Genomic DNA, 57,671 nt, shown 5'->3' with positions numbered 1-57,671 from the left:
TGTCATCGAGAAGCCTTTCGGCCGTGACCTGGCGTCGGCGCACGCCCTCAACGCCACGGTCGCCGAAGCCTTCGCCGAGCGACAGATTTATCGCATCGACCACTACCTCGGCAAAGAGACCGTACAGAACCTCCTTTTCTTTCGCTTTGCCAACGCGCTTTTCGAGCCGGTGTGGAACCGCAACCACATCAACTATGTCGAGATCACCGCCGCCGAACCCCTCGGCGTGGGACATCGGGCGGGCTACTACGAAGAATCGGGCGCGCTGCGCGACATGGTCGCCAACCACCTGCTGCAACTCCTGGCACTGACGGCCATGGAAGCACCGGCAAGCCTTGACGCCGACGTCATCCGCGACAAGAAGAGCGAAGTCTGGCGCAGCATCCGCCCGATGACGGCCACGGAAGTAGGGCTGCGCACGGTGCGCGCGCAATATGCTGCCGGAACGATCGACGACCTGCCCGTGCCCGGCTATCACCAGGAAAAGGGCGTTGCTCGCGACTCCCGTACCGAGACCTACGCGGCACTGGAGTTGAGCATCGACAACTGGCGTTGGGCAGGTGTACCCTTCTACATGCGTACCGGAAAATGTCTCGCCCGCCAGGTCACCGAAATCACGGTTCATTTTCGGCACGCGCCGGTCAGCCTGTTTCCCAATACCAATACGCTTGAGTCCAACAGCATCACCCTGCGCATCCAGCCGGACGAGGGTATCAGCCTCGTCTTCGGCGCCAAGCAACCGGGAGTGGGGAAACAGGCGACCGCGGTGAGCATGGACTTCTGCTATCGCTCGGCTTTTGCCGGCCAGCCGCCTTCCGCCTATGCCGTACTGCTGCTTGACGCGATGCGCGGCGACCCGACCCTGTTCACCCGTCGCGACGGCGTCGAGGCGCAATGGCGGCTGATGACGCCGATCGAAGAGGCCTGGGCCGCGCAACAGGACGAACCCCTGCCCTCCTATGCCGCCGGCAGCGATGGCCCGGCCGCAGCCGACGCCCTCTTGAGCCGCAAAGGCCATCGCTGGCGTTTGATCGCCGACAACGTCGGCATGTGTCACATCTGAGAGCCGAGAGACTTGAGGGCGCAGAAAGAGAGCCGACGAGACGCCGCGACGGCGCGATTGACGAGCACTCCCGCAGCCATGGATACTGGTCGGCACAGCGGAACAAAGCACAGAAAGCAAACAGCTCATACAACTCATTCAGCTCACGCAGCGCACGCAACGCGCTGACTCTTACTCTTGTCCGGAGAGCTCTCCCTTGCCAGCGCACGACACCCCCAGCTTCCGTACCCTGCCCGGCGTCTATGAGCCATCTGGTATCCAGCAGCTCCCCGACGGCCGTTTTATTGTCGTCGAGGACGACAGCACGCAGCCGCTCAGCGTGATCACCATCGACGCCGACGACAGCGTCAGTAGTACGCCCCTGGCAACGGACGACGCCAAGCGCAAGCTGGGCCTGTTCGACCAGATCAGGCTCGCCCTCGGCGTGCCCGACAAGGACGCGCAACAAGGTGCAATCAGTGAACTGGGTGAACTCGACGACCTCGAAGGGGTCGCCGTCGACCGCGCGGGAGTCATCTATGCGATCACCTCGCACTCCCGCGACAAGGATGGCGAGGTGCGGGCAGCGCGCGAAAAACTGATCCGCTTTCGCATCGACGGCGAGCGCGTCGTCGACGCCAGCGTCGCCACGGGGGTGAAACAGGCCTTGACCGCTGCACACCCGGTGCTTGCGGCTGCGGCCAGGATCCGCGACGTAAAGGCCGACGGCGGGCTGAATATCGAAGGGCTGACCCTGAGTTCCGACCAGCGTGCCCTGCTGCTCGGATTGCGTGCGCCACTGCTCAACGGCCGGGCGATTATCGCTTGTCTTCATGAGCCCGAAACGCTGTTTGAAACGGGCGCCGAAGCCAGGATTGCGGCCTCGCTGATCAGCCTCGATCTTGGCGGCAATGGTATCCGCGGCATGGCCTACATCCCCTTGCTGAATGGCTATCTCGTGATCGCTGGCCCGATGGCGCGCGCGCAGGTACAGTTCGAACTCTGGTTCTGGAGTGGTGATGCCGATGACCGGGCACGCCGGGTGACGGTCGCCGGCTTGCCCGGCTTCGAGCACGCCGAGGGAATCACCGCGGCAGTCATCGATGGCCAGCCGCGAATCGTCATCGTCAGTGACGACGGCAAGCGCAAGGAACAACGCTTCGCCCGCTTCCTGCTTCTCGACCCGGCGCAACTGCAAATCGCGCCTTGAGGCCGTGAAAATCCTTCCCGGGCCATAAGCGATGAAGCCATTCAAACGCAGGGCGCTGCTGGCAGGCGTGCTGCTCCTGCCCTTGCTCACCGTCGCTCTGGCCGCAGGGCCCTGGCACGCCGCTCGCCAGAACACCTACGGCTGGCAGTTCATGACCCCGGACGAGCGTGTCGAACATCAGCGGCTGATGCGCAGCTTTGCGACTTACCAGGAATGCAAGGCCTACCAGACGAAACGGCACGCCGAATTGTCCGAGCGCGCCCGTGCAGTGGGTGTCGTTCTCGAAGCGTCGCCGGAATCCGGCTGTGACAAGCTGCGCGCGCGCGGCCGGCTGCAATGAGCCGGCCAAGCTCGGCGCCAGGCGCCGCCTCAGCCCGTCGCTTGGTTGCCCCGACGCTGGCCTTGTCAATCGCTCTCGCCAGCGTCTACTGGGCGCTCCCGGAGGATTTGACGGCCTGGCGCAGCGCCGGCATCGTCGCCGGATGGGCGGGCACCGGCCTGCTGGTGGCCAGTCTCTTGCTGATGGTTCGCGAGGCCCGCCTGGCGCGCCTGCTCGGCGGCCTCGAGCTGAGCTATCGCTGGCACCACCGCTGCGGCCTGATCGCCTATCTTCTCCTCCTCTGCCACCCCTTGGCGCTGGCACTCGACGGCTGGGCAGAAGCGCCGCAGCTCGCCTGGCAAACGCTCGATCCGCGTGCGCAGTCCTGGCCACTGTGGCTTGGCTGGGCCGGACTACTCTTGCTGATGCTCGGCCTGGCCAGCACTTTCGCCGTGCACCTGCCGTACCGGCGCTGGCGCAGCTTTCATTTCCTGCTTGGCGGCGGCGTCCTGCTCGGCTTGACGCATGTCTACGTGCTGCTTGGCAACGAGCCGCTACTCCTCGCTTTGCTGCTCATCACGACGCTGGCGCTCGGCTGGCGCCTGCTGGCCAGCGATCTCGGCCTGAGCGCTCACCCCTACCGGGTAACGCAGGTCGAAAAGCCGGCGGCAGGAGTGATCGAGGCCGCGCTGGCGCCCTGTGCCGCGGCACTGGCGCTTAGCCCAGGCCAGTTCGTTCTCGCCGCCTTCGGCGACGGCCCAAGCTTTCACGGCTGTGGCGAATACCATCCCTTCACGGTCAGCGGCATTGACCACCAGGGCCGACTACGAATCAGCGTGCGCGCACTTGGCCCCTGTTCTCGCCATATCCAGGAACTCGAAGCGGGCGTTCTGGTCCGCCTCCAAGGTCCCTTCGGCAGCTTTCTGGACGATGTTCGCTGGGCGCCCCAACTCTGGATTGCGGGCGGCATCGGCATCACCCCGTTCATTGCCGAGTTGCGGGCGCAGCGCTGCAGCCAGCCGACGACCTTGCTCTACCTCTTTCGCCACACCGCCGATGCCGTTTTTCTCGAAGAACTCGCCGCCGCGAGCCGCGAGGATGCGCAATTCGTCTTGCTCACTGACGCCTCCGGATCCGGCCTGCCGGATGTCGACCGCCTGCTGGCACAGGTGTCCGGGCTGCGCGAGCGGCAGGTGCACATGTGCGGTCCACAGCCGCTGCTGGCAACGCTCACCGCAGCCCTGCGTCAGCGCGGAGTCAGCGCCGCAGCCATTCATTTCGAGAGTTTCGATTTCCGCTGATGCGCCAATTATTCATCATCGCCACCGCTTCCTTCTGGCTGCTGCTACTCGGCTTCGCCAGCAGCGATCGATGGCTGCCCAACCAGGTTCAGGCACCCCTGCTGATCGCCAGAGGCAACTTCCGTACCCTCGGCGAAGTGGCCAGGCACAAGACTGCCGACGATTGCTGGATGGCGATCAACGGCGAAGTCTACGACCTCAGCAGCTATCTGCCCGAGCACCCGAGCGAGCCGGAAGTCATCAAGGTCTGGTGCGGCCGGGAAGCGAGCGAGGCCTACCGGACAAAAATGAAGAACCGCGCCCACTCGGCCCGCGCCGATCGCCAGCTGGCCGAATACCGAATCGCCACGCTGCAAGACCGCTGATCGCGCGCTCGCACCACAGCACAAGCACACCGCTCACTCCACTCCGCGGCCTTCGTAGACCCTGGCGGGCAGCTTGCAGTTGGCCAGCGACCGTCCTGTGCACTCTGCCTCATGTCGGCAAAAGATTGACTTGCCCGCTGGCGCCCCCGATACTGCCTGCGGCACCCCTTGGAGCTTGCCTCACATCTGTTTCACGTTGCTTTAACAAAGGAGGGACGAGATGCACGCTATTACGATCATGCTTTCCGGATTGCTGGCAATTGGCCTGTCTGGAACGGCACAAGCGAAGAAAGACAAGGACGACGACAAGATTGCGGAGTGCGACAAGCATACAAAAGTCGCCAGAGCGAACGACGATGGGCTCATCAGCCTGAAGGAAAAAATGAAGAGAGGCTGCGTCATCGAGGTCAAGGATCTTCATCCGACACAGTCGGCAGTCGGGATGGACGCCGTCGAGTGCAAGGCCGCCAAGATTACGGGGAAAGCCAAGGCCGGGAAACTGGATCAATATCTGCTTGGCGAGAAGCGCTGGGTGCCCTTGGTGCGGGGGCCGGGCGAAGTGTTTTACCTCACCGACCACCATCACCTGTCCACCGCCGTGTGGAACGCAGACCTGAAGAACAGTGACAAGAAGGTTTACGGCTACCTCCTTGCCGACTGGTCCGACCTGAAGGATGACGACTTCTGGGCGCGGATGGTAGCGAAGCACGATACCTGGCTGAAGAATCCGGCCGGCGAGGATATCCGGCCCAGCCAGCTTCCGAAAAGCATCGGCGCCCTGCAGGACGACCCCTTGCGAACGCTGTCGGCGTGGGTGCGAAACAGTTGCGGCTACATCAAGTGTGACGCTCCCGGCGTCAGCCTGGACGACGACGAACTGAGCTGCGACGACAAGTTTCACGAGAGCGCGACCTGCGCACCGGCCAACGTCTATTTCCTGGAATTCAAGTGGGCCACCTACCTCGGCAACGTTCCCGCGGTGAAAGAGGCGCTGGCAAGCGAAGCGAGCTGCTCGCAACAGGATCCCTTGAATCAGGAGTGCCTGGACAAGCAGTATGACGTGATGATCAAAGCACTGCCGCTGGCGATGCAGGCAGCGGCAGCGCCAGAAGCCTTGCAGGCGCTGGGCAAGGATGCGGGCCACAACCCGGCGCTGCAACCCGGCATCCCGCAACCGAAACGCTGCCAGTAACAGCGTCGGCGACAGGCGTGGCGTCGCTCGACGCCCGCCCGCCGCTGCCTTCCCAGAGCGCGCTGAGTTAATGTGAAAGTCGCGCAAGCGACTCACGAAACTCCCTTCTCCCCTTGCGGGAGAAGGGGCAGGGGAAGAGGGAAACGGTCATGACTTTCATGATTTGGGGTGTCTCCACGTGTCATGACCGTTAATGTGAAAGTCGCGCAAGCGACTCACGAAACTCCCTTCTCCCCCTGCGGGAGAAGGGCCGGGGGTGAGACGGTGAATTCGGGGAGCATGCTCCCTGCCCGGCGAACGATTCCGGCGTGTAAGCCAGAATGCGCACTGCAAGTGAGAGGGTGGACGGTCATGACTTTCATCATCCGGGGTATCTCGACTGTCATGACCGTTTGCTCATCGCGCTCGGGAAGGCAGCATGCCGCGGTTCAATCAAGCGCGGCGGCAGGAGGTATACTACGCCATCCCTCCAAACCAAGCCAACACACGCCTCGACCATGAAATATCAGATCATCCCGGTAACCCCTTTCGCACAGAACTGCAGCCTGCTGTGGTGCGAGCAAACAAAACGTGGCGCGGTCGTTGATCCGGGCGGCAACATGGCGAGCATTCTGCGGGCGGTAGAGGCAAACGGCGTGACCCTGGAAAAAATTCTCGTCACCCATGGCCATGTCGATCATGCGGGTGCGGTTGCCGAACTGGCCGAGCGCCTGTCTCTGCCGATCGAGGGACCACATCGCGAGGATCAGTTCTGGATCGATGGCATGCAGCAACAGAGCAAAATGTTCGGACTGCCGGCAGCGCGCCCTTTCACACCCGACCGCTGGCTCGAGCAAGGCGATACGGTAGGCTTCGGCGAGGTCGAAATGGATGTTTTGCATTGCCCGGGGCATACGCCGGGGCATGTGGTCTTTTTCAGCAAGGCAGACCGTCTGGCGATCGTCGGCGACGTGCTCTTCCAGGGTTCTATCGGTCGTACGGATTTCCCGAAAGGCGATTTCGACACCCTGATCTCGTCCATCCGTGGCCAACTCTGGCCACTTGGCGATGACGTGACCTTCCTGCCAGGCCACGGCCCGAGTTCGACTTTCGGTGCCGAGCGCCGCAGCAACCCCTTCTGCGGCGACTAGCGCCCGACTACCCTGACCGGCGGGGGCGGCGAAACGAGAGGTGAGAGGTGAGAGCCGAGAGGTGCTTGTCGCACCTCTCGCGCCCTCCCCTAGCCGGGGGGCACCCGTCTTAAAAGTGCAAGGGCCGCTTGTCGCAGGCCAGGGCCGCCTCGTGAACCACTTCCGACAGCGTCGGATGAGCATGACAGATGCGCGCCAGATCTTCGGATGCAGCACCGAACTCCATGGCCACGACACCTTCAGAGATCAATTCCGAAGCATTCGGACCGATGATGTGGACGCCAAGGATACGATCCGTCTGCGCACAGGCCAGGATCTTGGCGAAGCCGCTCGAATCGCCCATTCCCAGGGCCCGACCATTCGAGGCAAACGGGATCTTGCCCACCTTGAAGGCCGTGCCTTCGGCCTTCAACTGCTGCTCGGTCTTGCCAACCCAGGCGATCTCCGGGCTGGTGTAGATCACCCAGGGAATGGTGTCGAAATTGCAGTGCCCGGCCTGCCCGGCCATGATTTCGGCGACCATCACGCCCTCTTCCATGGCCTTGTGCGCGAGCATCGGTCCAGCGACCACATCGCCCACCGCCCACACCCCGGGAAGATTGGTACGGCAGTGTGCGTCGACCTCAACCTGACCGCGTTCGGTGAGTTTGAGCCCGACCTTGTCGGCATCCAGACCTTCGGTATTCGGGATGCGGCCGATCGAGACAATCAGACGATCCGCGTCAAGTCGCTGCTCCTGCCCGTCCTTGTCCGTATAGTCGATCGAAACACCCTTCTGCGAGATCTTGACGTCACCAATCTCGATACCGGTGATGATCTGCAGGCCCTGTTTGGCAAACAGTTTGGCTGCTTCCCTGGCCACATCGATGTCGGCTAGCGAAAGAAACTCGGGCAAGGCCTCGAGGAGCGTCACTTCGGCACCGAGACGCCGCCAGACGCTGCCCATTTCGAGACCAATGACACCAGCGCCGATGACCGCGAGCTTCTTCGGCACCGCCGCAATGTCGAGCGCGCCTTCGTTGTCGCAAACGATCTCGTTATCGACCGGAACACCGGGCAGGTGACGCGCCCTGGAGCCGGTGGCTACAATCACCTGCTTCGCCTCGACGACGCTGTCACCCACCTTAACCTGCCAGTTCTCGCCTTTCTGGCCAAGGAATGCGCCATGACCGTTGAGCAGGGTGACCTTGTTCTTCTTGAACAGCATCTTGATACCGCCGGTGAGCTGTTTGACGATGCCGTTCTTGCGGCCCACCATCTTGGCGACGTCAATGCTCGGCGTCCCGACATCGATCCCCTGCGCAGCAAAGCCGTGCGACGCTTCCTCGAAAAGATGGGAGGTATGCAACAGGGCTTTCGACGGGATGCAGCCCACGTTCAGGCAGGTGCCACCGAGGCGCGGCTCGCCCTTGGGATCGGCGTAGGGATTGGATTCACAACAGGCGACACTGAAACCCAGTTGTGCCGCTCGGATGGCGGCAATATAGCCACCGGGCCCACCACCGATAACGAGAACGTCGAATTGCTTGGACATGATAGTTTCCCTTTCCAGCCGCAGAGACAGCGAGGCACGGACTTCGCACAGTGTGGAACTCTGCGACTCCGTGCCTCGGTGGTGAGAGTTTATACGCCGAGGAGCAGGCGGGCCGGATCCTCCAGCGCCTCCTTCATGGTCACCAGGCCAAGTACGGCTTCACGACCATCGACGATACGGTGGTCGTAGGACATTGCCAGATAGTTGATCGGGCGAATGACAATCTGACCGTTCTCCACCACCGGACGATCCTTGGTGGCGTGAATACCGAGGATCGCCGACTGCGGCGGGTTGATGATCGGCGTCGACAACATCGAACCGAAGACCCCCCCGTTGGAGATCGAGAAGGTACCACCGGTCAGATCCTCCATCGACAGCTTGCCGTCCTTGGCTTTGGCGCCAAACTCGCCGATCTTTTTCTCGATATCGGCGATCGACATCTGGTCGGCGTCGCGCAGAATCGGGACGACCAGGCCGCGCGGGCTGCCCACGGCGATACCGATATCGATGTAGCCGTGGTAGACGATGTCGCTGCCATCAACCGAAGAGTTGATGATCGGAAACTTCTGCAGCGCGGCGACGGCAGCCTTGACGAAGAAGCCCATGAAGCCCAGGCGAACGCCGTGTGCCTTCTCGAAGCGCTCTCCGTACTGCTTGCGCAAGGCCATGACCGGACCCATATTGACTTCATTGAAGGTGGTCAGGATGGCGTTGCTGGCTTGTGACTGCAACAGACGCTCGGCAACGCGGGCGCGCAGGCGCGACATCGGTACGCGCTGCTCCGGCCGATCACCGAGCGCCACGGTCACCATCGGCGCGGTGGCCAAGGCAGGTGCGCTCACTTTCGCAGCCACAGCGACTGGCGCGGCGGCAAGGCTAGCGGCAAGGCCAGCGGCAACCGGCCTCACCGCCGGACGCTCAGCGGCCACGGCATCAGCCTTGCTTACCCGCCCACCACGGCCCGTACCGACAACGTCGCCAGCGGCAATACCCTTTTCTTCGAGGATTTTGCGTGCCGCCGGCATGGCAACTCCCGCCGCCGCAGCGCCAGCTGCCTCCCCGGCAGGCGCCGCTTTCGCAGGCGCCGCTGTGGCCACTGGCGCGACCACAGCACCGGCCTGCGCCGTGGTATCGATACGTGCAATGACTTCGCCCGCAACAACCGTGTCGCCATCGCCCTTGACGATTTCAACCAATACGCCACTATCCGGTGCCGGCAGTTCGAGAACCACCTTGTCGGTCTCGATGTCGATAAGATTCTCATCCCGGGCAACCGCTTCACCGGCTTTCTTGTGCCACGAAACCAGCGTCGCTTCAGCGACAGATTCCGAGAGCTGTGGAACTTTGACGTCGATGATCATGTTCTCTCCGTTCTAGGGCAATTTGTAGTACTCGATCTCACCAAGCGCGGAGTCGATCAGAGCCTTTTGTTGGGCATTATGCTTGCTGGCATAGCCAACTGCGGGGGAAGCGGCCGCCGGGCGGGAGACGAGCAGCAAATGCTGCTTGTCGTTGAGCTCGCGCGACAGATGCTGGCGTGAGGCGATCCAGTACCAGGGACCCTGATTGCGCGGTTCGTCCTGACACCAGACGATTTCTGTTGCCTTCGGATACTTGGCCACTTCGTCGTGGAAAGACTTCTCCGGGAAGGGATAGAGTTGCTCGAGGCGGGCAATCGCGATATGGGCAACTTTCTTCTCCTGCCGTGCGGCAACCAGATCGTAATAGATCTTGCCGGAGCAGAAGATGACGCGGGTGACTTTCTTGGCGTTGATCGGCTCGACTTCGCCAATAACACGCTGAAACTCGCCGTCACTCAACTCTTCGAGGCTCGATGTTGCGTCTTTGTGGCGTAGCAAGGACTTTGGCGAGAAAACGATCAGCGGCTTGCGCTGATTGCGCACGGCCTGGCGACGCAGCAGATGGAAGATCTGCGCCGGCGTCGTCGGCTGGCAAACTTCCATGTTCATCTCGGCAGACAACTGCATGAAGCGTTCGATGCGCGCCGAAGAATGCTCCGGGCCCTGCCCTTCATAACCGTGCGGCAGAAGGAGGACCAAGCCGCTGGCACGACCCCATTTGGCTTCACCGGCAGCAATAAACTGATCGATGACCACCTGCGCGCCGTTAACAAAGTCGCCAAATTGCGCTTCCCAGACCACCAGTTCGTGGGGGTTGGCAGTCGAGTAGCCGTACTCGAAGGCGAGAACGGCCTCCTCCGAGAGGACCGAGTCATAGCACTGGAAGTTGGCCTGCTTTTCCTGGAGATGAGCCAGGGGAACATAGGTGCCGTCGTCCCACTCTTCACGATTCTGGTCGTGCAGCGCCGCGTGGCGGTGGAAGAAAGTGCTGCGGCCAACGTCTTCACCAGAAATACGAATACCGTAACTGGACACCAGCAAGGACGCGTAGGCGAGGTTTTCGGCCATCCCCCAGTCTACCGGCAGTTGCCCCTCGCCCATCGCACGACGATCGTCGATGATCTTCTTGACCCGACTGTGCAGGGTAAAACCCTCGGGCAGGGTCGACAAGCGTTCGCACAGGCGCCGCAACTCCGTGATCGGCACCTTGGTATCGCAGGTTTCGATATAGCGCGGCGAAAGAAAAGGCGTCCAGTCGATGGTCATCGGATGCTTGTAGCCGGCGAGCACCGGGTTGTACAAGAGCTCGCCGCGGTCGAGATGGGCGCGGTAATCGGCAATGATCTCGTCCGGGCCTTCGACCACCAGAACCCCTTCGTCAACCAGTTTGTCTGCGTACAGCTTGCGTGTCCCTGGATGCAACCTGATCTTCTTGTACATCAGGGGTTGCGTGACCATTGGCTCGTCTTGCTCGTTATGCCCGAGCTTGCGGTAGCAGACGATGTCGACGACGACATCTTTCTTGAAGGTCCGACGATAATCCATGGCGATCGCGGTGACCAGGGCGACCGCTTCGGGGTCGTCGCCATTGACGTGGAAGATCGGCGCCTCGGCCATCTTGAAGATGTCCGTGCAGTACAGCGATGAACGGTAGTCGCGCGGGTCGGAAGTGGTAAAGCCGATCTGGTTATTGACCACGATGTGCACCGTACCACCGACGCCATAGCCCCGCGTTTGCGCGAAGTTGAGCATCTCCTGGTTGACGCCCTGACCAGCCACGGCAGCGTCACCGTGAATGAGCACCGCCAGCACCTTGTCCTTGCCGTCCTCGCCGCGACGCAGCTGGCGTGAAAACACCGAGCCAGCGACCACCGGGTTAACGATTTCCAGATGCGAGGGATTGAACGACAGCGTCAGATGGCACGGTCCGCCGGGTGTCGAGACATCGGACGAGTAACCCATGTGATACTTGACGTCGCCAGCAGTCAGATCCTGCGCCTTCTTGCCCTCGAACTCGTCGAAGAGCATCGACGGCGCTTTACCCAGCGTGTTCACGAGAACATTGAGGCGACCACGGTGGGCCATGCCCACGACGATTTCGTCAACGCCGCCGCTTCCCGCCACACGGATCAGTTCGTCGAGGGAGACAATCAGCGACTCGCCACCTTCAAGGGAGAAACGCTTCTGACCGACGTAGCGTGTGTGCAGATAGCGTTCGAGGGTTTCAGCAGCCGTCAGGCGCTCAAGCATGCGCAGGCGCTGCTCGGGGGTATAGCTGGGTTTGGAGTGGATGCGCTCAAGGCGATCCTGCACCCAGCGCTTCTCGGCGAGCGTGCTGAGGTACATGTACTCGACACCGATAGAGCCGCAATAGGTGGCTTTGAGGGCATCGAGAATCTGCCCGAAGGTGGCATGCTCAGGCACGCCCTTGAACGAACCGACGGCGAACATGGTGTTGAGGTCGGCGTCCGAAAGCCCGTAGTAAGCCGGGTCAAGCTGCGGCAGATCCGGACGTGGCGTGCGCTTCAGCGGGTCCAGATTGGCCCAACGATCACCCGCAAAACGATAGGCGGTGATCATCTGCAGAATGCCGACCTGCTTCTTGTCATCGGCCGGCGCCACCGCTGCGGCGCGGTAGCCACCCTTCTTCGCCTGCTCGGCAAAAGCGTTGATCACCGGCAAGTGCGGCACATCGCGCGCGACGTGACCGGGAAGCTGCGCCAGCTTGTCGAAATACTCGCGCCACTGCTCGGAGACGGAACCGGGATTATCGAGGTAGTTTTCGTACAACTCCTCGACGAAGGGCGCGTTACCGCCAAAGAGGAGGGAGTTACCAAAAAGCTGATTCATCATGGCTTTACCTGTCGTCACGGTCCTGGTGCGGAGAGCGAAAACCTGTGGCCGAAAGCCACAGCATGAAAAAAGGGCGGCTACCGTCGCCGCCCCTCGGAGTCGATATCAGCTCTAGCGCTGGTCAGCCGGAATAACGTCGCGCCTTGCTGCCCCCACGTAGAGCTGACGGGGACGACCGATCTTGTATTCCGGATCGTTGATCATCTCTTCCCATTGCGTCATCCAGCCCACCGTACGGGCCAGGGCAAAGATGCAGGTGAACATCGTGGTCGGAATACCGAGCGCCTTCTGAACGATACCTGAGTAGAAATCAACGTTCGGATAAAGTTTCTTCTCGATGAAGTAGTTATCCTCGAGAGCGATCCTTTCGAGTTCCATCGCCAGCTTGAACAGGCGGTCATTCTCCAGCCCCAGCTCCTGCAGAACTTCGTTGCAAACAGTCCTCATCAGGGTCGCGCGCGGATCGAAGTTCTTGTAGACGCGGTGCCCGAAGCCCATCAACTTGAAGGAATCGTTCTTGTCCTTGGCCCGAGCGATGTACTCGGCAACGCGCGAGACGTCGTGAATTTCTTCGAGCATCTGCAGGCAGGCCTCGTTGGCACCACCGTGCGCCGGGCCCCACAGGCAGGCAATGCCCGCCGAGATACAGGCATAGGGGTTGGCGCCGGAAGAACCCGACAGACGCACGGTCGAGGTCGAGGCATTCTGTTCGTGGTCGGCGTGCAGGGTGAAGATGGTATCCAGCGCACGCACCAGTACCGGGTTCGGCTTGTACTCCTCGCAGGGATTGCCGAACATCATGTGCATGAAGTTCGCCGTGTAATCGAGATCGTTACGCGGGTACATGAAGGGCTCGCCGACGTGATACTTGTAGGCCATGGCGACGATGGTCGGCAGCTTGGCGACAATGCGGTTGAAACTGATGTTCTGGTGTTCGAGATCGGAGAAATCCTCGGCCTCATGGTAGAAGGCAGACAGCGCGCCAACGACCCCAACCAGAATGGCCATCGGGTGAGCATCTCGACGGAAGCCCTGGTAGAACTTCACCAGTTGCTCGTGCACCATGGTGTGATTCTTGATGTTCTTCTCGAAACCGGCCTTCTCGGCAGGTGTCGGCAACTCGCCATTCCACAGCAGATAGGCGACCTCGAGGAAGTTGCAGCTTTCGGCCAGTTGCTCGATTGGATAACCGCGATACAACAGCTCGCCCTTGTCGCCGTCGATGAAGGTGATCTTTGACCGACAGCTCGCCGTCGACAGGTAGCCGGAATCGTAGGTAAACAAGCCGGTCTTGGCGCCCAAGGTGCGGATGTCGATGCAATCATTGCCGTGGGTAGGCGTCATGATCGGAAACTCGACGGGGTCACGCCCTTCGATGTTCACAATTGCTTTACGTTCGGTCGTCATGGTTTATCCCCGTTCAGGTATTGAAGGCACAGCATGGATCGTAAAAGCGCCAGATTAGGGCAGCTTCCTTACTTAACTCTTACGTTGCGCAGCAAGGCAACGACTTCGGCCTGTACAGAGTCCGTACATTCGCGGCTACCGTTGATCAGCGGCCACAGTTCCAGGTCTTCCATATCGGCCAGGATGATAAAGGCATCCGCCTGCGCGGGAGCAAGGGTCGGGAAAATGCGCTCGAGGAACTCCCCGAGCAGCAAATCCATTTCCAGCATCGCACGCCGCGTACAACGCCAGCGCAGACGGTTGATTCGCTCGCGTTCGTCCATCAGATTGCGCGACGAACCATCATTTCCTTGATTTTGCCTATCGCCCGCGTCGGATTCAGATTCTTCGGACAGACATCGACACAGTTCATGATCGAGTGACAGCGGAACAGTCGATACGGATCCTCAAGGTCGTCCAAACGCTCGTTGGTGGCCTCGTCGCGCGTGTCGGCGATGAAGCGATAGGCGTTCAGCAGACCGGCAGGGCCGACGAACTTGTCCGGATTCCACCAGAACGAAGGACAAGAGGTCGAACAGCAGGCGCACAGGATGCACTCGTAGAGACCGTTGAGTTCGTCGCGCTCCTCCGGCGACTGCAAGCGCTCGCGCTCCGGACGCGGGCTGTCGTTGATCAGATAGGGCTTGACCGAGTGATACTGCTTGAAAAACTGCGTCATATCGACGATCAGGTCGCGGATCACCGGCAGGCCGGGCAACGGCCTCAACACCACCGGCTGCTTGAGATCGCGGATGTCGGTGAGACAGGCGAGGCCGTTCTTGCCGTTGATGTTCATCGCATCAGAGCCGCAAATACCCTCACGACAGGAGCGGCGATAAGACAGCGTATCGTCCTTCCCTTTCAGGCGGGTGAGGATGTCAAGCAACTTGCGATCGATCTCGAAATCAACCTCAACCGAGATGTCCTGCATATAGGGCGCATCATCCTGGTCAGGATCGTAGCGGTAAATCTTGAACTCCATGGTACTGGTGGCCATAATCATTAACTCCGTGGCATACGATCAGTAGGAGCGCGTCTTCAGCGCGATGGATTCGACAGTCAGCGGGGTCATGGTCACCGGCTTGTAGCTGAGACTGCTGCCCTCGCGTTGCCAGAGCGTATGCTTGTGCCAGTTGGCGTCATCGCGCCCGTTCGGGTTTTCCGGCGTATCGGGCGCGTCGTCCCGCACATGCGCACCGCGGGATTCCTTGCGCGCCTCTGCCGAAACCAGCGTCGCCTTGGCGACCTCAATCAGGTTGTCGAGTTCCAGCGCTTCGACGCGCGCCGTATTCCAGACCTGCGACTTGTCCTTGATCTCGGTCCTGGCGACCGCTTTCTCGATGTCGACGATCTTGGCGACCCCTTCGACCAGCATGTCCTTGAAACGGAAGACACCGCAGTGCTTCTGCATCGTGCGCTGCAACTCAAGACGGGTTTCGTTGACGTCACTTCCGCCAGTCTGAGTATTGAGGCGATGCAGGCGCGCCAGGGTGCGTTCGGCGAAGTTTTCCGGCAATTCCTGATGCGCGACCTTGCCCGAAGCCAGGTCCTCGATCACCGAATCTCCGGAAGATTTGCCGAAGACCAAGAGGTCGAGCAGGGAATTGGTGCCCAAACGATTGGCACCATGGACCGAGGCACAGGCCACCTCGCCGGCTGCGTAGAAGCCCTTGACCGGCACTCCGTCGGCGGCGACCACCTGACCTTTGTAGTTGGTCGGAATACCACCCATCTGATAGTGGCAGGTCGGCACCACGGGAATCGGCGCCTGGATCGGATCGATACCGGCGAACTGGATCGAAATCTCGCGAATGCCGGGCAAACGCTTCATGATCGTTGCCGGGTCGAGGTGGGTAATATCGAGGAGCACGAAATCCTTGTTCGGCCCGCAACCGCGGCCCTCGTTGATTTCGGTGACCATGGCCCGGGAAACCACGTCGCGCGACGCCAGATCCTTGGCGTTCGGCGCATAGCGCTCCATGAAACGCTCGTTGTCCGAGTTGCGCAGAATACCGCCCTCACCGCGCACGCCTTCGGTAATCAGCACCCCGGCACCGGCGACGCCGGTCGGATGGAACTGCCAGAACTCCATGTCTTCAAGAGCAATGCCGGCCCGCGCCGCCATACCCAGACCGTCGCCGGTATTGATGAAGGCATTGGTCGAGGAATAGTAGATGCGGCCGGCACCACCGGTGGCAAAAATTGTCGCCTTGGCGTGGAAAGCGACGACTTCGCCGGTTTCCATTTCCAGGGCGATGACCCCGAGCACCTGACCCGACTCGTCACGAATCAGATCCAGCGCCATCCATTCGACGAAGAACTGCGTGTTGGCGCGCACATTGCGCTGATAGAGCGCGTGCAGCATCGCGTGCCCGGTACGGTCGGCCGCGGCGCAGGCACGCCGCACCGGCTTCTCGCCGAAGTTCGACATATGCCCACCGAATGGGCGCTGATAGATCTTGCCTTCGTCCGTGCGGTCAAACGGCATGCCGAAGTGCTCGAGCTCGACGACCACCTCGGGCGCCATCCGACACATGTACTCGATCGCATCCTGGTCACCGAGCCAGTCGGAGCCCTTGACCGTATCGTACATGTGCCAGTGCCAGTGATCCTCTTCGGAGTTGCCCAGGGACGCGGAAACCCCGCCTTGCGCGGCCACGGTGTGTGAACGGGTCGGGAAGACTTTTGACAGCACGGCCGTCTTCAATCCACCCTCGGATAGCTGAATCGCTGCGCGCAGCCCAGAACCGCCTGCGCCAACGATGACAGCATCGAACTTACGTACCGGTATGCTTGAATTGCTCACTTACGTTCTCCACAGAATCCGAATCGCCCAGCCGGCGTAACCGACCAGCACCGTCGCCGTCGCAATCATCAACAGCAGGCGTAAACCATCCGGCTTGATGTAGTCCATCCAGATATCCCGGATGCCGATCCAGGCGTGGTAGAACAGGCTGATGAAGAAAAGGAAGGTCGCGAAACGCATGAAACCACCGGCAAAGACACCGCGCCAGCTTTCCAGCGAGTCTGGCCCAACGGAACCGATGACCACCAGGAAGATCACCGTGTAGACCGCCATGACGATGGCAGTCGCGCGCTGAATGATCCAGTCCTTGAGGCCGTAATGGGCCCCGACAAGAATACGATTTACCATAGCACTTGCACTCCCACGATCAGCGTCAGGGCGATGCTGACGCCGAAGACAATCTTGCTCGAAAGAATCGCTTCCTTGAGGTCGACACCGATGTGCACGTCAAGCAGCAGATAGCGAATGCCGGCGCAGAAGTGGTGCATGTAGAACCAGATCAGACCGAGCAGGATGATCTTCACCAAGCCGTGGTCAACCACCGCCTTGAAGCTGGCAAAGGTCTCCGCCGAGTTCAGACTGCTCTCGAACAGCCATAAGAGGAACGGCAGCAGCAGAAAAAGCGCAGCCCCGCTAATTCGGTGAATGATCGACAGAATACCCGGAAGCGGTAGCCTGATCGTCGGCAAGTCCAGATTCTTTGGACGCTTTTTCTTTATTGCCATCTCTGCCATGGACGTCATCCCTCATGTGTAGTACAGCAGCATGCGTGTTGCATGCGTTCCCCTTGAAAACTACGCCCGATTATAAACCATTCGGGCGCCCCTTACTTCCTCGCAATGGCGCTTACGGGCCTTCACCCCAGCTCGTTGCGATAATGATGATTGCGTGTCGAGTAGTAACCCCGCCGCCATTCGACCGGCTTCTGGGCATAGGAGAAAGTCACGCGCTCGACCAGTAGCAGCGGGCTCCCCTCGGCAACTTTCAGGAGCTCGGCGCTGACGCGGTCAGCAGCAACGGCGCGCAGGCGCTCGTCGGCACGAACCATGCAAACACCATAGCGACTTTCGAACAGGCCGTAGAGCGACTCGCCCGCGCGCACGACCTCCAGCGTCAGGTCGGGGAACAGCTCACTCGAAAGATAGATTTCGTCGAAGACCACCGGCTCATCGCCCAGCTTCAGGAGACGGCGCAGAATGGTGATCGGTGCCCCCGGCTCGAGGGCCAGCGTACGCGCCACGTCAGGGCCGGCTTTGGCGCGCCAGCATTCGAGCGGAATGCTCTGCGAGACCTGCGGCACACCGTCATTGGCGACCAGGCGCAGAAAACGGAAAGCAGAGCCGGGATCCTTGTGCGTCGCAACGAAGGTGCCCTTGCCTTGCTGACGGACCAGGAGGTTCTCGGCAGCCATTTCGTCGATGGCCTTGCGCACCGTTCCCTGACTGACGCCAAAGCGGCCGGCGAGCTCCGACTCACTGGGAATCGCGTCGCCCGGGCCCCATTCCCCGGACTCCAGATTGCCCATGATCAATTGTTTGATCTGCCGGTAGAGCGGGCTGAAGGTCGGGGCGTGCATTGCTGAGGCGCGGTTCATGGAAAGCTATTTCAGCACAATTTCGCACGTCCGTCCATCCCGTTCTTGTTACTGATATCATATATAAGACATAAGATAGGCGCCATTGATTTGACAGTGCACACCTCCGGGTCTTATGATTGCTCTGATTCGGCGCCCGGCGCAGCGAACGGGCATGCGGGCGTCGTCGATCGCTTTTTGATCCCTTGTTTTGCTTGCTTGCCTGTTTACTCTCGTTCAATTCTTCTCGCTCACCATTAACGACAGGAGCCGTATCATGTCCAAAGCCCCCATGCGCGTCGCGGTCACCGGCGCAGCCGGCCAAATCGGTTACAGCCTGCTTTTCCGGATCGCTTCCGGCGAAATGCTCGGCAAGGATCAGCCAGTCATCCTTCAACTACTCGACCTGCCGCAAGCTCAGAAAGCCTGCCAGGGCGTGATCATGGAACTCGAAGATTGCGCGTTCCCGATGCTCGCGGGCATGTTCGCTACCGACGATCCCAACGTTGCCTTCAAGGATGCCGACGTCTGCCTGCTGGTTGGTGCACGTCCGCGCGGCCCGGGTATGGAACGTGCTGACCTGTTGACCGCCAATGGCGCCATCTTCACCGTCCAGGGCAAGGCAATTGCCGAGAACGCCAAAGAAGACGTCCGCGTCCTGGTCGTCGGCAACCCCTGCAACACCAACGCCCTGATCGCCGGCTCCGCAGCGAAGAAAGTCGGTCGCACCAACCCAGCCAACTACCATGGCATGCTGCGCCTGGATCACAACCGCGCCCTCTCGCAACTCGCCGCGAAAACCGACCGCCCAGTGGCCAGTTTCAAGCAGCTCACCGTCTGGGGCAACCATTCGCCGACGATGTACGCCGATTACCGCAACTGCACGTCCAACGGCGACAACGTCAAGGATCTGATCAACGATCCGGTCTGGAATAACGACGTCTTCCTGCCCACGGTCGGCAAGCGCGGCGCTGCGATCATCGACGCCCGCGGCCTGTCCTCGGCAGCCTCGGCGGCCAACGCAGCCATCGACCACATGCGCGACTGGGTACTCGGTTCCGACGAATGGGTGACCATGGGCGTCCCGTCCGACGGCTCCTACGACATCCCGACGGGTATCGTTTTTGGTTTCCCCTGCGAGTGCAAGGGCGGCTCCTTCAAGATCATCCAGGGTCTCGAGATCGACGGCTACTCGCGCGAGAAGATCAACAAGACGCTCAAGGAACTGACCGACGAAGCCGAGGCCGTAAAAGACATGCTCTGAGCAGGCCTTGCTGCTGACGAGAAACCGCGGCCTGGCCGCGGTTTTTTTTCGCCTGCCAGCTTGCCTGCCACCTTGCTACACAGCGCGGTAGAATATCGCTCTCCGACGAACCAGACGCTATCGAAAAACCATGCGCCATCCCAGCCAAGTCCTCTTCGCAGGCGAAAAGCCTTTTCCGATGATCCCCGCCGTCGACCACTACGCGGGCTCCGAAAAGCTGATCAACAAGGCCCTGCTGTTGCAGAACGAGTTGGGCCCGATCTTCGACGTCACCTGCGACTGTGAGGACGGTGCAGCGGCAGGCGCCGATCGCGAGCATGCGACGATGGTTGCCGAGCTGATCATGAGCGATGCCAATCGGCATGGACGGGTGGGTGTCCGCATCCACGACATCGCCCACCACGGCTGGCAGCAAGACATCGAGATCATCGTCGCCCACGCCGGCCAGCGCCTGGCCTTCGTGACGCTGCCCAAAGTCAGTTGCGGTGAGGACGTGCGCATACAACTCGACGCTTTGCGGCGAGCGACGGCAGCCGCCGGCATCGAGCGCCAGATCCCGGCACATGTACTGATCGAAACCTACGGCGCCCTGCGTGATGTTTGGGAAATCGCCGCCCTTCCGGAGGTCGAATCACTCGATTTCGGGCTGATGGATTTTGTCAGCGGCCACCATGGCGCCATCCCGGCTTCGGCCATGCGCAGCCCCGGACAGTTCGAGCACCCGCTGATCGTCCGCGCCAAGTGTGAAATCTCGGCCGCGGCGCTGGCCAACGGCGCCGTCCCCTCGCACAACGTTACCACCGAACTGCGCGATCTGGATTTCATCCGCAACGATGCTCGCCGCGCACGCAACGAATTCGGCTATCTGCGCATGTGGAGCATCCATCCCAACCAGATCCGGCCGATCGTCGACATGATGCGCCCCGACTTCTCGGAGGTTGAAAGCGCAGCCGACATCCTGATCGCCGCGCAAGATGGCGATTGGGGACCGATCCAGCACCAGGGCCTGCTGCACGACCGCGCTTCCTACCGCTACTACTGGGAGCTTCTCGCACGCGCCCAGGCCACCGGCATGACGCTGCCAACAGCGGCACAGAAGCGTTTCTTCGCCTGAAAAAACACATGGACCTGCCAGCGCTGACGGCCAAAGTACTGGCGTTTCGCGACCAGAGGAACTGGGCCCAGTTCCACAGCCTGCGCAACCTGATCGTTTCGCTGAATCTCGAAGCCAGCGAGCTGCTCGAGCTGACGCAATGGAAGAGCGACGCCGACATGGCGGCCCTGGCCGCCAGCACCGAAGCGCAGGAAGCACTGCGTGACGAATGCGCCGACGTGCTGATTTATCTGCTGCTCATCGCCGAACACGCCGGCATCGACCTGGAAGCCGCCGCGCACGCCAAACTGGTCAAGAACGCGGCGAAATATCCGGTCGAAACCAGCTACGGCTCGAGCCGCAAGTACCTGGCCGAGGCGGCCGGCAAAGGCTGAGCGCCTGGGACGCTCTGGCCGGATCGCCCGGGGCGCTCTGGCCGTGACCCAGGCTCATGCAGTGCCCTATTCATGCAGCGCCGTAGTCATGCATCATGCAATGCCCCTATTTCGCCGGGCATTTACCTTCCTGAGGCCTGGCTCTCGAGCGTAAAGGCCGCCCCCGCATCCAGCCCGAGCACTTTGACCAGCCACGGCATCGCCTCCTCCAGACTGGCCTGCAAAGTCCACGGCGGGTTGATCACGAAAACGCCGCTGCCATGCATCCCGAAACCATCCGCGGCCGGTGTCCTGACGCGCAGCGTGACGTGCAGCCAGTTGCTCGCCGGCAGGCGTTTCAGGCGTCCGGGCAGATCGTGCGCCTCGAGCCGGGTCAGCTGCGGGTACCACAGCTGGTAGGTGCCGCCCGGGAAACGCTGCAGCGAATCCTTGAGCGCCTGTACGACGCGCTCGTAATCGTGCTTTTCTTCGTACGCCGGGTCGATCAGCACCAGAGCCCGTCGCGGTGGCGGCGGCAACACGGCTTTCAGGCCGGCGAAGCCGTCGCTGTGCTCGACGACCACCCGCGATCCCTCGGCCTCGAAGCGCTTGCGCAGGTGTAGAACATCACGACTGTGCAGCTCGAAAAGCCGCAAGCGGTCCTGCGCACGCAGCGTTGCCAACGCCAAGTCAGGTGAACCCGGATAGACTTTCAGCGCGCCGCCGGGGTTGATCGCGCGCAGCAGCTGCAGATACTCGGCGACCGCCGGCGGTAGATCCTGGCGCCCCCATAGGCGAGCGATCCCTTCCCGGTACTCGTGAAGCTTGGACGCCTGCGCTGAATCCAGGGCATAGGAACCCGCCCCGGCGTGGCTATCCACGTACCAGAAGGCCTTCTCCTTGCGGCCCAGGTAGCGCGCCAGCTGCACCAGGATCAGATGCTTGAGAACGTCGGCGTGGTTACCGGCATGAAAGGCGTGACGATAGCTGAGCATCGACTAATGCCCTTTCGCGCGAGCGCGGGGAAACGCGGGGGTCAATGGCCAGCGCCCTACTCGGGAGCCAGGATCTTGCCGTCGGTGCTGAACTGATAATCGCGGAAGATGTGCTCGGCGCTGAGCAGTTGGTAGCTGCCGTCAGGCAAGCGACGGGAGGTATCCTTGAGGCGATAGGTGTAATGACCGCAGGTCCAGCAATCGAAGTTGCGCATCTGCGTACAGAGACAGGTCTTGTCCCGCACCGATATCCGCTTGACCCCGGGATTCGCCTCGACTTCGCGATTGTAGGCGTTGATGTACGAGCAATTGCCGGTGCTGTCGAGCAGGTAGCCGTAGGCTTCGCAGTTGGGTCGAATACCGTCGCCGATCGCCGGGCTGTTGCTCAGCATGCGCATCGGATAGCCGGTCGGTGAAATCTGGTTGACTTCGATCCCCTCTTCGCTGGCTTCAAAATAACGCTGCTTGACGTCCTCCGGAAGGCCGCATTCCCGGGACACGGTAAAGCGCGTCGCCACCTGCACGGCGGCCGCTCCCTGCTCGAGAAAGGAGACCGCGTCGCTGCCGGTGAAGATGCCGCCGGCCGGAATCAGCGGAATGTCCAGTTGCTCGGCCTGCAGATAGCGATGAATCTCGGCGAAGATGGTCGCCAGATCGTACTCGGCCCAATCCATGCCGAAGCCCAGGTGACCACCCGCCAGCGGCCCTTCGACCACCACATAGTCGGGCAAGCGCTTGCAGCGTGCCGTCTTGCGCAGAAAAAGCTGCAGCGCGCGCAAGGACGAGACGATGATGCCCAGCTTGGCGTCGCGGAAACGCGGATGATCCTCGATCAGCGCGAAGGAACCGAGATGCAGCCCGGCGGCCAGCGTGATGCCGTCGGCGCCCGCATCCAGCGCGCCTTGCATGCGTACGCGTAGCGTTTCCCGCGGCGAGTTCATGGTCAGCTTTTCCATGCAGTTGACGAAGATCAGGCCGTCGCCTTGCTTCGCCTCCATGGTCCTGCCGACGTGCATGCGGGTCGCCTCGGCGAGCTGCTCGAGATCGAAGCGGACGACCGACTTGTCGGAATTGGCGACGTTGAATTTGTACTGCTTGAGTTTGTCCTTGACGAACTTGGCGTTGAAGCGCCGATCGGCCACGGTATTCACCATGGCATCGGAAATATGTCCCACGCCACCCAGTCGCGCGGCTTCAAGCGCCAGCTCGGCCGTCGAAATATCGACCCCCATGCCGCCGATCATGATCGGCACCAGTTCCTTGCTGCCAAACTTCAGACGGTAATCATCAACGCACTTCATGCATGTCCTTCCCAACTCGGCGCAGCGTCTTCGGCCTGCCCGACAGGTGATCACGGCAACTTCCACGAGCTCGCCATTATCACTCATCCCGCGCCTCGATGGCTTGCCGGATGCAAGGAAATCGCAATCCGCGAGCACCCGGCGCAAGCAATCGGTCGCCAGCCGCGGCAGCCAGGACGAAGCACAGCACGCGCGCGTGTATCATGCCCACTCCCGGAGACGCCAAGCGGAGCCTCGCCATGCCCGACTGCAACAGCCACGACCAAGCACTCGCCGCCGCCACCGACATCGGCATCGCGCGCCAGGGCACTTTCGACGCCGCCGCTTTCGAGCGCGCCATCGCCGACCTGCTCAGCGCCTGCGGCCTGGCCGCCGCTGGCCCGCACCTGGGCAGAACGCCGCAGCGCGTGCGCGAACTCTGGCAGCGCCGCCTGCTCGGCGGCTACGACCTCGACCCCGCCGCAGCGCTCGGCGAAGGCTTTGCCGATCCGCGCGGCGACATGGTCGTGCTGCGCGGGATCGCCGTGCATGGCGTCTGTCCGCACCACCTGGTCCCTTTCCGCGGCCTCGCCCACGTCGCCTACCTACCCGGCGGCCGGCTGCACGGCTTTGGCCGCATTGCCCGCCTGGTCGACGCCATCGGCCACCGCTTCACCTATCAGGAATGGATGACCCGCGACATCGCCGACGCCCTGATGCAGCACGGCAAGGCACGCGGCGCGGCCTGTGTCGTCGAGGCCGAACAGCTGTGCCTGCTGCTCGGCGAAGATCGGCGCGGCGACGAACGGGTGATCACCCAGGCCTTCAGCGGCGAGTTTGCACACTCCGAACAGGCGCGCAACGAATTCCTGCGCGCCATCGCCGGCGGCCGCCGCGAGTAAGGAAACGCCGACACCAGCGCAGCAGGGAAAAGAGATGACAGGTAGGCAAGCGGCAGAAGCGAGCTTTCGTACCTAGCGCAAAAAAATGGAACGTAGCCTCCGACCGTGGCTGTCGGGATTCTTTACACTGAACCTTCTTCGACCAAGGCATGTCCATTAAAAACTTATTTTTAATCCAACAGCCAACACTTCAGGCATCAAAACAGGCTTAAAAATTTCTTAGCGTTCGCCGACGATCCGCATTGCCGTGGATGTTCCTTACTCGGGAAGAACCATGAAACTTAGACTCGAAACATTGACACAGAAATTTCTGCCCGTTGTCGCGGCCGCCGCACTCGTATTTGGTGCCACTACCGCCAGTGCGTCCGTGATCACCTCATTGCCGGGCGGCACAGCGCACGCCTTTACCGCCCAGGATCTTGTTACCAGCGGACCGGTTGCCGAGAACGGCATGACTTGGACATCAACCCATGCCCGTTCAGTGTACGGCTACACAAGGCTTTACGGCCTCGTTGACAATGGCGATTGGACTGGTGACACCGGCCCCTATATCGGGCTGGACACGGACTACGGCTCGATGACCATCGTCTTCGACAACGCGGTGTCATCGGTGTTGGCGTTCATCAACTATGCGGTCCCCAACTTCGGGGCGGCGAAGATCGCCATCTACGACGCAGCCAACAATCTACTTGAGAGCCATACCCTCGACATCAATACCCCGTCTGGAGTCGACGCCGGCTTCGACTTCGGCTTCAGCCAAACTACGGCCAACATCAAGTCTTTCGTCCTTAGCGACGGATACATTGTCGCCGCCAATGTGAGAACCGACGGGCGTCGCATCGACGTTCCGGAACCGGGCACGCTAGCTCTCGCCGGCCTTGCCTTTGCCGGTCTGGCAATGCGCCGTCGCAAGGCCGCCATCTGAGCGAGCCATTGCTCGCCAGTTAAAACAGCCGAGCACAAGCTTGGCTTTTTTTGTCTGTAATTCCTTAGTTTTCCAGCATTTCAGGCGCATGCTTGCGCGTGTTCTCGGTGATATCCACGTTTTCGGCTGCCTCCTCGGCGATGAACCAGCGCCACGAGGCCAGCAAGCCTGTCAACTGAACGCCCAGCGCTTTGACGAGCCGTTCCGACTCCCGGAGGAATGAAGTCGAGTCTTTGCGAACCACTGCGAACTCGCTGCGTCATGAAGTGGAGTCTCTGCGGCTCACCGCTGATTGTCGGGGGGCGCGCATGGGGTCGATGGTGCGTCAATGAGTTTGCCGTCACCACCAGGGCAGTCACGCCCAACGCGCTTCCCGGGACTCGCTGCCGGGGCTCTCAGCTTCCGGTCAGGGTCATCAGCAGCGGCGTGCTCAGCGCTGCCAGGGCGGTCGACAAGACCAGGCTGCTGGCCACCGGCCCTGCCAGCGTCTTGAACTGACGCGACATCAGATAGACGTTGGCGCCGACGGCCAGCGAGGCGAGCAGCACCACGACCTGCGTTTCCATCGCCGGCAGACCCATCAGCAGGGCCAGCGACCAGACCACCAGGGGTTGCACGATCAACTTCAGGCAGCAGATGGCAACGCTGATTTGCCAGCCGGCGCGCACGCCATATTCTGCCAGCCCCATGCCCAGAGCGATCAGCGCCAGCGGCGCCGCGGCCTGCGCCAGCATCGCCAGCGGCTGCGCCAGCAGGGTCGGCAGCGGCCAGCCGGTGAGGCCGAACAAGGCTCCCGAAAGGATGCCGGCAACGATCGGATTGGTGAGCACGCCACGCGCCGTCTTGGCGAAGCCGTGCAGCGAAAAACTGCCGTGCTGCGCCCACTCGATCGAGACGCTGAGCAGGGTCCACAGAATCAGCGCGTTGAACACCAGCACCAGGGCCACCGACGGCACGGCCGCCTCGCCGAGAGCAACCTTGGCCAGCGGCAGACCGAGCAGCACATTGTTCGAGAACACGCCACCGAGGGCAAATACGGACTGCCCGACACCGTCCAGGGCAAACAAGCGCCAGGCGACCAGGCGGCCGATCACGAACACGATCAGGCAGCCGCCAAAGAAAGCGATCAGCAAACGGGCGTCGACCGGCGGCAACTTCGAGAAGTCGCTCATCATCCGGAAGAGCATCGCCGGCAAGGCCACCGAGAAGACGAAGCGCGAGAGATTCTCGGACATCGACGGCGGCCAGCCACAGCCGCGCATGAGCAGGTAGCCGGCGAGCACCAGAACGAAGAGCGGTGCGGCCAGGCCGACGTGGCTGACAAAAGTTTCCATTAATGTGAAAGTCGCGCAAGCGACTCACAAACCTCCCTTCTCCCCTTGCGGGAGAAGGGGCAGGGGAAGAGGGAAAACGGTCATGGCTTTCATCATCAGGGGTGTCTCGACATGTCATGACCGTTAGCGCCGAGCGGGCGCGCGCCTCAGTCGCCGAAGCACGGCGGACGCTTCTCGCGCATCGCGCTCATCGCTTCCTGGAGATCGCTCGAGAGGAGCATCGCCGCATTCCAGGTGGCGACGTAGTTCAAGCCGTCGGCGACTGAATGATCGCGTCCGTAGTTGAGCATTTCCTTGCTGCCACGCATAGCTAGCGGCGACTTCGCGGCGATCGTCCGGGCGATCTGGCGAACACCGTCGAGCAAGGTCTCGGGAGTCTCGAAAAGCTGATTGATGAGGCCGATCAGCTTGGCCTCGAAGCCATCGACCTTGCGCCCGGTATAGGCCATCTCGCGTGCCATGCCGTCCGGAATCAGGCGCGGCAGTCGTTGCAAGGTGCCGACGTCAGCCGTCATTCCGACGTCGATTTCACGCACCGCAAACTGTACGTCAGCGGCCGCATAGCGCATGTCGCAACAGCTCACCAGGTCGATCGCCCCACCGATACAGGCGCCGTGGATCGCCGCCAGCACCGGCTTGCGACAACGCTCGACGCTCGACAGGCAATCCTGCAAATCGAGGATCACGCGGCGCAGCAGCTCGCGTCCGCGCGCCGCGTCGCGATGCGCAACGCGCTCGCTGACGCCAGCCAGCATCGCCAGATCGATACCGGCGCAGAAATTCCGCCCGGCGCCGCTGAGCATCACCACGCGTACCTCATCGCTCTCGTCGGCCCAGGCGAAAGCCATGCGCAGCTCCTGCCACATGGCCTGGTTGATGGCGTTCGACCGCTCCGGGCGATTCAGGGTGATTTCGGCAAGCCCCTCGTTCAGCACGATGGCCATGGTCGTCAACTCTGGAATGGCAGTGCTCAAGCTGTTCTCCTGGAAGTGATGATTGTTTGGTCGAAGCGCTTCCGGCGCGCTCCTGGCGAGGCGTCGCCGTCGTCGCATTCACAGCCGCAGCCGCCGTCGCCGTGCCCGTGCAGTGTAATTGATTTGTCTGCTCGCGCCGTCGGCGGCCAATTGGCGCGACAATGGCAGCCCTCACCGGCTCCCTTCGTCCCCTTCGACAAATTCAACCATTGCCTTGCCCTAGCCTCCCCCCTCGCGCATGCACTCGACCTCGACCACCGCTGTTCCCGCCACCCTTGCCGCCGCCCGCTGTTCCCACCTAGGCCCCGGCGCAATCGAGATCCTCTACGGCGACGCGGCGCTGCTGGTGGTCAACAAGCCGGCCGGCCTGCTCGCGGTACCCGGTCGCGGCGAAGACAAACAGGACTGCCTGAGCCGACGCGTGCAGGCCGAATTTCCCGATGCCCTGATCGTCCATCGCCTCGACATGCACACCTCCGGGGTGCTGGTATTGGCACGTGGCAAAGAGATGCAGCGGCGCTTGAGCAGCCAGTTCGCCGAGCGACAGGTGAACAAGCGCTATGTCGCACTGGTCGCCGGCCGGCTGTCGGCGGCCAGCGGCGAAATAGACCTGCCACTGAGCGCCGACTGGCCGCGCCGGCCGCGCCAGAAAGTCGACCCGCTCGCCGGCAAGCCCTCGCTCACCCGCTACCAGGTGCTCAGCCACGACCCCACTACACAGCGCTCGCGCCTGCTGCTCGTCCCCCTGACCGGGCGCACGCACCAGCTGCGCGTGCATCTGCTGGCCATCGGCCACCCGATCATCGGCGACGCGCTCTACGGCCGCGCCGAACTCACGGCGACGAACACACGCCTCATGCTGCACGCCGAGGTGCTGGCCTTCGCCCACCCCGCGAGCGCCCAGCCGCTGCGCTTTTTGTGCCCGGCCCCGTTCTAGATCAAAGCCAGGCGCGGTCCGCCAGGCGACAATTCCCGCCTAACGAGGCGCGCCGGCCGGCGCCCTACTCGGCGCCCTACTCGGCACCCGACTCGCTACCCTGTTCGTCTGCCTAACGGTCATGACATGTCGAGATACCCCGGATCATGAAAGTCATGACCGTTTCCCCCTTCCCCTACCCTTTTCCCGCTAGGGGAGAAGGGATATTCGTGAGCCGCTTGCGCGACTTTCATAGTAAACGGCCATTTCCAGGCAACACTCACAGCGAGGCAAGCTGAACATGCGCTTTTCGGATCAACCCCTCTGGCTGGTCGGTTTCAGACCGTTCTTCGCCCTCGCCTGCCTGTCGGGGCTGACCCTGCCGGTCCTCTGGGCGCTGCTCTTCGCGGGCACTCTGGCGGCACCGGCGGCACCATTTTCGCCGACCCAGTGGCACGCCCATGAGATGTTCTTCGGCTTTGGCTGGGCCGTGATGGGGGGTTTCCTGCTCACCTCGACCAAGAACTGGGTGAAGATCCGCGGCTACCACGGCACGGCGCTGATCCTGCTGGTCAGCGCCTGGCTGCTCGAACGCGCGGGCATGTGGTTTGCCGGCGCCCTGCCGCCGCTACTCTTCCGCCTCTCCAACAACCTCTTCCTGGCCGCCATTGTCGCCATGCTCCTATGGTCGCTGATCCGCCACCGGCAGAGCGACTCCTTCCGCGACAACTACTTCTTCCTGATCATCCTGCCCCTCTTCCTGGTCGCCAAGAACCTGCTGCTCAGCGAAGCGCATTTTCAGGCCGGCGCGAGCATGGCCATGGCGCTCTTCCGGGTGGCATTTCTGGTCATGCTCGAGCGGACGCTGACGCAGTTCATGAAGAATGCGATGCAGGCCGAAATCCTGCGCAACGCAATGCTCGACACCGCCATCAAGCTGCTCGCCGTGGGACTGGTTCTTGCCAGCCTGCTGCCTGCCCCGGTCTCGGCATGGAGCGGTCTCTTGCTGGCGCTGCTGCTGCTCGTCCGCTTCGCCTTCTGGAAGCCGCAGCTGGCGCTGCGCCGGCTGGACATCGGCATCATGTATCTCGGCTACCTGGCGATCGTCGCGCAACTGCTGCTCGAGTTCGTGGCGCTGGTCGCGCAGCCGGCGTGGATTGGCTCGCTACCGATGCATGTCTTTACTTTCGGCGCCATGGGCCTGATCATCCCGGCCATGTTGATCCGCATCGTCAACGGTCACACCGGCCGAAAAGTCGCTTTCGATCGTCTCGACAAGACGGTGCTATGGATCATGATTGCCGGCTTCGTGGTGCGCATCGTCATCCCGCAGATCGACCCGGCCAACTACCTGCGCTGGATCGATCTCGCCGCGGCGTGCTGGTTCAGCTGCTTCGCGATACTCGGCTGGCGTTATATCCCCTACCTGCTACAAGCACGGGTCGACGGCAAGGAGCACTGAGCGAGGCAAGCAGACATCATGCGCTCGGCTTGCCCGCCGTCAGCCGCAGCACTTCGGCGTAGGCGGCGGTGACGATGGGGTGATCATGCGTGCTTGTGATGAGCACCGTGAACGCTGTGATTCAGCGCCAGCTCCCTGCTCGCTTCTTCCTCGATGTCCTTGAGATCGGCGAGCAAACCTTCATCGGACAAATCCACCGGCGTGGAATGCTCCCAGTCATGATGAACGACCTGGCGCAAAGGCTTGGCGACCTCCTCGTCATGCACAGCGATGGCCAGTTCGCGGCGGCTGTCGAAGCTGCCCGGCGCCAGGTTGATCGAACCAATCAGTGCGCGCGCGCTATCGGCGAAGGCCATCTTGCCGTGCAGTTTGAGCCCTTTTAGCTTGTGCACCTTGGCCCCGATATCCTGCAGGATGCGCAGGCCTTCGACGCCTTCCACCAGCTTTCCCTTCTTCAGCGTGTGCGCCGGCCGTGCCAGGATGTGCAGTTTGACGCCACGGCGAAGCGCCCGCACCAGACGCTCGATAATCACCTCGTCCTGATAGCGCTCGTTCTGCAGAAACAGGGTTTCCTTCGTTTCGTCGATGAACTGCGCGACCCGGTTTCGCCCGTTGATGTTGCACCAGATAAGATGCGAGTCCTGGCCCGGGTCGAAGGGCTGGCGGTCCCAATCGGCATCGAAGCACTGCACGACCTCGTCCACCTCGTGGCGATGCGTCGTCACAATCGCGTAGTCGCGGGTTTCAGTGAAATTCCGCGTTTCCCAGTTGAGCGACTGGATGAATGCCAGCTGGCCATCGACGACCATCGACTTTTCGTGGGTGATGTCGATTGCCGGGTTGCTGTCGAGCACCTCGACACCCGCCTCCTCCAGTAGCGCACGCGTTTTCTGGTTCTCGGGTTCGCCACTGCGCCGGGCCGGATTCAGCATCACACGGACCATGACGCCACGCTGATGCGCGGCAATCACCGCCGCCAGCAGCGTCGGCTCGGAAAACAGGAATATCTTGATGCGAATCGACTCCTGCGCCGCCTCGATGGCGTCAAGGATGGGCTTGCCGGTGTCGTCGGGCATTACGATGAGCGAGCGTGAAGCCATGAAACCTCCTCGAATTCAGATGATGTGCGGCCAATCGTCAGCCTGGCAAAGCGTCGGAGATCGCTTGTTCCTTGGTTTCCTTGGGCTCCTTCGCTTCCTTGGGCTCCTTGGCCTCCTTGGCCGGAGCATTTGCCGAGAATTCCTCCTGCATGCCGGTCAGCTTGCGAATCCCGAAAAACACGGTAATCGACATGAAAATGACCAGGAAACCGGTGAACATTTCTTCGACGTGAAACTGCGCCGTGCGATTGGCGACATAGGCGGCAAGAATGGTTGCGAGTATGGTCAGGTTGAGTAGCCAATTGGTCGTCTTGGACACCAGATAACCAAGAACACCGAAGCCGGACAGCTGGTAGATCATGAACGGCAGGATGGCAGCAAACGGAATCAGTTCGGAGGCTCCAAGCGCAACATCCGCGGCACCGGGTGCCCTGGCATGCAGCAGCGTGCTGTTCGCCAGCTGGTGGAACAAGGCTGGCAAGGCGCAGAGAAAGGGAACGACAGACAGGAATGCGATGACCAGTTCCCCACACCACAGACTGATCTGCGACTGTGTGTCGGCCCCCCCACTCGCCGCCTGCGTGGCGATGAAGAGTCCGGCAACGACCGCCGTTGCTCAGGAAAGCAAGAGCAGTTCGATGGTGACGCCGAATGCGGCGGGCTCGCCGGCCTTGATCAACAGCAATGCGACAAAGCCCGCGGTGAAGAACATCACCCGTACCAGTCTGGTCCACAAACGCGGATCACGGTCGGGGGGAAGAATCGGTAAGGCGTTGCCATCCGCGCCGACGCTTGGTCTTTCTTTTGACATATCGTGTTTCCTCCGGGATGTTTGAGAAGCTGATCTGCCGATTATATTGGCTTCACTCGACCGGCGGCGCGGGATCTCGTTCGAGCTTAGATCGCGGCCTACTCATTTACTCGTCCACGCTATGGAGCTTCTGGACGATGACCGCCAGTATCGCCGTCGACCAGCCGAACATCAGCATCGCCGTCATCGCTTCGAATGCCGACACGCCCTGCCATTCGTGAGGTAGGGTGATGCCCGAACTGCCCAGGGTGGTGTAAGCATTGACCGAAAAAAGCACGGCCCCCCTGCCTTTCGGCAGTATGCCCATCAGCAGATAGAACCATCCCCACGCCAGTACCTCGACCCAGTGGGTCACCAGCATGATGGCGACGACGCCGACGACAACCAGCCAACGACCAAAGGCACGGAAATGGCGCCCCAACAATTCGAAGCGCCGGAAGAAGGAACGGGCGAGACCGATTCCCAGGGCATGAATGACGACGCAGATGGTCACCGGAACGAGGGCGCTGGCGCTTTGCTTCAGGTAGATGAAGTGGAGCGCCCACAACTCCAACAAAGTCTCTTCCATCGTCCTTGGTTCAGCCTTTCCCCTGCTGCATTCTGCAGTGACGCACTGCCCCAAAATTATACACAGCCAGGCGAGCGCGGGATCCTCCTCCTGTTGCCCTGTTGCTTTCCCGGCAGCAGGAGAACGACAGGCTCGGACGCTGGGGCTGCTCCCGTCTGTCGGGAACGCCATGATTCAGCGCGAGTTCCGTGCTCGCCTCGTTTTCCATTTGCTGTCGGTCGGCGAGACACGGGTGCTTCCCCCACCGGTTCAAGTGGCAGCAGCATTCACCGGCGACTGCGCGTCGCCGTGTACCGAATCAAGTCACCAGAAAATCCGCACTAGTCAATGCCAGTCCGCTGCTCAGGCTGGCGAACTGCACCGCCAATCCGGCACCGTTGCCGTCGGCATCGTAGTGCAGCGCTCCCGAGGCGTTGTCGTAGAGGATGAAGTCGTTGGCATCGACAGCACTGACGCCTGCGGCCGAACGGAACGACCCGGCGGCCAGGGTGCCGGTGCTGCTCAGCGAGCTGAAGATGGCGTTCTCGAGTTCGATGCTGTCGGCGGCGACGTCGAAGTCGCTGATCGTGTCGCGGTTGCTCAGCGCGTTGAGCAGGGTGTCGAAGCGGATGCTGTCGCTGCCCGAGCCACCGATCAGGGTGTCGTTGCCCAGGCCGCCGTTGAGGGTGTCGTTGCCGGCATAGCCTTCGAGGCGGTTGGCGCCGCTGTTGCCGGTGAGCTGGTCGGCATTGTTGCTGCCGCGCAGGTGTTCGATGCTCGTCAGGGTGTCGGTACCCGAGCCGCCGGTGGCTTGCGCGGCGGTCGTGGCAAGGCTGACGATGACGCCGGTGCTGCCGCTGACACCGTAGTAGTAGGTGACGGTGTCGCTGCCCGCGCCACCGTCGATGACGTTGTTGCCGGCGCCGGCGTAGAGGTAGTTGTCGAGGCTGTTGCCGCTGAGGTTGGCAGCGGCGCTGGTGACGATCCGGCCGTTCTCGACGTTGGCGCCGAGGGTGTAGCTTGAGACATAGCTCAAGACAGTGTCGGTGCCGCCGGTGCTGGCGGTGGCGTTGCTCTCGCTGACGCTGTCGCCACTATCGCGGACGTAGTAGTAGTCGTTGCCGTCGCCACCGAGCATGGTGTCGTTACCTGCACCACCGTCGAGGGTGTCGTTGCCGGCGTAGCCTTCGAGGCGGTTGGCGCCGCTGTTGCCGGTGAGCTTGTCGGCATTGTTGCTGCCGCGCAGGTGCTCGATCGCCGTCAGGGTGTCGGTGCCCGAGCCGCCGGTGGCTTGCGCGGCCGTTGTGGCGAGGCTGACGGTGACGCCGGTCGTGCCGCTGACGCCATAGTAGTAGCTGACGGTGTCGCTGCCCGCGCCACCGTCGATGACGTTGTTGCCGGCGCCGGTGTAGAGGAAGTTGTCGAGGCTGTTGCCGCTGAGCTTGGCGGCGGCGCTGGTGACGATCCGGCCGTTCTCGACGTTGGCGCCGAGGGTGTAGCTGCTGAGGTAGCTATAAACGAGGTCCGTGCCGCCGGTGCTGGCGGTGGCGTTGCTCTCGCTGACGATGTCGCCGCTATCGCGAACATAGTAGTAGTCGTTGCCGTCGCCACCGAGCATGGTGTCGTTACCGGTGCCGCCGTCGAGGGTGTCGTTGCCGGCGTAGCCTTCGAGGCGGTTGGCGCCGCTGTTGCCGGTGAGCTTGTCGGCATTGTTGCTGCCGCGCAGATGCTCGATCGCCATCAGGGTGTCGGTGCCCGAGCCGCCGGTGGCTTGGGCGGCCGTCGTGGCGAGGCTGACGATGACGCCGGTCGTGCCGCTGACGCCATAGTAGTAGCTGACGGTGTCGCTGCCAGCACCACCGTCGATGACGTTGTTGCCGGCGCCGGCGTAGAGGAAGTTGTCGAGGCTGTTGCCGCTGAGCTTGGCGGCGGTGCTGGCGACGATCCGGCCGTTCTCGACGTTGGCGCCGAGGGTGTAGCTGCTGAGGTAGCTATAAACGAGGTCGGTGCCGCCGGTGCTGGCGGTGGCGTTGCTCTCGCTGACGATGTCGCCGCTGTCGCGAACATAGTAGTAGTCGTTGCCGTCGCCACCGAGCATGGTGTCGTTGCCGGTGCCGCCGTCCAAGGTGTTGTTCGCGCTGTTGCCAATCAGGGTATCGTCGCCGGCTCCGCCGATGGCTTTCTCGATGGTCACGCCAAAAGCGATCGCCAGGTTGTCCGTACCATCGTAGCTTGCCGGCGGACCAGAAGCGCCGGCAGGAAGCGGATCTGACTTGATGGCAATGTCCGAAAAGCAACCTGCCCGCAAATCGATTCTGCACGCATCGGTAAAATTGGCAACCGACACCGTGTCTGTTCCTCCGGCATCCCAGATGGTCATCAAGAACGGCGAGCCAGGGGTAAAGGTGTATACATCATCGCCGGCGTTATAGCTGGTATTCGCGCCGTACAGGTGCTGGATGGCGGCGATATCGTAAAGCATCGGGGTTTGCGGCGTAATCGGGAAATACGACCAGCTAAACGAGCCGCCGCCGTGATCCACGACCTCGCGAAAAAGCGCGTGCGGATGATCGGTGTAGGACATCAGCGTGTATTGTTCGGAGTCTTCAGCCGTTGCTAGAACGGGCGTGCCTTCAAAGGGATGTTTGAGGCCCAGAGCGTGGCCAATCTCGTGCAGCAAGGCCGAAAACTGGCCGCTCCCGACCGACCAGTCATCCGCCGCGCGTGCCGCGTTGACCCAGATGTCGCCAGCCGCGGGCCAGAATGCGTTCGGGTAGCTGGACCAGCCCCACCACGCTGCAATTGCCGGGGTTTGAGTATAGGCAAAGCGAATATCTCCGACGTCGCTCTGGGTCTCGGTGGTTTCCACGAAGCGCAGGTCGGCGACGTTCGCCCATTGCTGCAAAGCCTGCCGCGCGGCTGCCTGGTGATCACTCCCGAAACCAGACGCAGTGTCCGGTTCGTCCTGGCTTGAGTAAGCGCTCGCCCAGACAGCGTCGCCGTTTGCGTAGGGAAAGCTGTAGGCGATGGTCGCGCCGGTCCCGGCGCCACCCCACTTGATGCCGGCCGCAAGCGCATCGATCGCCACCGATCCCGACAGAGGCACAGGCGTCACGGTCATGCTCGACAAGGGGCTGGTCATAAGGTATTTCCCACAAGGTGTGCCTGCATTTTACCGTATTGCGTTCGGCTACCGGTCGGCCAAAGCCAAGGGCAAATCGCAAAAGCCAAGCGACCTTCGTAGCCGCCCTTGCGGTGAGCAGCGAGTCACTTACGCGACGTTCTCATTACTGTGAAAGTCGCGCATGCGACTCACGAAACTCCCTTCGCCCCTTGCGGGAGAAGGGCCGGGGGAAGAGGGGGGCGGTCATGACTTTCATGATCCGGGGTGTTTCGCCATGTCATGACCGTTAGCGCATGCGGCGCACAACCACCGCGACCACACACCACAGGGCTACCGGCAACCAGTCGAGCACCTGCGCCCCGGCAGCGGCAGCACCGCCAGAAGCGGCCAGCCCGATGCGTGAAAAAGCCGCCACCGCCAGTGTCGCCATCAAGGCGCCGGTATGGCGGCCGGTGTGCATGGGATTGCCGCTCTCGGCGGCCAGACCGATGGAAGCGCAGAGGATGGCGGCCCAGAAGATCCCGGCGACAAACTGACTCAACAGCAAGGCCGCCAGCGAGACGGCAAGCGCCGTGCCGGCCAGGGCCAGCGCACCGAGCGGACAGGCCACGCGCAGCACCTGCAGCGGGCCACGCGCACGCACCAGGCGGCCGACACCGAGCAGACCGAAGCTGAAGCCGATCCAGAAGACCGGCATCAGCCACGGCAGCAGCGCCGGGTCCGCCAGCCGCTTGAACTGCACCGCCGAGTTGAGCACCGAGTGCACCTGCTGGCCGAAGGCGAGCAACAAGGCGAGCAGCAGCAGGAAGGCCCACGAGGCCTTTGCCCCACCGGCCGCTGTCTGTAAGGCCTCTGCCGCGGCCAGCGTCGGCGCTGCCGCCGGCAAGCGCCGCTCGACATAGACCAGTGCCAGCGCGGAAGCAGCCACTGCCAGGGCGCTGAGCAGGAACGGCAGCGCCGGATCCACCCCCTTGAGAACGATCGCCAGGTAAGGTGCCAGTGCCGACGCCAGCGCCAGCCCAAGCAACTGGATGCCCGCCAGGCGCGGCAGCGTCGCCCGCCCCGCGTAGCGCGAAAGCAGCACGTACGGCGGCGCCCGCAGGGCCGACGAGGTCGCCACCCAGACGCTGATGGCCAACAGGAAGAAGATCGGCGTTGCGGCCAGCCAGGGCATCAGCAGCATCGCCAGCGCCGAAATCGCCGACAGCAGCACCAGCAGCGGCCCGATCCTGCGCAGCGCCGCACGCGCCCGATCGACGGCCACCCCCATCCACCAGTCGGCCAGCGCAAAGATCAACTGGTCAGCGGCAATGATCCACGGCAGATAGCGCTTGTCGATACCACCGCGCGCCAGCAATTCGGGAAGAAAAATGACATAGACCACCCAACTCAGCGCAAAGAAAAACTCCACTCCTGCCAAGAACCAGGCAGCGCGGGTGTCGCCAAGGGGGGATGAGGCAGTCATGCGCATAATCGTGGCATGAAAATCCGCGTCGCGAAACGTCGTTTTTGCTTCTCACAGCAGATCAGCACTTACGGCGATTGAGCACTCGGCCACCTGCTCGCCTGGCCCCAGACCTTTTCTCTCGACGCCAGCCGCGTAGGCGCTGCCCTGCCCGGCCCCGTCGCCTCAGCGCTGACGCAAGGGGTCAAGCAATCCGGAGAGGCCGTTGTGGTCGAGCTCGTGCATCAGCGCCAGGAGCTGGCCGAGCTTGCCCGGTGGGAATCCTTCGCCGGCGAACCAGTTCAGGTAATTGCCCGGCAGGTCGGCGATCAAACGGCCCTTGTACTTGCCGTAGGGCATGCTCCAGGTGAGCAGCAGTTGCAGGTCGTCGGGATTCACTTGCCGCTCAGCGCATTGACTCGTCGCGTCGTCGCGTCGTCGCGTTGTCAAGCCATCGACTCGGCGACGCGGACGCGCAGCAAGTCATCGCTCGCATCGCTCGCATCGCTCGCGGCGCCGGCGCCGACAGCCGCCAGAATCGCCGTCAGGAGTTGCCAGGCGCGTCCGACCGATTCGATCTCGACACGCTCACCCGGCGCGTGCGCGCCGCGGATGGTCGGCCCGAAGGAAACCATGTCCAGACCCGGGTAGCGAGCGGCGATGAGACCACACTCGAGACCGGCGTGAATCACCTGCACCGTCGATTCAGCGCCGAATTGCCGCCGGTAGACCGACTGGCACAACGCGAGCAGCGGCGAAGCCGGATTTGGCGTCCAGCCCGGATAGTGGCCGGCTTTCTCGGCGGCCGTTCCCGACAGGGCGAAAAGCGCCACGATCTCGTCAGCGAGGGCGCTGCTGCCGCTCTCGATCAGCGAGCGGACCATGAAATTGCAGCCGCCGCGGCTCGGCGTGATGGCCACCATGCCGAGATTGTTCGAGGTCTCGACCACGCCCTCGACGCTCAAACTGCGGCGGCGCACTCCGTGCGGCGCGGCAGCGAGTGACGCCAGCCAGATGAATTGATCGCCTGGAGACATCACTTCCTCAACCGAGGCCGCGGTGAAGTCAATTTCCAGCGCCTCGTCGACGCCCCGCAATTCCTCGCGCAGCAAGGACTGCCACGCCACCAGGCTGGCTGCCAGGGCATCGCCATCGCGGACCGGTACGGCCAGCGTCGCCGAGGCTTCCCTGGGCAGGGCGTTGCGGGCCGACCCCCCATTCAGTGCCGCCAGGCGAAGCGGAAAGCGGCTCTCCAGATCACGCAGCACGCGCACCAGCAGTTTGATGGCGTTGCCGCGCTCGGCGTCGATATCGATACCCGAATGTCCACCGCGCAGGCCGCGCAAATCGATGCGCCAAGCCGTGAAACCGGCTGGCAGAGCTTCCGCGCGACCATCGCGGTGCACATTGACGTCCAACCCGCCGGCGCAGCCGAGATAGAACTCGCCCCACTCCTCGGTATCCAGGTTGAGCAGCAGCCGACCCTGCAGCAAGCCACCCTGCAGGCCGTGCGCGCCACCCATGCCGGCTTCCTCGTCGACGGTCAGCAGCGCTTCGAGCGGCCCATGCGTCAGCGAGTCATCCGCGAAGGCGGCCAGGATCAGGGCCACGCCAATGCCGTTGTCGGCTCCCAGCGTCGTCTCCTCGGCCAGCAGCCAGCCATCGCGGCACAGCGGTTGAATCGGATCGCGGGAGAAATCGTGCGCGCTGCCGGTATTCTTCTCGCAGACCATATCCAGGTGCGCCTGCAGAACGACGCCCGGCGCCTCTTCCATGCCGCGGCTGGCCGCTTTGCGGAGCAGGAGGTTGCCGGCCGCATCGACCGTCGCCGACAGCCCCCTGGCCAGCGCCCAGTTCTGAATCTCGTCGCGCAAGCCCCCTTCCGCTTTCGACTGGCGCGGAATACGGCACAGCGCGGAAAAATGCGCCCAGACGGCGGCCGGCTCGAGGGTGGAGAAAACGGGGTCGATACGTCCAGGGAAGCTGTTGTTCATGGCGGATGAGCGCGTCTTGGCGCCAGGAAATGTGTGGCGTGCAGGATACGCGCTCCTGGCCTGCGCTTCCAGATGCCTGAAGCCTGATGCTTGCCTGCGGATTCGCGTCCGCGTCCTGCCCGAAGCTCGCTGATCAAGGACGCCCCCTTGCCGAAGCCTTAGAATTGGCGAACAACAACGCCCCACAGGAGCCCGGATTGGAGCACAGCACGCCGAATCGAGATCAGCACAAGCAGGCCACGGTCATCCTGGTGCACGGCCTGTGGACGCCGGCCGCCGTTTTCGCTCTGCACAGCCATTGGCTCAAGCGCCACGCTTACCGCACGCGACGTTTCGGCTACCCCAGCGTGCGCGCGACGCTGACGCAGAACGCGCAGGCGCTAAAGACCTTTGTCGCGGCAACGACCGCCAGCGAGATCCACCTCGTCGGCCACAGCATGGGTGGCCTGATCATCCTCGACCTCCTCGCGCAAGCACCCGATCCACGCCTGCGCCGGGCGGTCTTTCTCGGCACACCCAGCCTCGACAGTCACTGCGCGCGCCGGCTGGCCAGGATGGCCGGAATGCCAACACTGCTTGGCCGCTCGATCATGGAATGGTTGTCGCGGCCAACGGCGACCAGCGTCTTGCCGCAGTCATCGATCCCGATCGGCGTGCTTGCCGGCACGCGCAGCGTCGGCCTGGGGCGCATCGTGCCCAGCCTGCCACAGCCCAATGATGGCGTCGTCAGCGTGGCGGAAACGCGCCTGCCCGGTGCCGCCGACTTCATCACCCTGCCGGTCGCACACTCGGAAATGCTCGCCTCACGTGCCTGTGCGGCACAGATCGTTTCTTTTCTGGAGACGGGTCGCTTTCGGCATGATTGACCGACGGCTTGGAAACACGGTCTTGCTGCCATTGCTGGCCGCCTTGCTGCTTGGCTGCGGCAACGCCGGCTACTACGCGCAGGCGGTCGGCGGACACCTGGCCGTGATGCGTGCCACGACACCGATCGACGCGCTGTTGCACGACCCGGCCGACGATCCGCGCCTGAAAAGCCGCTTGCAGGAGGCGCAAGCGATACGCGACTTCGCCAGCCGCGAACTGGCACTGCCCGAGAACGGCAGCTATCGCAACTACGCCGACCTCGGTCGCCCCTACGTGGTATGGAACGTCTTCGCCGCACCCGAACTGTCGCTGCAGGCCAAGACCTGGTGCCTGTGGATGGTCGGCTGCGTCAGTTACCGCGGCTACTACGAGCAGCACGCAGCGGAAGAGCTCGCCGCCGAGCTGCGCGAGCAGGGTTACGACACCTATGTCGCCGGCGTCCCGGCCTACTCCACGCTCGGCTATTTCGACGACCCGCTGCTGAACACTTTCCTGCGCTTCGGCACGCCGGAAGTGGCACGCATCGTCTTTCACGAACTGGCCCACCAGCAGCTCTTCGTAAAGGACGATTCACTGTTCAACGAATCCTTCGCCACCGCCGTGGAAAACGAAGGCATGCGCCGCTGGCTGGCGGCAAACGCAGCCCCCGAGCAGCGCGCTGTCTTCGAGACGCAGCGGGCACGCAAGGCGGCCTTGGCGGCGTTGATGCAGGCGTATCGCGAAAGATTTCACGTGCTCTATGAGGCTGACGGTGCTGACAGCACTCGCCCGACCGTCGAGCAGCGCGTGGCCAAGGCGGCGCTGTTCACCGCACTGCGCCGCGACTACGCCGAACTGAAAGCCAGCTGGGGCGGCTACGCCGGCTACGACCCCTTCTTTGCCAACGACCTGAACAACGCCAAACTGGTATCGCTCGCCCTCTACAACGAGCTGGTGCCGGCCTTCGAGGTCCTGCTCACGCAGCAGGATTACGATCTGCCGCAGTTCTACCAACGCGTCGCCGAGCTGGCAGCGCTCGACAAGGCGGCTCGACGTGAAGCGCTGATGCAGCTCCTGCCGGCAGCCAATGAAGCCAGGCAGGCACAAGGCCGCGTAACGGTCATCGTTCCCGCCACAAAAGGCATCAGCAGAGGCAAGAGCGCTGCGCAGTGAATAGAGCATTGATCCGCGGCAGTCCTCGGCGCGACCTCCCTTTCCACCGTTACACGCAACAGGCGAGCCTTTCGGAGTGGCGCGACCGAGGCAGAGGCTTCCCGATAGCCAGACAGGGTGCTATCCTCTTAAGCGGATAGATGCTTATACACGGATGAGAGCCAATGGCCAACGAAGACACTACGCGGCTAACCGTTACCTTCTCGCGAGAAACGGACCTCGCCTTACGGGCTTTCCTCGGGGCTCAGGGAATGCGCAAGGGCGACCTTTCCAAGTTCATCGAGGACGCAGTGCGCTGGCGAATGTTCGACCAGGCGGTTCAAGGCATGAAAGCTCGCAACGCTGATATCGACCCTGACGACCTGCAAGCAGCGATTGACGAGGCCTGCGCCACAGTACGCGAAGAAATGTGGCCGACCCCAGTGAAGGATTCGTAGTTGGAATGCGCTTGATTCTCGACACCAACATACTTATCGCAGCACTGATCACGCGCGGTACGCCACCCGATCAGCTGTATAAGGCATGGCGGGACGGCCAGTTCACCCTTATTACCTCAGAGCTGCAAATCGAAGAAATCCGCCGCGTCACGCGTCGCGACGGAATCCGCTTCCGAATTCACCCTGCAGAGGCAGGCCGATTGGTCAACGATCTCCGCCGCTTGGCAGTGACCGTCGAGAACCTGCCGACCATAGACATTTCACCAGACCCCTACGACAATTTTCTATTGGCGATGGCCCAGGCAGGACAAGTCGACGTTCTGGTTACCGGTGACAAGCGAGACCTACTCGCCCTCTCACGCCATCAGCGGACGCACATCCTGACCGCACGCGAGGCTCTTGTTTTTCTGAAGAGCTAACGGTCATGACATGTCGAGACACCCCTGATGATGAAAGCCATGACCGTTTTCCCTCTTCCCCTGACCCTTCTCCCGCGAGGGGAGAAGGGAGTTTCGTGAGTCGCTTGCGCAACTTTCACATCAAGGCGATTTCTGCCACCGGCCAAGCACGCCGAACACCTGCTTGCGTAACAGAACAATCAGTCGCCCGCAAGCAACCGCCAGCGGCCTAGGTCTTCAGCCGATACCCCGTCTTGAAGATCCACGCCACGACAACCAGAAACACCGCCAGAAACAATAGGGTCATGAACAGGCTGACGCCGACACCGACGTCGGCGACGTCGTAGAAACTCCAGCGAAAACCGCTCACCAGATAGACCACCGGGTTGAACAGGGTGATCGTCTGCCAGATCGGCGGCAGCATGTTGATCGAGTAGAAGCTGCCGCCGAGGAAAGTCAGCGGGGTGATGATGAGCAGCGGCACCAGCTGCAGTTTCTCGAAATTGTCGGCCCAGATGCCAATAATGAAACCGAACAAGCTGAAGGTCACCGCCGTCAGCACCAGGAAGAGCAGCATCCAGACGGGATGCGCGACCTGGAGCGGAACGAACAGCCCGGCCGTCGCCAGAATGATCAGGCCGAGGATGATCGACTTGCTCGCCGCGGCGCCGACATAGGCCGCCGCGATTTCAATATACGAGACCGGCGCCGACAGCAGTTCGTAGATCGTGCCCGTGAATTTCGGGAAATAGATGCCGAAAGACGCGTTGGCCACGCTCTGCGTCAGCAGCGACAACATGATCAACCCGGGGACGATGAAAGCGCCATAGCTGATGCCTTCGATCTCGTCGATGCGCGAGCCGATCGCCGCGCCGAAGACGACAAAGTACAGGGAGGTCGAAATCACCGGCGAGATGACGCTCTGCAGCAGCGTGCGGCGCGTACGCGCCATCTCGAAAAGGTAAATCGCGCGCATGGCGTGCCAGTTCATTGCTCTTCCTTCACCAGGCTGACGAAAATATCTTCCAGCGAGCTTTGCGTGGTGTGCAGGTCCTTGAAGGCGATGGCCGCGTCGTTGAGATCCTTGAGCAGGGCGACGATGCCGGTGCGCTCACCGTGCGCGTCGAAGGTGTAGATCAGCTCGTTGCCATCACTCGCCAGCTCCAGCTGGTAGCCGGCCAGCGCCGGCGGGATGTGCTCCAGGGGAGTCTGCAGTTGCAGCATCATCTGCTTCTTGCCCAGCTTGCGCATCAGCTCGACCTTGTCGTCGACGAGAATGATCTCGCCCTTGCTGATCACCCCGATGCGGTCGGCCATTTCTTCGGCCTCGTCGATGTAATGGGTGGTCAGGATGATGGTCACCCCGGTGGCCTGCAGCGAGCGCACCAGTTGCCACATGTCACGGCGCAGGTTGACGTCCACGCCCGCCGTCGGTTCGTCCAGAAAGAGAATCTGCGGCTCGTGCGACAGCGCCTTGGCGATCAGCAGGCGACGCTTCATGCCGCCCGAAAGGGTGATGATCTTGTTGTCTTTCTTTTCCCACAGCGAGAGATCACGCAGCACTTTTTCGATGTAGCCGGGATTTGCCGCCTTGCCGAACAGGCCGCGGCTGAACGACACCGTCGCCCACACCGACTCGAAGGCATCGGTGGTCAGCTCCTGCGGCACCAGGCCGATCATGGCGCGGGCGGCACGGTAGTCGGCGACGATGTCGTGGCCAGCGATGCGAACGCTGCCCTCGCTGGCATTGACGATCCCGCAGATGATGCTGATCAGCGTCGTTTTCCCGGCGCCGTTGGGACCCAGCAAGGCGAAGATCTCGCCACGGCGAATATCCAGATTGATGCGCTTGAGCGCCTGGAAGCGTGAATCGTAGGTCTTGGAAAGTTCGGATACGGAGATGATTGTCTGCATCGCTGTGACGATAACAGATCGTGGCGATTCATCCAAAAACGCAGCAGCGCCTTCGTCAGGCCCGGCGCAGTTTCAGCAGCCGGCGCGGCAGCCACATCGTGGTCGATGCGCCGTGGCGCATCGGTCGCAGAGGGCAAGGAAAGAAACGCTGGACTTCCTCATGTCGCCGCGGGCACCCCTCCTTCAACGCGGATTGTTGTATCGGCGTGGCTGGCTGCTTCCCGGTGCAGCCGACCCTTGAAAGCTTGCACCGCTGGGCGGAGCGCTCTTGGCTTTGCCGTTCGGGACGGTCACGGCTTCCCCGCTTTCTGCGCTGGCCCTCATCCGTCGGCCCCGCGCGGCAACTGCTCGACCCGTCCACCGCCACCGCCGCGCCCCTCGCGCTGCCCCCCCGCCTCGCGCGGGCGTTCAGGCCGCGACTGCCGTCCCTCGGGCGGCGGCGACTTGGCATCGCCGGCGGGTGCCACTGAGCGCTGCGGCATCGCCGCGGGCCGCGCATCGACTGACGCTTCTGGCTTCTGTTGGCGAGCGAAGGCCTCTTCGCGACGCGCAACATCATCGGCTCGACGCGGCTCGACACGGCTACCCGACCTTTCCACGCCGGGCGCTGGCGCTTGCTGTGGCGCTGGCGCTGGTGGTGCTTGCGGTGGCCGTGGTGCTTGCGGTTGCGCTTGCGGTTGCGCTTGCGGTGGCCGTGGCGCTTGCGGTTGCACTTGCGGTTGCGCTTGCGCTTGCGGTTGCACTTGCGGTTGCGCTTGCGCTTGCGGTGGCCGTGGCACTTGCGGTTGCACTTGCGGTTGCGCTTGCGCTTGCGGTTGCACTTGCGGTTGCGCTTGCGCTTGCGGTGGCCGTGGCACTTGCGGTTGCACTTGCGGTTGCGCTTGCGGTTGCGCTTGCGGTTGCACTTGCGCCGGGACAGGCGCGGATACAGCGGGCCGCTCGGGAAATCTCGGAAGCGTCGCCGCGGGTGGCGGCGCCACTACGGGCTGAGCAGGCGGCTTGGCGTGTTCTTCAGGTCTTCCCGAAGGGGCACCGCTTACCGAGTGCTCCACGGCCGTGACCGGTCGCTCAGCGCTCTGCGCTCCGCGACCAGCAGTCGCCGCTGGCAAGCGATCAGGGCGTTCTGCAGGGGCAGCCGTGCTGGTGGTCGTACCCTGAGTTGCGGGCGGCATCGACACGGCTGGTGGCGCCACCGGCACTGCTGGTGCCCCGCGATCGATTGGCGAGGCAACACCGGGCAATGGGGTCAGCCGCGGCGGCTCGCCACGCCCATCCAAGGGCTCACTGCGCGGAACGCGACCAGTCTCCCGCACAGGGCGTGCACCCTGCTCTGCATCGGGCCGCTGCCCGGCAGCAGGCAGTGACGAAGGCGATCCGGCAGCCGGCAGCGCTCCCGGCTGCCGTGGTGGAGCACCTGCAGACGCTGCTGCGGCTGCAGGTGCCGTTGCCGGCGCGGGCTGCGGCTGACCGATCGCCACGTCGTTCGGCCTGGCCGCCGGACGCTGCTGTGGCTGCGGCTGTGGCTGCGGCTGTGGCTGTGGCTGCGGCTGTGGCTGCGGCTGTGGCTGCGGCTGTGGCTGTGCCTGTCTGGGAAGGCCGCCCGTTGACGGCTCCCTCCTTTCCGCAAGCGCCCCGCGCTCACGGCCATCCTGCGCCATCGGTCGACGCCCTTCGCCGCCCCGCCCGGCGTCTACCGGCGGTACTGCAACCGGCGCCTGCACCTGCACCGACCGAGCGCCAAGTGACTTGCCGTCGCGCGGCAGCATCGCGGCGCGATCGATCGGCCGCTGCTGGGCGACGACATCGGCCGGCACCATGGTCACCGCGCGCGGCATTTGCCGATGCGCGTAGGGCATGCGCTCGACCGCCGCCTGCGGATTGTTGGTGATCGTCGTGATGTTGTTGATCTGGGTGACATGGGTGACGTTGACCGCACGGACATGTCTTGCGCTGGACCGGTAGGGCGGCACATAGACTTCGCGTGGCGCGAGGGGAAACCAACCGACTGCGGGGCGCGCGCCGACCTGTACCGAGACACTGGCGCCCGGCGAGCCGACCCAGGCGACCAGCGCCGGTGCGTACACCGGTCGCGCCACACGCTTGCCGGGCACCCACCCCCAGGCCCCTCTGTGGATCACCCAGCGGCCGTAGTGGAAGGGCGCAAAACCCCAGGGCTCGTCACCGACCCAGGTCCAGCCCCAGGGGGCGACCCACATCCAGCGACCGTGCCGATAAGGCGCCCAATCGGCGGCAACCGCCTGCGGGAACCAGACCGCACCGTACTCGGGGCTGTCGTGCCAGCGCCCGTGGGCGTCAAGGTCGGCAGCGCCGGTCATTTCAGGAGACACGTAGCGACCGTACGCGGCACTGGCAGGCCCCTGCTCGCGCCCGGCACTCCACAGGACAAACGCGTCCTCCACAGGCGCTGACACCTGGTAGCGGATGCCGCCATCGTTCCAGAGTTGGGTACGCTGGCCGGCGCGCAGGTCGAGCGCGCCGTCGCCGCCTGCGAAGCGCAGGCTGCCGCCATGAACGGTGGCCACGGTGGCGGCAGGCTCGGCATCAAAACGGTAGCTGCCCGCCTCCGAAAAGCTGAAGCTGCCATCGCGACTGCTGAGTTCGAATTCAGCGGCCGCTTCCGGTGAGCGGAGGCGAATGATCACGCTACCGGTGAGCAAGTGCAGGCGAACGCGCTGATCATCGACCGTGACAAACTCCAGGATGCTGCTCGAATCAAACTGCACCGAGGTCGACCCGAGCTGGACTTCGCTGCGTGCATCGGCCGCGGTCGACAGAATATCGCCACTGGTAATCGGCCAGTTGAGCAAGGCATTGGTCGATTCGCCACTGTCCGCACGATGCAGGTGAACAGAGCCCGACAACCAGGCGATACGCCCAACACGGCCTGTCGGGTCGGCCGCAGCCGGCGCCGCCAACAGCAGCGCGAGTAGCAGCAGGAGAGGCAAGACGAGCGCACGGCGCAGGGCCGGAAGTAGACGGTGGCACGACGGGGCAAGCGACAAAAACATGGCTGCGGTCTCGAAAAGCGCTGCGTGGAGAACGGCGAATGGGCACGGATGGGAGCTTAACGCGCGAGCAGGTGCTTGGTTGGACACGTGGAACAGTTTGTTACACGATTCCTGGCGCTTGCTCGCGTGGTGACATTCTCGTCGGCACGCGCGCCGACCGTTCCGCCGTCGCTTCGGCGCCGGCCGACTTGCAGTTGAGCGGCGTAGTTTCCACCGCATCGCCGGCCGCCCCTTACCGAGCCACGAGCGAGCGTTGCACGCATCGCCACAGAAATATAGACTAGGCGGATGTACAAATAAGAGAAGTGAGCCATGGCTAGCTCCGCAACCGCCAAGATCTTCAAGAATGGCAACTCCCAGGCCGTACGGCTTCCGAAGTCTTTCCAGTTCGATGTGGACGAGGTGGAGATCCTCCGCCGCGGCGACGAGGTCATCCTGCGCAAGCCACGTCAGAACCTGTCCGAGGCTTTCGATCTGCTGGCCAGCATGCCGGACGACTTCTTCGCCGAGGGCCGCGACGACGCGCCGCCGCAGGATCGGGAGCCCCTGGCATGACCGCCCGTTATCTGCTGCATACGGACATCTGTATTTACACGGCTAAAGCCCGGCCCCCGGAAGTCGCCCAACGCTTGCGGAACCTGACACCCGGCTCGGTGGCCATGTCGGTCGTGACCCTGGGCGAGTTGGTGTTCGGGGCCGAGCGCAGTCAGGCACGTGCGCAGGCCATTGGAAATTTGGCGCGACTGGTCGAGCTGATACCGGTCCTGGACCTGCCCGAATCGGCGGGCCGTCAATATGGACGCATACGTGCCGCCCTGACCGCGGCAGGGACGTCCCTCGGCAACAACGACCTGTGGATCGCTGCCCATGCCGCGGCCGACGCCCTGATCCTGGTCAGCACCAACAGTCGCGAGTTCGAGCGCGTGCAGGGGCTTCAGGTCGAGAACTGGGTCCGTGAGTTGTGAGCAGGAAACCGTGATCCGTCCCCGGTTTCAGTCGTCCCCGGTTTCACTCCCCGATCTGATTAGAGAACAGCCAAAAAATGCAATTCCGAAATAATATCAATGCTCTGCGGGCGGTTGCGGTGCTGGCGGTAGTCTTGTTCCACTTCAAGATTGATGGTTTCCAGGGCGGATTTACGGGAGTAGATATATTCTTCGTTATCTCCGGGTTTCTGATGACTGGCATCATCTTCAGCGGCTTACAGGAAAACCGCTTTTCACTGCTCGGTTTTTATGCGTCCAGAGCAAACAGAATCATCCCGGCGCTGTTCGTTTTGTGCATGGCACTGATGATCTTCGGATTCATCTACTTGCCCATTCAAGATTACCGAAGCCTGCTGAGAACTGTAAAAAGCAGCATGTTGTTCAGTTCCAACTTCTTGTTCGCTGGCGAAGGGAGCTACTTCGACTCCCCCGTGCATGAGAATTGGCTGCTGCACACATGGTCCCTTTCGCTGGAATGGCAATTCTACATCCTTTACCCCGTCCTGCTGATGGCTATATTCAGAGCATTCGGAGAACAAAGGGTCAGAGGCACGCTGGTGCTGCTGGCGATAGCCTCGCTGGCGGCCTCGATATATTTCACAAAGACACATTCGGTGTTTTGCTTCTATATGCTTCCCACACGCGCATGGGAGTTGATTGCCGGCGGCCTGGCATACCTCTTCCCCCTGAGACCAACAAAACGCGCAGGATATGCACTCGAGTTTTTGGGTATGGCAGTGATCATGGCCAGCTTGTCTTTTTTTTCCGAGAAAAACCATTGGCCGGGTTATCTGGCAACCTTGCCCGTTCTTGGTACTCTCCTTTTTATCTACGGAAACACCAACTCCGTTTTCAGCCGCAACAGCTTCCTTCAGTTCGTTGGCAAAACTTCATATTCTACATACCTCTGGCACTGGCCGATCGTTGTCCTCCTTTACTTCTGTGGGCTCCTCGAAAATTGGGCATACGTAGCCCCCTCAATTCTTCTCGCTTTCGCCTTGGGAGCACTTTCTTTCCACCTCGTGGAGAAGCGCAGGAAGAAACCTCGCGAGACCACAAAAGTTGTCTTGCGGTACGCTGCTCTGACTGCCGCTACCGTATCAGCAGCTGCCATTACTGCAGCAGTAGCCAAGGATCACCCCGGCATCCGGTTTGCTTCCCTTGAGGAGGGTCAGCCCGAATACACCAGCACACTCTATACGCAAGACTGTTATCCGAACGATTTTGGCGCAGCCGATTGCAAGCTCGATTATGGCGAGATCTCTGTCATTCTGTTCGGCGATAGTCACGCACAGTCTACGGCAGCTGCCGTCCAGCTGGAAAACCGGAATGCCGCATTAGGCTGGGCTCTTGCCGGCTGCCCAACCCTGAGAAACTTTGCAATGGACGATAAAAAGCAGGAAAAGAAATGCCACGGCTTCATCAAGGAAAAACTGGATATATTGAAAAATCAATACCCTGGAGTACCAGTCATTCTATTTAGTCGTTCAGGAATCTATTTGGACCCCAGCAGGGAGAATCGCTTTCGTGTCTACTTCAATGGAAAAACCAATGAAGATGGACAGTCATTGGAAAGCGAGTTCTCAAGAGAGTACGTCAACACAGTTTGTGAAATATCTGAAAACCATCCGGTCTACATCGTCAGACCCATTCCGGAAATGCCTTTTAGCATATACAAGGGCCTAAGCCTGAAAGCTAGACTGTTTCAAGGCACTTCAGATATATCCAGCCCTCTCGAACACCATGAAAAACGCACCAAGGTCGCCAATCTTGCCATTGATGCCGCGGCCGAAAAGTGTAAGGCACAGATTATTGATCCGATACCCTACCTCTGTCCAAACGGTCAATGCATGGGCTCAAAAGACGGCGAATCGCTGTATTACGATGACAACCATTTGGTTGACCATGGTAACGTGCAGCTAAAAGGTTTGTTTAAAGGCATCCTTCGCCCCTTGTAAATCGGAAGTCTGGCACTGCTCAACAAGGCCCACCGTCACTCCGCCAACAAGCCGCTCGCACGCAGCACCTGTCTTTGCGCCGCTTCTTCCAGCAGCCGCACTGTTCCCGGCATGGCCACGGTGAGGAAAGCGCGCGCGCGAGTGATGCCGGTGTACAGCAACTCGCGGGTCAGGATCGGACTCAGCGTTGCGGGCAGGAGCAGCGCGGCGTGGGTGAATTCCGAGCCCTGCGCCTTGTGAACGGTGAGCGCGTACGCTGTTTCCACGGCCTGCAGTCGGCTCGGCAGGACCCATTTGATGCTCTGGCTGACATCTCCGGCAGGAAAGGCGACGCGCAGAATCCACTCATCATCGCTCGCGCCGGGCAGCGCCAGGGTGATGCCGATGTCGCCGTTCATCAGTCCCAGGCCGTAGTCGTTACGCGTGATCAGCACCGGGCGACCAGGGTACCAGCCGTCGCTGGCTGGAATCAGGCCGGCCGCACGCAATACGCGCGCGATGCGCTGGTTGAGCCCGGCGACGCCCCATGGTCCGCGCCGCAGCGCGCACAGCACCTGGAAGCGGCCGTGTGCGCGCAACACTGCGCGCGCCCAGTCGTCGAAGGCTTCCTGGCTGGCGGACGACGCGGGCTGCTGCCCGCGCAGGGTCTCGAGGTAGTGGCGATAGCCATTGCGCTGCGGCGGCGAGGCCACGACGGAGGGGGCGCAGCCAGCGTCGACGGCGTTTGTTGTTGCTGCACTCGCCAGGCCGCCATCGACGATCAAGGCGCCGAAGCCAGCCTCGTCGTCATCGTCGCCGCCAAGCGACAACAGGGCGAGATCGGCATGGGCCTGCTGCCAGAGCCGGCCGACCCTGGCGGTATTGCCGGCATTGACTGCCTCGGCCAGTTGTCCGATTCCGCTGCGCGCAGAAAAGCGGTGGCTGTGGCGCAGCATCACCACCGCCTGATTAAGGGCACTGCCCGCGGCATCGACCAGCTCCGGGCCGACCTGTTCGCCGGATGCCTGCTCCAGCCAGTCGCAAGTGGCCGGCGTGTAGTGGCCGTCGCACGCACGCTGGCACAGCTCGCCGAGCACCGCCCCGGCCTCGACCGAGGCCAGTTGGTCCTTGTCGCCGAGCAGGATCAAGCGCGCCGAAGGTGGCAGGGCGGCGAGTACGGCGGCCATCATTTCCAGATCGACCATCGACGCTTCGTCGATCACCAGCACGTCGAGCGCCAGCGGATTGCCGGCATGGTGGCGAAAGCGGCGGCTATCGGGCCGGCTGCCGAGCAGGCGATGCAGGGTGCTCACGCTCACCGGGATCGCCGCGCGCACCGCTTCTCCGTGCGCCAGCGCGGCCAGCGGCAGGCGGGCAACGGCGTTGGCGATCGACTCGTTGAGGCGGGCGGCAGCCTTGCCGGTCGGCGCCGCCAGGCGGATGCGCAAGGGTCGCGGCGGCTTCTCGGGTGATGGCGTGCCCGGTGCCGGTTTCAGCGCCACCGCCTGCAGCAGCGCCAGCAAGCTGACCACAGTCGTGGTCTTTCCGGTACCCGGGCCACCGGTGATGATGCTGAAGCCACTGCGCGCGGCGAGCGCGCAGGCGATCTTCTGCCAGTCAGTAGCGCCACCCGCAGCGACAGTCGCAGCTGCAGCCACACCCGCAGCCGGCGCGAAGAGCAGGTCGAGCGTCTGGCGCAGCGCGGCAATCGGCAGCGCTGCCTGCAGACTGCTTGCCATCGCCAGGCGACGCTCGAGCGCGCCGCGCACGTCCTGCTCGTATTGCCAGTAGCGGCGCAGATAGAGGCGCCCGCCGACACGCAGCAGCGGCGTATTGCCGGCGCCGGCACCGACCAGCAGCGGCTGTGCAAGCGCTTGCTGCCACTGGCTGAGGCTCAATCCGGCGAAGACTTCGCGAGGCAGCGGTGGCGGCTCGAGTGTGTCGCCCGGGCTGCTTCCTGCGCTTTCCCCTTCGGGTGGCAGCGACAAGGCGAATGCCGGCGCTTGCAGCGTCGCTTCGAGATCGAGGCAGGCATGGCCACGCCCAAGCTGGTGGCTGGCCAGGGCAGCGGCGAGGATCAGGAACGGCGGCGCGTCGGGAACTTCACGCCACAGGAAATCGGCAAAGGCGGTATCGAGCGGGCGCAGCCATTGCCGCGCTGCCCAGCTCGCCAACAGCGCCTGCATTGGCTCGCGGGCGTCGAAGCTGCGTGCATTCATGGCCGCTCTCCGGCCATTCTTGTCCTCGCGCCGCGACGCGCAAACAAGGCATCGAGCGCTTCGATCAATGCCCGCGGCGGTCGCTCGACGTGCAGCCCCTGACTGGGCGCGTACACCCCGCGCAGGAAGATGTAGACCGCCCCGCCGACGTGGCGGTCGTAGTCGTAATCGGGCAGGCGCGACTTGAGCAGGCGATGCAGGGCGAGCAGGTAGAGGACGTACTGCAACTCGTAGCGCGCGTGCAGAATCGCGGCGCGCATCGCCACCGGCGTGTAGGCGGCATCGTCGGGCCCCAGCCAGTTCGACTTGTAGTCGGCAACGAAATAGCGGCCCTGATGTTCGAAAACGAGGTCCATGAAGCCCTTGAGCATGCCGTTCAACTGCGCCGGCAGCAATGCCGGGCGTGCCGCGCCAGCGAGCGTGTGCGCGCAGACCAGGGCGTCGATGCGGGTGGTGGGAACGCTGTGCACCGCCAGCCAGAACTCCATCTCGGCCATGGCCGCCTTCAGTTCGGACAGGCGGATCGACGTTTCCGGCGCGCCAGGCATGGCGCTCAACTTCATCGGCGTGTTCAGGAAGTACTGTAACCAGGCCGTCAGCGGCTCGATCCAGTGCACCCAGCCGCGGGCCTGGCAGCGGCGCGCGATCATGTCGCGCTGCAGCGCCTGATCGCCGGCGCCAGTAGCGAAGCCCTGCCTGGCCACTGCTTCAAGCAGATCGTGCAGAAAAGTGCCCGCCTCGGCGCCGCGCGGGAAGCCGTGCAGCGAGCCGAGGCCGCTGGCTACCGCCAGCGCAGGAAGCGCCGTCCCGGCACCAGGCAGCGGCGACAGCCCGGATTCCGGCATGCCCGCCTGCGTCGCCAGAGCCACCAGAGGCGGCTGTGCCACCTGTGCCAGCTGTGCCAGCTGTGCCACCATGGCCTCCTGGAAAACCGCTTCGCTGGCTGTCTCGGCCGCGGGCGCAGGAGCGGGCGCGGCTGGCGCAGCGCCGCTCTCGCCCTCGCTTTTCAGCGCCGAATAACTGGCGATCCACCAGTGCTCACCAGCAACGCGCCGCGATGGTCTTGCCGCGCCCACAGTCGGTGTCACCCCGCGCAGCTCGAAGCGTTGCTTGCCGGCTTCCGGCGCCGGTTCGACGAGGATATCCGGACAGCCATCGCCCCAGTCCTGCAGCGCCTGCGGCAAGGCGCCAGCGGCGATCGCCTGCCCGCCGCCAAGCAGATAGGCCAGGGCGCTGCGCTCCAGATCCTGCAAAGGCGCGACTCCGACCCAGGTCGCGTAACGGGCGCGCGTCAGCGCCACATAGAGCTTGCGCAGATCTTCGCCCAGGCGCTCGCCGTCCGCGCGCTCGACGACGCCCGCAGCAGCGGCCAGCGAGAGACGCAGGCCGCCGTCTTCGTCGTGCCATTTCAGCGGCAGATCGCTGCCTTTGGTGAGCCGATAGTTGCTGGCAAAGGGCAGGAAAACGAGCGGATACTCCAGTCCCTTGGACTTGTGCACAGTCACCACCTGCACCAGGTCGGCATCACTTTCCAGGCGCAGCTGCCGGGCATCGCCGCCAGTGCTCGCGGCGTCCTGCTGTTGCTCGGCCAGATAGCGGATCAGCGCGTGCTCGCCGTCGAGCAACGTGCTCGCCTGTTGCAGCAATTCGGCGAGATGCAGCACATTGGTCAGGATGCGCTCGCCGTTGTTGGCGTTGATGGCCTTATTGGCCTCGCTCGCCCTGCCCTGGCCCAGCAGCCGCGCCGGCAGATGGAAATCGTTGAGCAGCCGGCGCAGCATCGGCAGCACGCCCTGGCGGCGCCAGCAGTCGCGGTAGGCGCGAAACTGCAGGACGCGCGCCTCCCAGGCGAGCTCGTCATGGTTCAGGCAATCGAGTTCCTGCCAGCTCAGGTCGAGCGTCGCCGTGGCCAGCGCGGCACGTAAGAGACGCACATCGTCGGGCTCGGCGCAGGCGGCGAGCCAGTGCAGCAACTCGACCGCTTCGGCGCTTTCGAAAACCGAATCCTTGTCCGACAGATAGACGCTGCGCACGCCACGCTGCGCCAGCGCGCCACGCATGGCATCGGCTTCGCTGCGGTTGTTGACCAACACCGCCATGTCCGCCGGGCGCAGCCATTGCGCCCCCAGTTCGCTGACAAAACCGGCCCGCCCGGCCTGGCCGAGATTGAGCAGGGTCACCATCTCGCTGGCGCAGGCGGCCGCCATTTGCTCGAGATAGTCGGTCTTGCTCAAGGGCTTGCCGTCCGCCTTCGCCGGCAAGCACCAGGCGATCAGCGCCGGCAGCGGCTGGCCGGCCAGCTGCCATTCATCCTGGCGGCCCTTGGCCGCGGCGGCGACGAAGGGCACCGGATTGTCGTCGTCGCGGCGGAAGAGGAAAGCCCCGCTTCCTGCCGCGCCGGCTTCAGCGACCGCAAAGCAGTGATTGGTCGCGGCCAGCAGGGCCTCGGTCGAGCGGTAGTTCTTCTGCAGCGTGTGCAGCCGGTCGGCACAGGCGCGTCGGGCGGCCAGATAGGTGTGGATGTCGGCGCCGCGGAAGGCATAGATCGCCTGCTTGGGATCGCCGATCAGGACCAGCACGGTGTCCGGGGCGTTCTGCGCGACACGATAGACGGCGTCGAAAATTCGGTACTGCACCGGGTCGGTGTCCTGGAACTCGTCGATCAGCGCGGCCGGGAACTGGCGACGAATGATCTCCGCGAGGCGCGCAGCATTGGCCCCGTGCAAAGCGGCGTCGAGGCGGGTCAGGAGGTCGTTGAAGCCCATCTGCGCGCGCCGCGCCTGCTCGACCGCAAAACGTTTGGCCACCCAACGCGCGGCATGGCAGAGCAGCTCTTCGCGCGCACTGGGGAGTGCTGACAACTCGGCAGCGAGCACCGCGATGGCCTCGAGAGCCGGGTGTTGCGGCGCCTCGCCAAGCTTCCAGGCTTCGCCCAGGCCAGCCGGAGTCAGGCGATTCCATCCGCTCTTCAGATCGGGCCGTACCATCGCCGGGTCGTCGCGCCAATCGCCCAGCGTCTGCAGCCACGGCTGGTAGTAGCGCGCCTGCAGTTTGCGCCCATCCACCTGCTTGCTGGCAACCGCCTTGTCGAGCAGCGTCTGCAAGTCCTCGACCCATTGCCCCCAGGGCGCCTTGAGCTCGGCCAGGCGCTGTCGCTTCTCGCCGAGGGCCTTCGCGACGGTAGCGGCGGGCGTCAGCGGCGGTTCGGCGAGCAAATCCGCGTAGTCGATTAGGCCGCGAAGACTGGCCCGCAACGCTTCCGGGCCAGACCACCATTGCCGAACTTCGGCAACCGCCTCGGCATCGAGAGCGACCATGAAGCTGCGCCAATAGTCACGCACGACTTCGGCGAGCAACTCGCGCTGGTCGGTCTCGAGGGTCTGGGTGAACAGGCTGTCGCTGTCGAAAGCGTGTTCGCGCAGCATGCGATTACACCAGCTGTGGATGGTCGACACCGCCGCTTCATCCATCGCTTCGGCGGCCAGTTGCAGTTTGCGGGCGCAGGCTGGCCATTGTTCCGGCGGATACTCGGCACGCAGCTCGTGCAGCAGATCCTGGCCCGCGGAGGGGCTGCCGATGCTGTCCGGCGCGACACGAAAACACGCGGCCGCTTCGGCCAGACGATGGCGAATACGGTCGCGCAGTTCCTGCGTCGCCGCCTCGGTGAAAGTAACGACGAGTATTTCGCCGGGCGTCAGCGCCCGTTCGAAGGCGTTCTCGCCGCCATGGCCCAACACCAGGCGAACATAGAGCGCGGCGATGGTGAAGGTCTTTCCGGTGCCGGCACTGGCCTCGATCAGGCGACTGCCGCGCAGCGGAAAACGCAGCGTGTCCAGTGCTGTGACCGCGTTGGTGGTCGTGGCCTGGCCATTGCCAGGAGCTGTGGCGGTGGCGGCGGCGCCCGTACACGCGGTCTGACTCATGCCGCTGCTCCCGCCGTCTTGTCGGCTTTGGCAGCCCGTTCACTATGCGCAGCCTCGCTTTTGGCCTGGCGGGAATCGCCTCGAGCAGGGGCCGCAAGAGAAGCTCGGCGAGGACAAAAAACTCGCCGCTTGCAGTCAGCGCCGCATAGTCTCGATAGGCACGCCGCAGATAAACGTCGGTCTTGCCCTCGCCCGCTTGCCGGGAAAGCGCCTTCGTAGGTCTTGCCGGCGGCATCGCCACCGCCCTTGAGGAAATCGAAAGCAGTGCGTGCCGCCAGCGGCAAGGGCTCACGCATGCCGCGGTGCCACGCCGCCAGCAGGACGCTCAGATGCGCCGCGGCCTGGGCACTTTCGAGAGCGGCCAACTCGACATCGCCGACCTTGCTCAGGACCAGCGTCGTCAGCGGCCCGCCGGCAAGCTGCAGCGCCAGGTGCCAGCACCCAGTGGCGGATCAGCCGCTCGCTCCGGTAGTGACCGTCCTCGACCAGCACGCTGCTCTCCAGCAACCACCCGGCCGCGCTGCCCGGCGCCGTCGCTACGAATGCCGCCCAGCCAATCTGCGAGTTCCAGCTCCTGCCCTTCGACGCGCGCCTGGAAGCGAATTTCCTCCTCGCCTTCAAGCACCAGCGGCCAAGCGCGCCAGCGCCGCCCGATAACGCGTGAAGAGCTCGTCCATCGGCGCCAGCAGATCGTCGGGCCAGGGCCTTCGCCGAAGCCTCCTCCGGCAAAATCGCCGCGGCGCTGGATGCTTGCCAGTCGCGCCTCGCGGGCTGACGACCGGTCTCGCCCCCTGCGCAGCGCCCGCCGCACTGCGCGCGGATCATCGTCCTGCAACTGCCAACGGCCGATGCCGTCGAGATCGAAAGGTCATGAATCTTCCTGAGCGGATCTCGCGCTCGAAAGAGCTTTCAGGCGCTGGCGAAAAAAAAAGCAGCGCACCGGTTGATTCATGGAAGTCGCCGAGATCGCAGGATGAGCGGCCTCCTCGCGCCAGCAGCGGCGATCGAAAGCAAAAGAATCGCTCGCAGGCAGCGCTAGCTGCGCGCGCGTCGGCAAGCCGCATCGGCCGCCACTCCCGCGCATAGTGTGAACAGTGTCGAAACCCGCTGGCTGCGGAGGGAAAATAGTCAGCGCTGAAATGTGTGGCGCAGCAGATTCTCGATACGGTCAGCGCATACGAGCAAGGGTTCTTCATGCAGCCAATGCGCCAAGCTCAGCCCAAGCGGGCAAGATGATCGCCGCAAACAGACCCGAACAGCAAAGACCGGCCGGTTCGCCGCTGTTGTCGTTGAGCTGCGGCAGACAAGGAATGGCGCACGGATTTCGCGCGCCGAAAAGAGCGCTCCCAGGAAACAGGTAGCGATGCGTCCTCGCGCCGCGACACGTGTAGCCCGGACGGTAGTACGTGCGTCATAGACACGAAAACCACGGATGAAGGCGGCTGCGAGGGTAGTCGCGGTCGTTCATGCCGACGCCCAGGCAGAAGCGGCCGGAAAGGGAGGGACGCGCATCGGCCCTCAAGGTGGCGAAAGTGACGGACACCGCCGAAGAAGCGGCTGAGACAAGCTCCCCCGTCGAGCCGGCTAACAGTACTTCACCGACCACCGCCAGGGGGCAGGGTTTCAACCAATTTTGTTTTCGCGTGTGTGTGCGATCAGCTCGCAGGCCTTCCTGCCCAGCAGCTCCAGGGCCATGTCGAGTTGCCAGACAGCGTGTAGCGTCGCCGCTTAGCCCGCTTTTGAACCGCGTTGCCAAAAAACCCAGATCGTCGGGCGCGAAGAAAATCAGCCAATCAGTGGACGCAGGCGCCAGTCACCAGTACTACCGTCGCCGGCCGCGCCCGCACCGCCAGCTCGCATCCAGCGCGCGAACAATTGCAGCAGCGGGCGAGCAAGACCGCCATCGATACCGCCAACTCGTCGTAAGGCGCGCATCTATGCCAGGCCGCCGCACGGCGCGGACCGCGTAGCGGCAGCATTCGCGCAAGCCGAAAAAAGCCAGGTATCGCCGCCGCCGCCCTCCGCTGCCTGGGCAGGTCGAGCTGGCGCGTGCTCGGAGTGCAGGCCCCTGCAGAAATATTGGCGCCGTGAATCCAGCGACTGCAATTGCGGCCCAAGATCGTCTTCGGCAATGGCCG

General features: G+C 62.9%; 50 protein-coding genes and 1 pseudogene (1 of these 51 running past the window's edge). 21 read left to right on the top strand and 30 right to left on the bottom strand.

Annotated elements, in window-relative coordinates:
* The 7 genes from zwf to QZ648_RS00765 form a co-directional block, all read left to right on the top strand.
* Positions 1 to 1,063, top strand: partial view of a glucose-6-phosphate dehydrogenase gene (gene zwf / locus QZ648_RS00795; RefSeq protein WP_248595283.1) — the 3' portion only. It extends 518 nt beyond the left edge of the window; the window shows 1,063 of its 1,581 coding nt (coding positions 519-1,581); its start codon lies beyond the left edge, outside the window; it ends in the stop codon at positions 1,061 to 1,063.
* A gap of 196 nt (positions 1,064 to 1,259) precedes the next feature.
* The gene (locus tag QZ648_RS00790; RefSeq protein WP_169065892.1) at positions 1,260 to 2,252 is read left to right on the top strand and encodes a DUF3616 domain-containing protein; all 993 of its coding nucleotides are present in this window, start codon (positions 1,260 to 1,262) and stop codon (positions 2,250 to 2,252) included.
* Positions 2,253 to 2,283: 31 nt separating this feature from the next.
* Positions 2,284 to 2,592 carry a hypothetical protein gene (locus QZ648_RS00785; protein WP_169065891.1) on the top strand — a complete coding sequence of 103 codons (309 nt, stop codon included), beginning with the start codon at positions 2,284 to 2,286 and terminating at the stop codon, positions 2,590 to 2,592.
* A 62-nt stretch (positions 2,593 to 2,654) separates the two neighbouring features.
* The gene (locus tag QZ648_RS00780) at positions 2,655 to 3,872 is read left to right on the top strand and encodes a ferric reductase-like transmembrane domain-containing protein (RefSeq protein WP_248595282.1); all 1,218 of its coding nucleotides are present in this window, start codon (positions 2,655 to 2,657) and stop codon (positions 3,870 to 3,872) included.
* Positions 3,872 to 4,237, top strand: coding sequence for a cytochrome b5 domain-containing protein (locus tag QZ648_RS00775; RefSeq protein ID WP_336511619.1), 366 nt, complete (start codon positions 3,872 to 3,874; stop codon positions 4,235 to 4,237). Before QZ648_RS00780 ends, QZ648_RS00775 begins: the two co-directional genes overlap by 1 nt.
* 220 nt (positions 4,238 to 4,457) lie before the next feature.
* Positions 4,458 to 5,429, top strand: coding sequence for a ParB/Srx family N-terminal domain-containing protein (locus tag QZ648_RS00770; protein WP_291995834.1), 972 nt, complete (start codon positions 4,458 to 4,460; stop codon positions 5,427 to 5,429).
* 497 nt (positions 5,430 to 5,926) lie between these two features.
* The gene (locus QZ648_RS00765) at positions 5,927 to 6,559 is read left to right on the top strand and encodes an MBL fold metallo-hydrolase (RefSeq protein WP_169065660.1); all 633 of its coding nucleotides are present in this window, start codon (positions 5,927 to 5,929) and stop codon (positions 6,557 to 6,559) included.
* Positions 6,560 to 6,668: 109 nt separating this feature from the next.
* On the opposite strand, the gene lpdA is transcribed toward QZ648_RS00765, so the two are convergent.
* The 10 genes from lpdA to QZ648_RS00715 all read right to left on the bottom strand — a co-directional run bounded on the left by lpdA (position 6,669) and on the right by QZ648_RS00715 (position 18,153).
* Positions 6,669 to 8,093: a dihydrolipoyl dehydrogenase gene (gene lpdA / locus QZ648_RS00760; protein ID WP_169065661.1), complete on the bottom strand. Its 1,425-nt coding sequence runs from the start codon at positions 8,091 to 8,093 to the stop codon at positions 6,669 to 6,671.
* 89 nt (positions 8,094 to 8,182) lie between these two features.
* Complete coding sequence (gene odhB, locus QZ648_RS00755) at positions 8,183 to 9,454, bottom strand: 2-oxoglutarate dehydrogenase complex dihydrolipoyllysine-residue succinyltransferase (RefSeq protein ID WP_291995833.1); 1,272 nt, start codon at positions 9,452 to 9,454, stop codon at positions 8,183 to 8,185.
* A gap of 12 nt (positions 9,455 to 9,466) precedes the next feature.
* Positions 9,467 to 12,307, bottom strand: a complete 2,841-nt coding sequence (locus tag QZ648_RS00750; RefSeq protein WP_169065663.1) for a 2-oxoglutarate dehydrogenase E1 component — start codon at positions 12,305 to 12,307, stop codon at positions 9,467 to 9,469.
* 111 nt (positions 12,308 to 12,418) lie between these two features.
* On the bottom strand, positions 12,419 to 13,714 hold the full coding sequence (gltA, locus tag QZ648_RS00745; RefSeq protein WP_169065664.1) for a citrate synthase: 1,296 nt from the start codon (positions 13,712 to 13,714) through the stop codon (positions 12,419 to 12,421).
* 68 nt (positions 13,715 to 13,782) lie between these two features.
* Positions 13,783 to 14,037 carry a succinate dehydrogenase assembly factor 2 gene (locus tag QZ648_RS00740; protein WP_169065665.1) on the bottom strand — a complete coding sequence of 85 codons (255 nt, stop codon included), beginning with the start codon at positions 14,035 to 14,037 and terminating at the stop codon, positions 13,783 to 13,785.
* Complete coding sequence (locus QZ648_RS00735) at positions 14,037 to 14,750, bottom strand: succinate dehydrogenase iron-sulfur subunit (protein WP_169065666.1); 714 nt, start codon at positions 14,748 to 14,750, stop codon at positions 14,037 to 14,039. Before QZ648_RS00735 ends, QZ648_RS00740 begins: the two co-directional genes overlap by 1 nt.
* Positions 14,751 to 14,774: 24 nt before the next feature.
* Positions 14,775 to 16,559 (bottom strand): succinate dehydrogenase flavoprotein subunit, encoded by a 1,785-nt coding sequence (gene sdhA, locus QZ648_RS00730; RefSeq protein WP_291995832.1) that lies wholly within the window; start codon positions 16,557 to 16,559, stop codon positions 14,775 to 14,777.
* On the bottom strand, positions 16,560 to 16,907 hold the full coding sequence (sdhD, locus tag QZ648_RS00725; protein ID WP_169065667.1) for a succinate dehydrogenase, hydrophobic membrane anchor protein: 348 nt from the start codon (positions 16,905 to 16,907) through the stop codon (positions 16,560 to 16,562).
* Positions 16,901 to 17,293, bottom strand: a complete 393-nt coding sequence (sdhC, locus tag QZ648_RS00720; RefSeq protein ID WP_291995831.1) for a succinate dehydrogenase, cytochrome b556 subunit — start codon at positions 17,291 to 17,293, stop codon at positions 16,901 to 16,903. The genes sdhD and sdhC overlap by 7 nt, the downstream gene beginning before the upstream one ends.
* Positions 17,294 to 17,415: 122 nt before the next feature.
* Entirely contained in the window at positions 17,416 to 18,153 is a 738-nt protein-coding gene (locus QZ648_RS00715) for a GntR family transcriptional regulator (protein WP_211203647.1), read from the bottom strand.
* Positions 18,154 to 18,409: 256 nt separating this feature from the next.
* On the opposite strand from QZ648_RS00715, the gene QZ648_RS00710 reads away from it, so the two are divergent.
* The 3 genes from QZ648_RS00710 to QZ648_RS00700 all read left to right on the top strand — a co-directional run bounded on the left by QZ648_RS00710 (position 18,410) and on the right by QZ648_RS00700 (position 20,884).
* Entirely contained in the window at positions 18,410 to 19,396 is a 987-nt protein-coding gene (locus QZ648_RS00710) for a malate dehydrogenase (protein ID WP_169065669.1), read from the top strand.
* A 130-nt stretch (positions 19,397 to 19,526) separates the two neighbouring features.
* On the top strand, positions 19,527 to 20,510 hold the full coding sequence (locus QZ648_RS00705; protein ID WP_291995830.1) for an aldolase/citrate lyase family protein: 984 nt from the start codon (positions 19,527 to 19,529) through the stop codon (positions 20,508 to 20,510).
* An 8-nt stretch (positions 20,511 to 20,518) separates the two neighbouring features.
* Positions 20,519 to 20,884: a nucleotide pyrophosphohydrolase gene (locus QZ648_RS00700; protein WP_169065671.1), complete on the top strand. Its 366-nt coding sequence runs from the start codon at positions 20,519 to 20,521 to the stop codon at positions 20,882 to 20,884.
* Between the two features lie 122 nt (positions 20,885 to 21,006).
* Here the strand turns inward: QZ648_RS00700 and rlmJ are convergent, their stop codons facing one another.
* Positions 21,007 to 21,858 (bottom strand): 23S rRNA (adenine(2030)-N(6))-methyltransferase RlmJ, encoded by an 852-nt coding sequence (gene rlmJ / locus QZ648_RS00695; protein ID WP_291995829.1) that lies wholly within the window; start codon positions 21,856 to 21,858, stop codon positions 21,007 to 21,009.
* A 56-nt stretch (positions 21,859 to 21,914) separates the two neighbouring features.
* Complete coding sequence (locus tag QZ648_RS00690; RefSeq protein ID WP_169065673.1) at positions 21,915 to 23,159, bottom strand: nitronate monooxygenase; 1,245 nt, start codon at positions 23,157 to 23,159, stop codon at positions 21,915 to 21,917.
* 239 nt (positions 23,160 to 23,398) lie between these two features.
* Between QZ648_RS00690 and folE the strand changes: the two genes are divergently transcribed.
* Positions 23,399 to 24,040 (top strand): GTP cyclohydrolase I FolE, encoded by a 642-nt coding sequence (gene folE, locus QZ648_RS00685; RefSeq protein ID WP_291995828.1) that lies wholly within the window; start codon positions 23,399 to 23,401, stop codon positions 24,038 to 24,040.
* A 274-nt stretch (positions 24,041 to 24,314) separates the two neighbouring features.
* Entirely contained in the window at positions 24,315 to 24,965 is a 651-nt protein-coding gene (locus QZ648_RS00680; protein WP_291995827.1) for a PEP-CTERM sorting domain-containing protein, read from the top strand.
* Positions 24,966 to 25,029: 64 nt separating this feature from the next.
* Here QZ648_RS00680 and QZ648_RS00675 read toward each other — a convergent pair whose 3' ends face one another.
* The 3 genes from QZ648_RS00675 to QZ648_RS00665 form a co-directional block, all read right to left on the bottom strand.
* Positions 25,030 to 25,209 (bottom strand): hypothetical protein, encoded by a 180-nt coding sequence (locus tag QZ648_RS00675; protein ID WP_291995826.1) that lies wholly within the window; start codon positions 25,207 to 25,209, stop codon positions 25,030 to 25,032.
* Positions 25,210 to 25,360: 151 nt separating this feature from the next.
* Positions 25,361 to 26,299, bottom strand: coding sequence for an AEC family transporter (locus QZ648_RS00670; protein ID WP_291995825.1), 939 nt, complete (start codon positions 26,297 to 26,299; stop codon positions 25,361 to 25,363).
* 146 nt (positions 26,300 to 26,445) lie between these two features.
* Positions 26,446 to 27,273: a crotonase/enoyl-CoA hydratase family protein gene (locus tag QZ648_RS00665; RefSeq protein WP_291995824.1), complete on the bottom strand. Its 828-nt coding sequence runs from the start codon at positions 27,271 to 27,273 to the stop codon at positions 26,446 to 26,448.
* A gap of 238 nt (positions 27,274 to 27,511) precedes the next feature.
* Between QZ648_RS00665 and QZ648_RS00660 the strand changes: the two genes are divergently transcribed.
* Together QZ648_RS00660 and QZ648_RS00655 are read left to right on the top strand one after the other, a co-directional pair.
* Positions 27,512 to 28,210, top strand: a complete 699-nt coding sequence (locus QZ648_RS00660; RefSeq protein ID WP_291995823.1) for an RluA family pseudouridine synthase — start codon at positions 27,512 to 27,514, stop codon at positions 28,208 to 28,210.
* Between the two features lie 280 nt (positions 28,211 to 28,490).
* Positions 28,491 to 29,651 (top strand): NnrS family protein, encoded by a 1,161-nt coding sequence (locus QZ648_RS00655; protein ID WP_291995822.1) that lies wholly within the window; start codon positions 28,491 to 28,493, stop codon positions 29,649 to 29,651.
* Positions 29,652 to 29,734: 83 nt separating this feature from the next.
* On the opposite strand, the gene QZ648_RS00650 is transcribed toward QZ648_RS00655, so the two are convergent.
* From QZ648_RS00650 to QZ648_RS00615, 8 genes are all read right to left on the bottom strand, one after another.
* Positions 29,735 to 30,751 carry a phospholipase D-like domain-containing protein gene (locus QZ648_RS00650; protein ID WP_169065678.1) on the bottom strand — a complete coding sequence of 339 codons (1,017 nt, stop codon included), beginning with the start codon at positions 30,749 to 30,751 and terminating at the stop codon, positions 29,735 to 29,737.
* A gap of 37 nt (positions 30,752 to 30,788) precedes the next feature.
* A complete protein-coding gene (locus QZ648_RS00645) occupies positions 30,789 to 31,223 on the bottom strand; it encodes a hypothetical protein (protein ID WP_291995821.1) in 435 nt (144 codons plus the stop codon).
* Positions 31,224 to 31,367: 144 nt separating this feature from the next.
* On the bottom strand, positions 31,368 to 31,562 hold the full coding sequence (locus QZ648_RS00640) for a hypothetical protein (protein WP_291995820.1): 195 nt from the start codon (positions 31,560 to 31,562) through the stop codon (positions 31,368 to 31,370).
* Positions 31,563 to 31,668: 106 nt separating this feature from the next.
* A complete protein-coding gene (locus QZ648_RS00635; RefSeq protein ID WP_291995819.1) occupies positions 31,669 to 32,130 on the bottom strand; it encodes a hypothetical protein in 462 nt (153 codons plus the stop codon).
* 298 nt (positions 32,131 to 32,428) lie between these two features.
* Positions 32,429 to 35,251 carry a M10 family metallopeptidase gene (locus QZ648_RS00630; protein ID WP_291995818.1) on the bottom strand — a complete coding sequence of 941 codons (2,823 nt, stop codon included), beginning with the start codon at positions 35,249 to 35,251 and terminating at the stop codon, positions 32,429 to 32,431.
* 268 nt (positions 35,252 to 35,519) lie between these two features.
* Entirely contained in the window at positions 35,520 to 36,698 is a 1,179-nt protein-coding gene (locus tag QZ648_RS00625) for an MFS transporter (protein ID WP_169065682.1), read from the bottom strand.
* Between the two features lie 165 nt (positions 36,699 to 36,863).
* Positions 36,864 to 37,076, bottom strand: a complete 213-nt coding sequence (locus QZ648_RS00620; protein WP_291995817.1) for a DUF3820 family protein — start codon at positions 37,074 to 37,076, stop codon at positions 36,864 to 36,866.
* Between the two features lie 47 nt (positions 37,077 to 37,123).
* On the bottom strand, positions 37,124 to 38,671 hold the full coding sequence (locus QZ648_RS00615) for an aminoacyl-histidine dipeptidase (protein WP_291995816.1): 1,548 nt from the start codon (positions 38,669 to 38,671) through the stop codon (positions 37,124 to 37,126).
* A 197-nt stretch (positions 38,672 to 38,868) separates the two neighbouring features.
* Between QZ648_RS00615 and QZ648_RS00610 the strand changes: the two genes are divergently transcribed.
* From QZ648_RS00610 to QZ648_RS00595, 4 genes are all read left to right on the top strand, one after another.
* On the top strand, positions 38,869 to 39,537 hold the full coding sequence (locus QZ648_RS00610) for an alpha/beta fold hydrolase (RefSeq protein WP_169065685.1): 669 nt from the start codon (positions 38,869 to 38,871) through the stop codon (positions 39,535 to 39,537).
* Between the two features lie 22 nt (positions 39,538 to 39,559).
* Positions 39,560 to 40,690, top strand: coding sequence for an aminopeptidase (locus tag QZ648_RS00605; RefSeq protein WP_291995815.1), 1,131 nt, complete (start codon positions 39,560 to 39,562; stop codon positions 40,688 to 40,690).
* A gap of 164 nt (positions 40,691 to 40,854) precedes the next feature.
* Positions 40,855 to 41,127, top strand: a complete 273-nt coding sequence (locus QZ648_RS00600) for a ribbon-helix-helix domain-containing protein (protein WP_169065687.1) — start codon at positions 40,855 to 40,857, stop codon at positions 41,125 to 41,127.
* A gap of 5 nt (positions 41,128 to 41,132) precedes the next feature.
* Positions 41,133 to 41,546, top strand: coding sequence for a putative toxin-antitoxin system toxin component, PIN family (locus tag QZ648_RS00595; protein WP_169065688.1), 414 nt, complete (start codon positions 41,133 to 41,135; stop codon positions 41,544 to 41,546).
* 208 nt (positions 41,547 to 41,754) lie between these two features.
* Here the strand turns inward: QZ648_RS00595 and QZ648_RS00590 are convergent, their stop codons facing one another.
* The 3 genes from QZ648_RS00590 to QZ648_RS00580 all read right to left on the bottom strand — a co-directional run bounded on the left by QZ648_RS00590 (position 41,755) and on the right by QZ648_RS00580 (position 46,468).
* Positions 41,755 to 42,516, bottom strand: coding sequence for an ABC transporter permease (locus tag QZ648_RS00590; RefSeq protein ID WP_169065970.1), 762 nt, complete (start codon positions 42,514 to 42,516; stop codon positions 41,755 to 41,757).
* On the bottom strand, positions 42,513 to 43,439 hold the full coding sequence (locus QZ648_RS00585; RefSeq protein WP_169065971.1) for an ABC transporter ATP-binding protein: 927 nt from the start codon (positions 43,437 to 43,439) through the stop codon (positions 42,513 to 42,515). The genes QZ648_RS00590 and QZ648_RS00585 overlap by 4 nt, the downstream gene beginning before the upstream one ends.
* Positions 43,440 to 43,759: 320 nt before the next feature.
* Positions 43,760 to 46,468 carry a DUF6600 domain-containing protein gene (locus QZ648_RS00580; protein WP_291995814.1) on the bottom strand — a complete coding sequence of 903 codons (2,709 nt, stop codon included), beginning with the start codon at positions 46,466 to 46,468 and terminating at the stop codon, positions 43,760 to 43,762.
* A gap of 312 nt (positions 46,469 to 46,780) precedes the next feature.
* Here QZ648_RS00580 and vapB point away from each other — a divergent pair, with 312 nt between their 5' ends.
* The 3 genes from vapB to QZ648_RS00565 all read left to right on the top strand — a co-directional run bounded on the left by vapB (position 46,781) and on the right by QZ648_RS00565 (position 49,412).
* Positions 46,781 to 47,023: a type II toxin-antitoxin system VapB family antitoxin gene (gene vapB / locus QZ648_RS00575; protein WP_169065973.1), complete on the top strand. Its 243-nt coding sequence runs from the start codon at positions 46,781 to 46,783 to the stop codon at positions 47,021 to 47,023.
* A complete protein-coding gene (locus QZ648_RS00570; protein WP_169065974.1) occupies positions 47,020 to 47,433 on the top strand; it encodes a type II toxin-antitoxin system VapC family toxin in 414 nt (137 codons plus the stop codon). Before vapB ends, QZ648_RS00570 begins: the two co-directional genes overlap by 4 nt.
* 77 nt (positions 47,434 to 47,510) lie before the next feature.
* Positions 47,511 to 49,412, top strand: coding sequence for an acyltransferase family protein (locus QZ648_RS00565; protein ID WP_291995813.1), 1,902 nt, complete (start codon positions 47,511 to 47,513; stop codon positions 49,410 to 49,412).
* 35 nt (positions 49,413 to 49,447) lie between these two features.
* Here the strand turns inward: QZ648_RS00565 and recD are convergent, their stop codons facing one another.
* The 4 genes and pseudogenes from recD to QZ648_RS00550 all read right to left on the bottom strand — a co-directional run.
* A complete protein-coding gene (recD, locus tag QZ648_RS00560; RefSeq protein ID WP_291995812.1) occupies positions 49,448 to 51,610 on the bottom strand; it encodes an exodeoxyribonuclease V subunit alpha in 2,163 nt (720 codons plus the stop codon).
* On the bottom strand, positions 51,607 to 55,533 hold the full coding sequence (recB, locus tag QZ648_RS00555; protein ID WP_291995811.1) for an exodeoxyribonuclease V subunit beta: 3,927 nt from the start codon (positions 55,531 to 55,533) through the stop codon (positions 51,607 to 51,609). The genes recD and recB overlap by 4 nt, the downstream gene beginning before the upstream one ends.
* Positions 55,530 to 55,922, bottom strand: coding sequence for a hypothetical protein (locus QZ648_RS24770; RefSeq protein WP_366144048.1), 393 nt, complete (start codon positions 55,920 to 55,922; stop codon positions 55,530 to 55,532). The genes recB and QZ648_RS24770 overlap by 4 nt, the downstream gene beginning before the upstream one ends.
* A gap of 11 nt (positions 55,923 to 55,933) precedes the next feature.
* A pseudogene (locus QZ648_RS00550) lies at positions 55,934 to 56,389 on the bottom strand (hypothetical protein); the annotation flags it as partial.
* Positions 56,390 to 57,671 lie beyond the last annotated feature (1,282 nt).

It is taken from the genome of Candidatus Accumulibacter sp. ACC012 (assembly GCF_907163155.1).
Classification (GTDB): domain Bacteria; phylum Pseudomonadota; class Gammaproteobacteria; order Burkholderiales; family Rhodocyclaceae; genus Accumulibacter; species Accumulibacter delftensis.
The sequence above is the reverse complement of the archived record's forward strand: the minus strand, read 5'-3'. Positions and strand labels throughout refer to the sequence as shown.

Bases quoted from the DNA above. Each gene is read 5' to 3' on its own strand.
- QZ648_RS00630 (WP_291995818.1), bottom strand. From the start codon at position 35,251: ATGACCAGCCCCTTGTCGAGCATGACCGTGACGCCTGTGCCTCTGTCG.
- QZ648_RS00680 (WP_291995827.1), top strand. From the start codon at position 24,315: ATGAAACTTAGACTCGAAACATTGACACAGAAATTTCTGCCCGTTGTC.
- sdhC (WP_291995831.1), bottom strand. From the start codon at position 17,293: ATGGCAGAGATGGCAATAAAGAAAAAGCGTCCAAAGAATCTGGACTTG.
- QZ648_RS00740 (WP_169065665.1), bottom strand. From the start codon at position 14,037: ATGGACGAACGCGAGCGAATCAACCGTCTGCGCTGGCGTTGTACGCGG.
- folE (WP_291995828.1), top strand. From the start codon at position 23,399: ATGCCCGACTGCAACAGCCACGACCAAGCACTCGCCGCCGCCACCGAC.
- QZ648_RS00750 (WP_169065663.1), bottom strand. From the start codon at position 12,307: ATGATGAATCAGCTTTTTGGTAACTCCCTCCTCTTTGGCGGTAACGCG.
- QZ648_RS00655 (WP_291995822.1), top strand. From the start codon at position 28,491: ATGCGCTTTTCGGATCAACCCCTCTGGCTGGTCGGTTTCAGACCGTTC.
- recD (WP_291995812.1), bottom strand. From the start codon at position 51,610: ATGAATGCACGCAGCTTCGACGCCCGCGAGCCAATGCAGGCGCTGTTG.
- QZ648_RS00615 (WP_291995816.1), bottom strand. From the start codon at position 38,671: ATGAACAACAGCTTCCCTGGACGTATCGACCCCGTTTTCTCCACCCTC.
- rlmJ (WP_291995829.1), bottom strand. From the start codon at position 21,858: ATGCTCAGCTATCGTCACGCCTTTCATGCCGGTAACCACGCCGACGTT.
- lpdA (WP_169065661.1), bottom strand. From the start codon at position 8,093: ATGTCCAAGCAATTCGACGTTCTCGTTATCGGTGGTGGGCCCGGTGGC.
- QZ648_RS00770 (WP_291995834.1), top strand. From the start codon at position 4,458: ATGCACGCTATTACGATCATGCTTTCCGGATTGCTGGCAATTGGCCTG.
- QZ648_RS00765 (WP_169065660.1), top strand. From the start codon at position 5,927: ATGAAATATCAGATCATCCCGGTAACCCCTTTCGCACAGAACTGCAGC.
- QZ648_RS00775 (WP_336511619.1), top strand. From the start codon at position 3,872: ATGCGCCAATTATTCATCATCGCCACCGCTTCCTTCTGGCTGCTGCTA.
- QZ648_RS00595 (WP_169065688.1), top strand. From the start codon at position 41,133: ATGCGCTTGATTCTCGACACCAACATACTTATCGCAGCACTGATCACG.
- QZ648_RS00660 (WP_291995823.1), top strand. From the start codon at position 27,512: ATGCACTCGACCTCGACCACCGCTGTTCCCGCCACCCTTGCCGCCGCC.
- QZ648_RS00690 (WP_169065673.1), bottom strand. From the start codon at position 23,159: ATGAAGTGCGTTGATGATTACCGTCTGAAGTTTGGCAGCAAGGAACTG.
- QZ648_RS00700 (WP_169065671.1), top strand. From the start codon at position 20,519: ATGGACCTGCCAGCGCTGACGGCCAAAGTACTGGCGTTTCGCGACCAG.
- QZ648_RS00625 (WP_169065682.1), bottom strand. From the start codon at position 36,698: ATGACTGCCTCATCCCCCCTTGGCGACACCCGCGCTGCCTGGTTCTTG.
- QZ648_RS00600 (WP_169065687.1), top strand. From the start codon at position 40,855: ATGGCCAACGAAGACACTACGCGGCTAACCGTTACCTTCTCGCGAGAA.
- QZ648_RS00710 (WP_169065669.1), top strand. From the start codon at position 18,410: ATGTCCAAAGCCCCCATGCGCGTCGCGGTCACCGGCGCAGCCGGCCAA.
- QZ648_RS00585 (WP_169065971.1), bottom strand. From the start codon at position 43,439: ATGCAGACAATCATCTCCGTATCCGAACTTTCCAAGACCTACGATTCA.
- vapB (WP_169065973.1), top strand. From the start codon at position 46,781: ATGGCTAGCTCCGCAACCGCCAAGATCTTCAAGAATGGCAACTCCCAG.
- QZ648_RS00705 (WP_291995830.1), top strand. From the start codon at position 19,527: ATGCGCCATCCCAGCCAAGTCCTCTTCGCAGGCGAAAAGCCTTTTCCG.
- gltA (WP_169065664.1), bottom strand. From the start codon at position 13,714: ATGACGACCGAACGTAAAGCAATTGTGAACATCGAAGGGCGTGACCCC.
- QZ648_RS00565 (WP_291995813.1), top strand. From the start codon at position 47,511: ATGCAATTCCGAAATAATATCAATGCTCTGCGGGCGGTTGCGGTGCTG.
- QZ648_RS00785 (WP_169065891.1), top strand. From the start codon at position 2,284: ATGAAGCCATTCAAACGCAGGGCGCTGCTGGCAGGCGTGCTGCTCCTG.
- QZ648_RS00580 (WP_291995814.1), bottom strand. From the start codon at position 46,468: ATGTTTTTGTCGCTTGCCCCGTCGTGCCACCGTCTACTTCCGGCCCTG.
- QZ648_RS00650 (WP_169065678.1), bottom strand. From the start codon at position 30,751: ATGGCTTCACGCTCGCTCATCGTAATGCCCGACGACACCGGCAAGCCC.
- QZ648_RS00635 (WP_291995819.1), bottom strand. From the start codon at position 32,130: ATGGAAGAGACTTTGTTGGAGTTGTGGGCGCTCCACTTCATCTACCTG.
- odhB (WP_291995833.1), bottom strand. From the start codon at position 9,454: ATGATCATCGACGTCAAAGTTCCACAGCTCTCGGAATCTGTCGCTGAA.
- QZ648_RS00715 (WP_211203647.1), bottom strand. From the start codon at position 18,153: ATGAACCGCGCCTCAGCAATGCACGCCCCGACCTTCAGCCCGCTCTAC.
- QZ648_RS00670 (WP_291995825.1), bottom strand. From the start codon at position 26,299: ATGGAAACTTTTGTCAGCCACGTCGGCCTGGCCGCACCGCTCTTCGTT.
- QZ648_RS00590 (WP_169065970.1), bottom strand. From the start codon at position 42,516: ATGAACTGGCACGCCATGCGCGCGATTTACCTTTTCGAGATGGCGCGT.
- sdhD (WP_169065667.1), bottom strand. From the start codon at position 16,907: ATGGTAAATCGTATTCTTGTCGGGGCCCATTACGGCCTCAAGGACTGG.
- QZ648_RS00570 (WP_169065974.1), top strand. From the start codon at position 47,020: ATGACCGCCCGTTATCTGCTGCATACGGACATCTGTATTTACACGGCT.
- QZ648_RS00640 (WP_291995820.1), bottom strand. From the start codon at position 31,562: ATGTCAAAAGAAAGACCAAGCGTCGGCGCGGATGGCAACGCCTTACCG.
- QZ648_RS00735 (WP_169065666.1), bottom strand. From the start codon at position 14,750: ATGGCCACCAGTACCATGGAGTTCAAGATTTACCGCTACGATCCTGAC.
- recB (WP_291995811.1), bottom strand. From the start codon at position 55,533: ATGAGTCAGACCGCGTGTACGGGCGCCGCCGCCACCGCCACAGCTCCT.